52 protein-coding genes (1 of these 52 running past the window's edge) are annotated in these 57,671 nt (G+C 44.6%); 41 read left to right on the plus strand and 11 right to left on the minus strand.

The features are described 5' to 3' along the window. Positions 1 to 23: 23 nt before the first annotated feature. Entirely contained in the window at positions 24 to 1,403 is a 1,380-nt protein-coding gene (locus ACIPK1_RS12165; RefSeq protein WP_400451029.1) for an MFS transporter, read from the minus strand. 302 nt (positions 1,404 to 1,705) lie between these two features. Between ACIPK1_RS12165 and ACIPK1_RS12170 the strand changes: the two genes are divergently transcribed. Further along, a complete protein-coding gene (locus tag ACIPK1_RS12170) occupies positions 1,706 to 2,692 on the plus strand; it encodes an Rgg/GadR/MutR family transcriptional regulator (protein ID WP_034872077.1) in 987 nt (328 codons plus the stop codon). 208 nt (positions 2,693 to 2,900) lie between these two features. Here ACIPK1_RS12170 and ACIPK1_RS12175 read toward each other — a convergent pair whose 3' ends face one another. Next, positions 2,901 to 5,549: a YfhO family protein gene (locus ACIPK1_RS12175; protein ID WP_042890158.1), complete on the minus strand. Its 2,649-nt coding sequence runs from the start codon at positions 5,547 to 5,549 to the stop codon at positions 2,901 to 2,903. A gap of 162 nt (positions 5,550 to 5,711) precedes the next feature. Beyond that, positions 5,712 to 5,900 (minus strand): 50S ribosomal protein L28, encoded by a 189-nt coding sequence (rpmB, locus tag ACIPK1_RS12180; protein ID WP_005232504.1) that lies wholly within the window; start codon positions 5,898 to 5,900, stop codon positions 5,712 to 5,714. 266 nt (positions 5,901 to 6,166) lie between these two features. Here rpmB and ACIPK1_RS12185 point away from each other — a divergent pair, with 266 nt between their 5' ends. The 14 genes from ACIPK1_RS12185 (at position 6,167) to ftsY (ending at position 24,410) form a co-directional block, all read left to right on the plus strand. Then, positions 6,167 to 6,529, plus strand: coding sequence for an Asp23/Gls24 family envelope stress response protein (locus ACIPK1_RS12185; RefSeq protein WP_005227125.1), 363 nt, complete (start codon positions 6,167 to 6,169; stop codon positions 6,527 to 6,529). A gap of 46 nt (positions 6,530 to 6,575) precedes the next feature. Further along, the gene (locus tag ACIPK1_RS12190) at positions 6,576 to 8,258 is read left to right on the plus strand and encodes a DAK2 domain-containing protein (RefSeq protein WP_005232500.1); all 1,683 of its coding nucleotides are present in this window, start codon (positions 6,576 to 6,578) and stop codon (positions 8,256 to 8,258) included. A gap of 77 nt (positions 8,259 to 8,335) precedes the next feature. Beyond that, entirely contained in the window at positions 8,336 to 10,402 is a 2,067-nt protein-coding gene (recG, locus tag ACIPK1_RS12195) for an ATP-dependent DNA helicase RecG (protein WP_301389125.1), read from the plus strand. Positions 10,403 to 10,447: 45 nt separating this feature from the next. Next, positions 10,448 to 11,467, plus strand: a complete 1,020-nt coding sequence (gene plsX, locus ACIPK1_RS12200; protein ID WP_005232496.1) for a phosphate acyltransferase PlsX — start codon at positions 10,448 to 10,450, stop codon at positions 11,465 to 11,467. Positions 11,468 to 11,577: 110 nt separating this feature from the next. Continuing rightward, positions 11,578 to 11,820 (plus strand): acyl carrier protein, encoded by a 243-nt coding sequence (acpP, locus tag ACIPK1_RS12205; RefSeq protein WP_005227129.1) that lies wholly within the window; start codon positions 11,578 to 11,580, stop codon positions 11,818 to 11,820. A 322-nt stretch (positions 11,821 to 12,142) separates the two neighbouring features. Beyond that, positions 12,143 to 13,150 (plus strand): ABC transporter ATP-binding protein, encoded by a 1,008-nt coding sequence (locus ACIPK1_RS12210; RefSeq protein WP_005232494.1) that lies wholly within the window; start codon positions 12,143 to 12,145, stop codon positions 13,148 to 13,150. Beyond that, positions 13,151 to 14,095 (plus strand): ABC transporter ATP-binding protein, encoded by a 945-nt coding sequence (locus ACIPK1_RS12215; protein WP_005232492.1) that lies wholly within the window; start codon positions 13,151 to 13,153, stop codon positions 14,093 to 14,095. Further along, entirely contained in the window at positions 14,095 to 15,051 is a 957-nt protein-coding gene (gene opp4B / locus ACIPK1_RS12220) for an oligopeptide ABC transporter permease (protein ID WP_005227132.1), read from the plus strand. Before ACIPK1_RS12215 ends, opp4B begins: the two co-directional genes overlap by 1 nt. Before the next feature lie 63 nt (positions 15,052 to 15,114). Then, a complete protein-coding gene (locus ACIPK1_RS12225; RefSeq protein WP_153883525.1) occupies positions 15,115 to 15,984 on the plus strand; it encodes an ABC transporter permease in 870 nt (289 codons plus the stop codon). 16 nt (positions 15,985 to 16,000) lie between these two features. Beyond that, the gene (locus tag ACIPK1_RS12230) at positions 16,001 to 17,785 is read left to right on the plus strand and encodes an oligopeptide ABC transporter substrate-binding protein (RefSeq protein ID WP_008376345.1); all 1,785 of its coding nucleotides are present in this window, start codon (positions 16,001 to 16,003) and stop codon (positions 17,783 to 17,785) included. 213 nt (positions 17,786 to 17,998) lie between these two features. Next, entirely contained in the window at positions 17,999 to 18,691 is a 693-nt protein-coding gene (rnc, locus tag ACIPK1_RS12235; RefSeq protein ID WP_005227136.1) for a ribonuclease III, read from the plus strand. Between the two features lie 15 nt (positions 18,692 to 18,706). Next, positions 18,707 to 22,285, plus strand: coding sequence for a chromosome segregation protein SMC (gene smc, locus ACIPK1_RS12240; RefSeq protein WP_061053637.1), 3,579 nt, complete (start codon positions 18,707 to 18,709; stop codon positions 22,283 to 22,285). A 12-nt stretch (positions 22,286 to 22,297) separates the two neighbouring features. Next, positions 22,298 to 23,116, plus strand: a complete 819-nt coding sequence (locus tag ACIPK1_RS12245) for a Cof-type HAD-IIB family hydrolase (protein ID WP_016619609.1) — start codon at positions 22,298 to 22,300, stop codon at positions 23,114 to 23,116. A gap of 1 nt (position 23,117) precedes the next feature. Then, on the plus strand, positions 23,118 to 24,410 hold the full coding sequence (gene ftsY, locus ACIPK1_RS12250; RefSeq protein WP_086316792.1) for a signal recognition particle-docking protein FtsY: 1,293 nt from the start codon (positions 23,118 to 23,120) through the stop codon (positions 24,408 to 24,410). A gap of 282 nt (positions 24,411 to 24,692) precedes the next feature. On the opposite strand, the gene ACIPK1_RS12255 is transcribed toward ftsY, so the two are convergent. Next, entirely contained in the window at positions 24,693 to 25,061 is a 369-nt protein-coding gene (locus ACIPK1_RS12255; protein WP_005227140.1) for a BlaI/MecI/CopY family transcriptional regulator, read from the minus strand. Positions 25,062 to 25,305: 244 nt separating this feature from the next. Here ACIPK1_RS12255 and gshAB point away from each other — a divergent pair, with 244 nt between their 5' ends. Beyond that, on the plus strand, positions 25,306 to 27,570 hold the full coding sequence (gene gshAB, locus ACIPK1_RS12260; protein WP_301389752.1) for a bifunctional glutamate--cysteine ligase GshA/glutathione synthetase GshB: 2,265 nt from the start codon (positions 25,306 to 25,308) through the stop codon (positions 27,568 to 27,570). Positions 27,571 to 27,640: 70 nt separating this feature from the next. On the opposite strand, the gene ACIPK1_RS12265 is transcribed toward gshAB, so the two are convergent. Further along, a complete protein-coding gene (locus ACIPK1_RS12265; protein ID WP_194199328.1) occupies positions 27,641 to 28,060 on the minus strand; it encodes a hypothetical protein in 420 nt (139 codons plus the stop codon). A 14-nt stretch (positions 28,061 to 28,074) separates the two neighbouring features. Next, positions 28,075 to 28,527, minus strand: a complete 453-nt coding sequence (locus ACIPK1_RS12270) for a YueI family protein (RefSeq protein WP_005232467.1) — start codon at positions 28,525 to 28,527, stop codon at positions 28,075 to 28,077. A 107-nt stretch (positions 28,528 to 28,634) separates the two neighbouring features. Between ACIPK1_RS12270 and ACIPK1_RS12275 the strand changes: the two genes are divergently transcribed. The 6 genes from ACIPK1_RS12275 (at position 28,635) to ACIPK1_RS12300 (ending at position 32,142) form a co-directional block, all read left to right on the plus strand. After that, positions 28,635 to 29,204, plus strand: a complete 570-nt coding sequence (locus ACIPK1_RS12275; RefSeq protein ID WP_005232465.1) for a GNAT family N-acetyltransferase — start codon at positions 28,635 to 28,637, stop codon at positions 29,202 to 29,204. A 15-nt stretch (positions 29,205 to 29,219) separates the two neighbouring features. Continuing rightward, positions 29,220 to 29,597: an iron-sulfur cluster biosynthesis family protein gene (locus ACIPK1_RS12280; protein ID WP_005232463.1), complete on the plus strand. Its 378-nt coding sequence runs from the start codon at positions 29,220 to 29,222 to the stop codon at positions 29,595 to 29,597. Position 29,598: 1 nt separating this feature from the next. Next, the gene (locus tag ACIPK1_RS12285; RefSeq protein ID WP_301389754.1) at positions 29,599 to 30,492 is read left to right on the plus strand and encodes a metallophosphoesterase; all 894 of its coding nucleotides are present in this window, start codon (positions 29,599 to 29,601) and stop codon (positions 30,490 to 30,492) included. Positions 30,493 to 30,577: 85 nt separating this feature from the next. Further along, positions 30,578 to 30,799, plus strand: coding sequence for a DUF2829 domain-containing protein (locus ACIPK1_RS12290; protein WP_005227147.1), 222 nt, complete (start codon positions 30,578 to 30,580; stop codon positions 30,797 to 30,799). Continuing rightward, positions 30,796 to 31,545 carry a 3-oxoacyl-ACP reductase gene (locus ACIPK1_RS12295; RefSeq protein WP_005232459.1) on the plus strand — a complete coding sequence of 250 codons (750 nt, stop codon included), beginning with the start codon at positions 30,796 to 30,798 and terminating at the stop codon, positions 31,543 to 31,545. Before ACIPK1_RS12290 ends, ACIPK1_RS12295 begins: the two co-directional genes overlap by 4 nt. A gap of 30 nt (positions 31,546 to 31,575) precedes the next feature. Beyond that, positions 31,576 to 32,142, plus strand: a complete 567-nt coding sequence (locus ACIPK1_RS12300; RefSeq protein WP_086316800.1) for a nucleotidyltransferase family protein — start codon at positions 31,576 to 31,578, stop codon at positions 32,140 to 32,142. A 91-nt stretch (positions 32,143 to 32,233) separates the two neighbouring features. Here ACIPK1_RS12300 and ACIPK1_RS12305 read toward each other — a convergent pair whose 3' ends face one another. The 4 genes from ACIPK1_RS12305 to acnA form a co-directional block, all read right to left on the minus strand. After that, positions 32,234 to 32,773 (minus strand): biotin transporter BioY, encoded by a 540-nt coding sequence (locus tag ACIPK1_RS12305; protein ID WP_008376323.1) that lies wholly within the window; start codon positions 32,771 to 32,773, stop codon positions 32,234 to 32,236. Positions 32,774 to 32,878: 105 nt separating this feature from the next. After that, entirely contained in the window at positions 32,879 to 33,733 is an 855-nt protein-coding gene (locus ACIPK1_RS12310; protein ID WP_301389750.1) for a helix-turn-helix domain-containing protein, read from the minus strand. Between the two features lie 104 nt (positions 33,734 to 33,837). Next, positions 33,838 to 35,088 (minus strand): NADP-dependent isocitrate dehydrogenase, encoded by a 1,251-nt coding sequence (gene icd, locus ACIPK1_RS12315; RefSeq protein WP_086332916.1) that lies wholly within the window; start codon positions 35,086 to 35,088, stop codon positions 33,838 to 33,840. Next, complete coding sequence (acnA, locus tag ACIPK1_RS12320) at positions 35,081 to 37,777, minus strand: aconitate hydratase AcnA (protein WP_301389749.1); 2,697 nt, start codon at positions 37,775 to 37,777, stop codon at positions 35,081 to 35,083. The genes icd and acnA overlap by 8 nt, the downstream gene beginning before the upstream one ends. 235 nt (positions 37,778 to 38,012) lie before the next feature. On the opposite strand from acnA, the gene ACIPK1_RS12325 reads away from it, so the two are divergent. The 4 genes from ACIPK1_RS12325 (at position 38,013) to spx (ending at position 42,216) form a co-directional block, all read left to right on the plus strand. Then, positions 38,013 to 39,374: a citrate/2-methylcitrate synthase gene (locus ACIPK1_RS12325; RefSeq protein ID WP_016619617.1), complete on the plus strand. Its 1,362-nt coding sequence runs from the start codon at positions 38,013 to 38,015 to the stop codon at positions 39,372 to 39,374. A gap of 232 nt (positions 39,375 to 39,606) precedes the next feature. Beyond that, complete coding sequence (locus ACIPK1_RS12330) at positions 39,607 to 41,028, plus strand: peptidoglycan DD-metalloendopeptidase family protein (RefSeq protein ID WP_301389421.1); 1,422 nt, start codon at positions 39,607 to 39,609, stop codon at positions 41,026 to 41,028. Between the two features lie 286 nt (positions 41,029 to 41,314). Then, the gene (locus ACIPK1_RS12335) at positions 41,315 to 41,716 is read left to right on the plus strand and encodes an Asp23/Gls24 family envelope stress response protein (protein WP_086299010.1); all 402 of its coding nucleotides are present in this window, start codon (positions 41,315 to 41,317) and stop codon (positions 41,714 to 41,716) included. A 50-nt stretch (positions 41,717 to 41,766) separates the two neighbouring features. After that, positions 41,767 to 42,216 (plus strand): transcriptional regulator Spx, encoded by a 450-nt coding sequence (gene spx / locus ACIPK1_RS12340; protein ID WP_008376310.1) that lies wholly within the window; start codon positions 41,767 to 41,769, stop codon positions 42,214 to 42,216. A gap of 149 nt (positions 42,217 to 42,365) precedes the next feature. Here spx and rpsD read toward each other — a convergent pair whose 3' ends face one another. Next, entirely contained in the window at positions 42,366 to 42,977 is a 612-nt protein-coding gene (rpsD, locus tag ACIPK1_RS12345) for a 30S ribosomal protein S4 (RefSeq protein WP_005227158.1), read from the minus strand. Between the two features lie 368 nt (positions 42,978 to 43,345). On the opposite strand from rpsD, the gene ACIPK1_RS12350 reads away from it, so the two are divergent. From ACIPK1_RS12350 to ACIPK1_RS12420, 15 genes are all read left to right on the plus strand, one after another. Further along, complete coding sequence (locus tag ACIPK1_RS12350) at positions 43,346 to 44,143, plus strand: formate/nitrite transporter family protein (RefSeq protein ID WP_005227159.1); 798 nt, start codon at positions 43,346 to 43,348, stop codon at positions 44,141 to 44,143. Between the two features lie 219 nt (positions 44,144 to 44,362). Continuing rightward, positions 44,363 to 45,139, plus strand: coding sequence for a Cof-type HAD-IIB family hydrolase (locus ACIPK1_RS12355; protein ID WP_005227160.1), 777 nt, complete (start codon positions 44,363 to 44,365; stop codon positions 45,137 to 45,139). 118 nt (positions 45,140 to 45,257) lie between these two features. Continuing rightward, positions 45,258 to 45,680, plus strand: coding sequence for a methylglyoxal synthase (locus tag ACIPK1_RS12360; RefSeq protein WP_008376307.1), 423 nt, complete (start codon positions 45,258 to 45,260; stop codon positions 45,678 to 45,680). A gap of 37 nt (positions 45,681 to 45,717) precedes the next feature. Next, complete coding sequence (gene pepT / locus ACIPK1_RS12365; protein ID WP_086332919.1) at positions 45,718 to 46,953, plus strand: peptidase T; 1,236 nt, start codon at positions 45,718 to 45,720, stop codon at positions 46,951 to 46,953. 149 nt (positions 46,954 to 47,102) lie between these two features. Continuing rightward, a complete protein-coding gene (locus ACIPK1_RS12370; protein WP_010748642.1) occupies positions 47,103 to 47,900 on the plus strand; it encodes a TIGR00282 family metallophosphoesterase in 798 nt (265 codons plus the stop codon). Positions 47,901 to 47,907: 7 nt separating this feature from the next. Continuing rightward, positions 47,908 to 48,297, plus strand: a complete 390-nt coding sequence (locus ACIPK1_RS12375; protein WP_008376299.1) for a YlbF family regulator — start codon at positions 47,908 to 47,910, stop codon at positions 48,295 to 48,297. Further along, a complete protein-coding gene (gene mutS, locus ACIPK1_RS12380) occupies positions 48,281 to 50,833 on the plus strand; it encodes a DNA mismatch repair protein MutS (RefSeq protein ID WP_301389420.1) in 2,553 nt (850 codons plus the stop codon). The genes ACIPK1_RS12375 and mutS overlap by 17 nt, the downstream gene beginning before the upstream one ends. A 15-nt stretch (positions 50,834 to 50,848) precedes the next feature. Then, positions 50,849 to 52,957 (plus strand): DNA mismatch repair endonuclease MutL, encoded by a 2,109-nt coding sequence (gene mutL, locus ACIPK1_RS12385; protein WP_301389419.1) that lies wholly within the window; start codon positions 50,849 to 50,851, stop codon positions 52,955 to 52,957. Beyond that, positions 52,954 to 53,514, plus strand: a complete 561-nt coding sequence (locus ACIPK1_RS12390) for a nucleoside triphosphate pyrophosphatase (protein WP_016619623.1) — start codon at positions 52,954 to 52,956, stop codon at positions 53,512 to 53,514. The genes mutL and ACIPK1_RS12390 overlap by 4 nt, the downstream gene beginning before the upstream one ends. A gap of 2 nt (positions 53,515 to 53,516) precedes the next feature. Further along, positions 53,517 to 53,915: a GFA family protein gene (locus ACIPK1_RS12395; RefSeq protein WP_008376290.1), complete on the plus strand. Its 399-nt coding sequence runs from the start codon at positions 53,517 to 53,519 to the stop codon at positions 53,913 to 53,915. 88 nt (positions 53,916 to 54,003) lie between these two features. Continuing rightward, complete coding sequence (msrB, locus tag ACIPK1_RS12400) at positions 54,004 to 54,435, plus strand: peptide-methionine (R)-S-oxide reductase MsrB (protein WP_008376288.1); 432 nt, start codon at positions 54,004 to 54,006, stop codon at positions 54,433 to 54,435. A gap of 182 nt (positions 54,436 to 54,617) precedes the next feature. Continuing rightward, positions 54,618 to 55,208: a Holliday junction branch migration protein RuvA gene (gene ruvA, locus ACIPK1_RS12405; RefSeq protein WP_005232405.1), complete on the plus strand. Its 591-nt coding sequence runs from the start codon at positions 54,618 to 54,620 to the stop codon at positions 55,206 to 55,208. A 14-nt stretch (positions 55,209 to 55,222) separates the two neighbouring features. Beyond that, complete coding sequence (ruvB, locus tag ACIPK1_RS12410) at positions 55,223 to 56,224, plus strand: Holliday junction branch migration DNA helicase RuvB (RefSeq protein WP_301389418.1); 1,002 nt, start codon at positions 55,223 to 55,225, stop codon at positions 56,222 to 56,224. Between the two features lie 352 nt (positions 56,225 to 56,576). Beyond that, the gene (locus ACIPK1_RS12415; RefSeq protein ID WP_005232388.1) at positions 56,577 to 57,488 is read left to right on the plus strand and encodes a sugar ABC transporter permease; all 912 of its coding nucleotides are present in this window, start codon (positions 56,577 to 56,579) and stop codon (positions 57,486 to 57,488) included. Between the two features lie 11 nt (positions 57,489 to 57,499). Continuing rightward, a protein-coding gene (locus ACIPK1_RS12420; RefSeq protein ID WP_005227173.1) for a carbohydrate ABC transporter permease crosses the window boundary here: on the plus strand, positions 57,500 to 57,671 show its 5' end (the start). The gene runs 710 nt beyond the window's last position; only the first 172 of its 882 coding nucleotides appear in the window; it begins with the start codon at positions 57,500 to 57,502; the stop codon falls past the right edge of the window.

Below are 57,671 nucleotides of genomic sequence, written 5' to 3' on the forward strand. Positions count from 1 at the left end.
CATACTAGAGAACGATATGTTTTTTAATACCTAAAATGAAAATGGGACTGAAGAATCAATTCTGATTCATCAGTCCCATAAATTATAGAGCCTTTTTTCTCAGGCAAAACAGGGGCTGTTTCTTGCCAATCTTCAGTCCTTTCCGCAGCGTTTTTAGGCGCAGCAGTGGTGGGTGTTTTTTCTAAGGTACTGGCAGCGACTAAGGCAGCGATCGCTACTAAAAATGCAAAAAGCAAGTAAAGCAGCCAGCTCCAAGCAACGTGATAGCGATTGCCGATGCCTAAAAAGACCATTTGACCGACGGGTCCCCCTAGCATCACAATGGTGGAAAAGATCCCGCTGCTGATGGCGAGATGTTCTTCATCGATCTCACGAATCAGATGTGCCGAAAAGCGGGGATTGATTTTTCCAATCAGATAGCCTTCAGCAAAGAGCAGCACAATCATGAGCCAACGGTTATGCAGGAAGAGAAAATTCAAGGTCAACAGACATAAAACGAAAGAGGTATACGCAATCAAGCGAACCAAACCGGTATTCTTGAACCAGTCGGCAGCAAACAAGGCGCCAGCGACCATACCGATCGAAGTAGCGATGCCTGCCATCGCAACGGTGTTGCCATAAGTGGCAAACCAAAGCGCAAGGTCATCCAACAGCTGGAGATTTAGTAGACCGCTCGTACTAGCAGCTAAGGTATTGATCAGTAAGGCAAAGAGGATCATCTTTTTAAGAAAAGCCGTACCAGTCAATAATTTAAAAGTATCCGAGAAATTCTGAAAGAGTGGTGTTGCTGCTTGATTGATTTTCCCTGGCACCGCATAGAAGAGCGAGCGGTTCAGGAAGATCACGATCGCGGCTAAGAAAAACGTCACGGCATTGATCAAACCAAAAGCCGCAAAGTTATTATTCAGTAAAATGATCCCCCAAGCACCGATGCCTTGAAAGACGATTTGAACGGTGGTTTGACACGCCATTTGAAAGCCCATGGCACTGTCTAAGGAATCAGCAGGCACAAGACGGCGAACATAGGGCAGCTGTAACCCAGAACAATAAGCGCCCAAACAATCAGATACAATGTTGATGCCTAGCAAAAGGAAGAAAGACCATAAACTAGGCGGCAGTTGGATCAAAAAAGCGAGTGCCACAAAAAGGACTCCTTGTAATAGTCGACTGCTGATCATCCATTGCACTTTGTTTTTGGTACGATCGGCTAGATAGCCGGTCAGGATCCTTAAGAGATCAGGGACTAACAGTGCCATGGAGGCTAAGGAAACAGCAAGGGCATTAAAGGGTAATGTACTGGCATAAACTACAAAGACGATATTAAATAAACTCATGCCGATGCCGCTGAGTAAGGCGGCGTTGACTAAGGCACGATAGCCGTTGTTTTGTTGATATTCTTTCATCGAAATCATCCTTTCACGTTCTACGTTGTAAAATCAGTATAGGATGCTTTATACTAAGAAGAGAAAATAATCCACTATAGTGGAATTTAAATGTACCAGGAGCGTACCAGAGGTTACTGTCACGAGTGGTTAACAGCTAAAAGAGTGGCATGTAAATAAGGTGCCGCAGATTTTGTTCCTCAACATTTTATAGGTTTGAATCTAAATTTGAATCTAGAACAGGAAAATTTAATTGCGGAGCTTCATTCGTGAAGTGGGATTGGTTTGGTGTTTGTAGACCAATCGTTGTGAGGAGGATGGTTATGGAAGAAGGAAAACTGTACCGACAATTGCGCAAAGAGCGCGGCTATACGATCGCTCAAGTGGCGGATGAACAAAACAGTCGCTCGTTTATCAGTAAATTTGAGCAAGGTGCTTCAAGTATCAGTATTCATCGATTGGAACGCTTATTAGAAAATATCCATGTCACAGTGGAGGAGTTTTATTATTTGCGTGCGCAACAAAAGGGCGTAAAAGGTCACGACAACCTGATGAGCTTTCCCAGCTATATGACGAGCGAATTTATGGATTTACTGGATCGAATTTTAGGGATCAACAAAGAAGCTTATTTGAGTAACGCCCACGCCCAGAGAAGCAAAGAAGGGCTGGAGGAAATGCGTAGCGAACTGATCGCCGCTTCCAAACAGCATTCTTTTGTTTTTCTGTACCTTGAGATCACAAAGGAGATACATGAAATCAATCTCTCAGGTCCTAAACCCGATCACTCTTCTGGCGACTATATGGAAAAGCTACGCACCAAAACCCGCCCCGTCATTTCCTACCTTACGAAAGTAGACAACTGGGGCGTTTATGAGATTTTGCTGTTTCGTTATTTTCAATTCTTGTTTCCTGTCGAAACCTCCTATCACTTACTGCAGATCGCTATCTCTCGCACAAAAAAAGAACAAGGTTTGTCCTTGATGCGAGAAATTCAAATGGATTTGATTTTTAGTTGTTTTACGACGTTTGTCAATTTTCGCCGCCTGGAGTGGGCAAAAGAGGTGTTGACCATTGCAGAGGAATTATTGGCAGATCGCGGAGACATGCTAAACAGTACGCATCTTCTTTGCTATCAAGGATGGTACTGGTATATTTATGGCGATCAAGAAAAAGGACTGTTGAAAATCGATCAAGGGCTTTCGATCTTTCGCGTCTTAAAACAAACCAAAATGGTTAAATTATGGGAGCGATCGTTGCACTCCATCAAGAAAAATGCGGAAGAACCCAACAGTTATCTTATGTTTCGCTAAACGCTCTAAGGGCTAACGGGCTAGGCATTGCTCCCCGAATCGAAGGGGATCTAGCGGGTAATGGATGCTAAGACCACTAGAGCGAACAACTGCGGAACCTGAGCACAAAAAAGAACCAAACTCACCGATCATTGAGCGACACCCATAAGTCAGCTTTTGCTCTAACTTAAGGAGATCGCCTCAAAAAGACGAGTTGGTTCTTTTTCGATTAGGTTTCTGGTGGTTGATCCATGAGTTGGCGTTGGTTGTCCAAGACTTGCTTTTTGGCTACTTGTTTCTGGTAAAACCAAGCAAACAAGATAAACAATGCGATGCAGCCAAAGAACAAGCAAACACCGATAACAAAGCCTTGCGGTAAGAAGGACAGTTCCAAGTGATGGGTGCCACTTGGGATCGTCACACTGATAAAGCCATCTTGAAAGGCCGTGATTGGGACTTCTTTGCCGTCAAGCGTAGCAGTCCAGCCCTTGTCATAAGGGATGGTTGTTACAAGCTGCTGCTCTTTTTCAGTCGTGATGTCGGCTTTGGCACTGCGTTTGCCGACAGTCATAGCGACCCCTCGTTCTTGGATCGCATCAATTGCTTGTTGGTAGGCGTTGGTATCCAAGGTCACGACTTGCGGGTTTTGGAAGGAGATTTCAGGCGTTCCGTAGAAGCTGACGGTGAATTGAACCGTCGTATCGGTCTCATAATGTCCTAAGTCGTAGTATTGACCGTTGATACTGATTTGCGTTTCTCGCTGCTGACCGTTGACTGTCACGGTGGCAGATGAGCTTTCCAATTCCCCAAAGTTGGCAGGGAAGAGACTCAAGTATGCTTGCGAGTTCGCTGGAACCTCCACTTGCCAAGTCACTTCTTTTGCGACATTGCTTTCTTGTTCGGTAAATTTCATATACATGCCGTCATTGGTGATATCTGTATTTTTACTATGGATCACCGTGATCGGCTGAAAGGCAAAATACTCTAAATTTAAATCGGCCAAGCCATTGAAAAGATTTTTCTGGCTCGTCAAGTTGTCGTTTTGCGGCTGTTCAATCGATTCGATGGTCGGTTCAGCCAAGAAACCTAGAGGTAACGCATTTTGATTTTCATAGAGCTTGTATTCACCAGATTCTCCGACTCGTTGAAAGCCGTATTTGGTGAGATTTGGCTTGGAGATATTGTATTTGATTCCTGTAAAAGCATCCATCAGCAAGGTATTATTCGGATAGCGGATATTTAAATTGGTGCCGCGAGACCGAAAGCCCAGCTTATCCAGGTAGCTTGAGGAATTGCGGTTACGAATTGAAGAAAACATGCTGACCCCGCTGTAGCCATAATTGATACTGTCGTTGGAAGAAACAGGATCAAGGTTTTCTAATCGGAAAAAGGTATCATTGTCTTCGTTGGCTTGAGTGACTAGTTTTTTGATGTCCGGATAAGGTTCTGTATACAAACTACGAGAAGCATAGTTCCAATCATTCAAAATTCCGCGAACCATGCCGCTCGTATTGACGGCCATTTCTCCGCAGACGAAGATCAGCATCAAGATCGTCACTCGTTTTTGTGTTAAAAGACCTAATTGCCCGAACCCAATACATAACAAGTAAAGAACAAAGAATACGATCGTTAGCGCAAAGGAAGTAGCGGAAACATATTCATAGGTTCCGGCTCCTTTCAATGCGTAGGAGAGGGCAAATACCACGATCGTAGAAAGACCAATAATGAGAAACAATCCGCGATCTTTTTGCTGAAGTTGCTCCCATCCGTATCCCGCCAGCATGATCACTAAGAAGGAGAACAAATAGGCATAGCGGAAAAGGAACATATTTGGGGCATGCATCCCATGCCAAAAAAGATTCATCGGCACGATATAAAAACTGGCGATCAAAACAGCAAACATGCCAGCGTATAAGAATTTATCTTTCAAGCGGATTTTCTTCGAAACAAAATATAAAATACACAACAGCAACGGCAATAAGCCGATATAGATGAAGGGAATGGAGCCGTATTTTGTCGTATCGTAAACACCGATCATGTTTTTCATCACGAGATCAAAGACATCGGTGGCTTCGGTTTTAAAGGAAGAAATCGTCGTCAATTCTTCCCCGTTCGACCGCAAATCTAATAAGGCAGGTAAGATGATCACCATTGAGGCGCCGCCAGCTAACAAAGAGGTGATGCCGTAAGGAATGATCGCCCCGCGAGCTTGCTTCCAGTTGCGACCCAATTGAACCAAGAAATACATCACGGAAAAGAGACCGATCATAAAGCCCATGTAAAAACTGGATAAAAATAACAGCAGATAACTGATAAATAACACGACTGTTTTTTTCTTTTTCACTAACCGGTCAATACCTAAAATCACTAGCGGTAGATAGATCATGGCATCAAGCCACATGATCAGTTCCGAATGGGCGGTGATGAAGGACATCAAGGCATAACAGACTGCTAAGGTCACATGCTGCCAACGTTGGATCTTAAAGGTTTGGCTGGCATAGAACCAAAACGCCAAGCCCGCACTGCCGATTTTGATCAAGGTTAAAAAGTACAGCGCATCTGGCATTAGCTGATTTGGGAAAAATAAGACGAGGGGAGTGAAGATTCCCCCTAAATAATAGGAGATCAATGCCAGATAATTTAAGCCTAAAGAGGCGTTCCATGTATAAAAGATACTTTGCTTGCCTAAGAGCATATTGCGAAAGCTGGCATGAAAGTTTGAGAATTGCGAAAAGGCATCACTGGCTAAGACACTGCGGCTGCTGCCGGGGTAGATACCGATGGTCAAATAGATCACTGCCATGATAAGAAACGGCAAGAAGAAACTAGCAAGCATATAAGGCCAATGTTGTTTGGCAAATGTTTTTATTTTCGTCACAAGAAGTCACCTGTTCTTTATCAATTTTTTCTTAGTTTACCACAGGTGAATCGATTAAAAAAACAAAGACCTATTTTCTTTAATGAAAACCTAAGTGAAAGCGCACCAAAGAAAAAAGGGTACAAAAAAAGCCGTTCAAAACGAACGGCCGAAAAGGTCTAATTATACGCGCTCAACTTTTCCAGATTTCAAAGCACGAGTTGACACCCAAACTTTTTTAGGTTTTCCGTCAATCATAACGCGAACTTTTTGCAAGTTAGGTTTCACAGTACGTTTTGTCGCATTCATTGCGTGAGAACGATTGTTTCCACTTGCAGTTTTACGTCCAGTAAAGTAACAAACTTTAGCCATGTGGTTATTTCCTCCTTTGCCTTGATGTTGGAGCGCTATTTCAGCTCATACCATCTGAATTTATCACAGAAAGGTGAAAAAAGCAAGAGTAATTTTCAAGAAACATTGACTTTTCCCAGTAAACATTGTAAATTAAACAAGGTCGAAATGCAAGACGTTTGGTCAGAAAGCCCCTTTTCATATGTCTCATCCTTTTATTTGCGGTACAGCTATGATAAAATATGTAAGAAGAAAGATGGGTCATGCCCATTGAAGGAGGCTATAAAATGGCTGTAAAAATTCAAACCTCATCAGGTATTATTGAAATCAGCAATGAAGTCATTGCAACAGTGGTCGGAGGCGCAGCAACAGATGTGTTCGGCATTGTTGGTATGGCTAGCAAGAAACAAATCAAAGATAACATCAATGAAATTTTACGAAAAGAAAATTATTCTCGCGGTGTCGTTGTCCGCCAAGAAGAAAACGGCATTGCAGTGGATGTATACACGATTGTTAGCTATGGAACAAAAATTTCCGAAGTTTCCCGCAACGTGCAGGAAAAAGTGAAATACAACTTAGAAACGATGCTAGGTGTATCTGCGAACTCGGTAAATGTATTTGTTCAAGGCGTACGTGTACTGCCAGATTAGGCAAGGGATCCGTTCATGGCGGATGATTTTAAGGAGGACTATCTAAGTGAAGGTAACGAATATCAGCGCAAGTCAGTTTCAAGAAATGGTGCAGGCAGGCGCGGCTCGTCTACAAGTTAATGCAGAGTTTGTCAACTCATTGAATGTGTTTCCTGTTCCAGATGGAGACACCGGGACAAACATGAATCTATCCATGACCAGTGGAGCAAAAGCTGTCGCAGATGCGACTTCAGAAAACGTCGGCGATCTTGCCGCTACACTTTCAAAAGGACTATTGATGGGCGCACGTGGGAATTCCGGCGTCATTTTGTCTCAATTATTCCGCGGTTTTTCTAAAGCTATCCCGACCGCAGAAACACTCACTGCACCAGAATTGGCTCAAGCCTTTACTCATGGAGTAGAAACCGCCTATAAAGCAGTCATGAAACCTGTGGAAGGAACCATCTTGACTGTGGCACGCATCTCAGCTGAATATGGCGAGAAAAAAGCACAAACTACCGATGATTGTATCGAAGTGATGAAAGCCGTGGTTCACGGCGCAAAACGTTCATTGGCGAAAACCCCTGATCTATTGCCCGTCTTAAAAGAAGTCGGCGTGGTAGATAGCGGCGGTCAAGGATTGTTGTTTATCTATGAAGGCTTCTTAAATGCATTGACTGGGGAATACCCAGCCGATGAAATCTTCGAACCTTCCCCAGCGGCTATGGACGAAATGGTCAATGCCGAACATCATCGCAGCGTTCAAGGGCACTTAGCGACAGAAGACATCACCTTTGGTTATTGTACAGAAATCATGGTGAAGATCGGTGAAGGTCCGACTGTAGATAGTGAATTTGATTATGAAACATTCCGTAATTACTTAAACGAGTTAGGGGATTCCTTATTAGTGGTCAATGACGATGAGATCATCAAAGTCCATGTCCATACGGAACATCCCGGCGAAGTTATGAATTATGGTCAAAAATTCGGTTCGTTGGTGAAAATCAAAGTCGATAACATGCGTCTTCAGCATGAAACGATCTTGGAACACGATCAGCAAGAAGCAAAAACTGCACCAGTAAAACGTCCGCGGACACCATTTGCGATCATCGCGATCGCGGCTGGCGAAGGCTTGAAAGAATTGTTTACTAGCCTAGGCGCTTCTTATGTCATCAGTGGTGGCCAAACGATGAACCCAAGTACAGAAGACATTTTGGTGGCAATCAATGAAGTCAATGCTGATCAAGTGATCGTATTACCGAACAACAAAAATATCTTTATGGCTGCGCAGCAAGCAGCGGAAGTTTCCGAGATTCCAGTAGCGGTTGTTGAAACACGGACGATCTCTCAAGGGATGACGGCGATGCTAGCCTTCCACGAGCAATCCACACTAGCTGAAAACCAGCAAGCGATGACTGATGTCTTAGCAAGTGTTGTCAGTGGCTCAGTGACCCATGCGATCCGTAATACATCAATTGATGGCATCGAAATCACAGAAGGCGACTTCTTAGGAATGGTGGACGGCAAAATCGTTGTTTCTGTTCCCGATCGTTTCTCTGCTTCGATGACTACCTTAGAAAAAATGATCACAGAAGATACTGAGATCGTCACCATCATTATCGGTGAAGAAGGCAAAGCCAAAGAAGCAGCGAAAATCGAAGAAGCGATCGTTGAACTGCATCCTGAGATCGAAGTAGAGATCCATCAAGGAGATCAGCCGGTTTATCCATATCTTTTCTCAGCAGAATAAACAAATTAGGCGGCGGGGGCAAAAATCGTAGATGATTTTTGGCTCCGTCTTTTTCTATGAATGCAGGAACCCCTGCAATGAATCAAAATCACTTTTGGAAAAGGAGGGTACCTATGCTAAATCAGCCACTTACGGTATTAAAGGGTGTCGGGGAAAAACGCGCCCAAGACTTGGCAAGTTTAGGGATCGAAACCATCGAAGACCTGCTGAAGTATTATCCGTTTCGTTATGAAGACATTCAAGAACGGCAATTAGCGGAGATTCAAGACCAAGAAAAAGTAACGATCAAGGGGATCGTCGTTTCCCCGCCAGTCGTCAATCGCTTTGGCTATAAAAAAAGTCGGTTGCAATTTCGCATGATGCAAGACCACGATGTCTTTAATGTCTCCTTTTTCAATCAGCCTTATTTGAAGGACAAAGTAGAGGTCTCAGAAGAGATCGCCGTCTATGGCAAATGGGACGCCAAACGCAAAGGACTGACGGGGATGAAGATTCTTGGTAGTAAAAGTGGCGAAGACTTTGCACCGATCTATCATGTCAATAAAGCCGTGCGTCAAAGTGTTTTGATCGAACTGATCAAACAGGCATTTCTTGATTTTGGTGATCAGATCACGGAGATCTTGCCTTTGTCATTGATCGAAAAATATCGGTTGTTGGATCGAAAATCCGCGATGTTTGCAATGCATTTTCCCAAAGATCCCCAAGAGAGCCATCAAGCGAAGCGTCGGGTGATTTTTGAAGAGTTCTTTTTGTTCCAAATGCAGATCCAAGGACTGAAGAAAAGCGAAAAAGCCGAGAAAAACGGCTTGGCGATCGATTATGATGTGCAACGCTTGAAAGAATTTACTCGTAAACTGCCCTTTGAATTGACGAATGCGCAAAAGCGCGTGACCAATGAAATCTGCCATGACCTGAAAAGTCCGCAGCACATGCAGCGGCTCTTGCAAGGAGATGTAGGGAGCGGGAAAACAGTCGTTGCGGCGATCGCCCTCTATGCTACGATGACGGCTGGCTTTCAGGGCGCACTGATGGTGCCGACTGAAATTTTGGCCCAACAGCACCTAGAAAGCTTGAATCAACTCTTTGACCCCTTAGAAGTGACCACCGCTCTTTTGACAGGCTCGACCAAACCAAAAGAACGGCGGGTCATCTTAGAACAATTAGCAGCCGGGGAGATCGATATCATCGTTGGGACCCATGCGCTGATTCAAGAAGGGGTAGACTTTGCACATCTTGGCTTAGTCATCACCGATGAACAACACCGTTTTGGGGTCAATCAGCGAAAAGTATTAAGGGAAAAAGGCTATCTGCCTGATGTGCTCTTTATGACCGCCACACCAATCCCACGTACACTAGCGATCACCGCCTATGGCGAAATGGATGTTTCGGTGATCGATGAAATGCCGGCAGGACGGATTCCTGTAGAGACTCGCTGGGTCCGGCCACCGCAGTTTGAATCGATCTTAGAGTGGGCGCAAAAAGAATTGGCACAGGGGCATCAGATGTATGTCATCTGTCCTTTGATCGAAGAATCCGAAATGCTGGATGTCAAGAATGCCACGGAGATTTATGAGCAGCTGCAAAGTTATTTTTCCCCAACCTATCAAGTAGGGATGTTGCACGGGAAAATGAAGAATCAAGAAAAAGACACTATTATGGAAGCATTCAAAGAAAATCAACTGCAGATCTTGGTTTCCACGACGGTCATCGAAGTAGGGGTCAATGTTCCCAATGCGACAGTGATGCTGATCATCGATGCTGATCGTTTCGGATTAGCCCAGCTCCACCAATTACGTGGACGGGTAGGACGCGGCGCCGATGCTTCTTACTGTATTTTGATCGCGAACCCGAAAAATGAGACGGGGGTCGAACGAATGAAAATCATGACAGAAACCACCAACGGCTTTGTAGTCAGCGAAAAAGACCTACAGTTGCGGGGGCCAGGAGAAGTCTTCGGCAATCGACAATCGGGCTTGCCAGAGTTTGCGGCTGCCGATTTGGTCGCGGATGCCCATATTCTAGAAGTGGCACAAGTCGAAGCTACCCAGCTTTGGCAAAAAAACAGCTGGCAGCTGTTGCCAGAATTTTCGGCATTGGCGAACTATTTGGCAGCAAAAAAAGCAGACAAACAATTTTTTGATTAAAGAATATGCTATACTGATTGGGAAAATGAAGGGAGTGGCAGCGAGATGCGGATTGCTGTTGATGCAATGGGCGGAGACAACGCCCCAAAAGCGATCGTAGAAGGAGTCATGCTGGCGAAAAAAGACTTTCCAGAGATTGAATTCCTCCTTTACGGAAAAGAAAATGAAATCAAAAAATACATGACGGATGATAAAAATGTCACTATCATCCACACAGATGAAAAAATCAATAGTGATGACGAACCCGTCAAAGCAATCAGACGGAAAAAAACTGCTTCAATGGTCTTAGCGGCACAAGCAGTGAAAAATGGCGAAGCAGATGCGATTTTTTCAGCTGGAAATACCGGTGCCTTGTTAGCGGCTGGTTTGTTTATTGTCGGTCGGATCAAAGGAATCGATCGTCCAGGATTGATGTCCACAATGCCAGTGATCGGCAAAGATGCTGGCTTTGATATGCTGGATCTAGGTGCCAATGCCGACAATAAACCAGAACATTTGGCAAACTATGCCGTCTTAGGATCCTTTTACGCCCAAAAAGTTCGTGGGATCAATCGACCACGGGTCGGCTTGTTAAATAACGGAACGGAAGAAACCAAAGGTAGTGAATTAACGAAAAAAGCCTTTGAACTGCTGTCAGCGGATCCTACGATCCACTTTATCGGCAATGTCGAAGCCCGGGAATTACTGGATGGTGCAGCTGACGTCGTCGTGACAGATGGCTTTACTGGGAACGCTGTTTTGAAATCGATCGAAGGAACCGCCTTGAACTTGATGGCGTTGTTGAAACAATCGATTCTTGATTCAGGTACCAAAGGAAAATTAGGCGCATTGTTACTGAAAGATGCATTGCGGAAAGTGAAAAATGAAATGGATTATGCGAAACATGGCGGGGCCGTATTGTTTGGTTTGAAAGCACCAGTCATCAAAACCCATGGTGCGACAGGACCAGAAGCGGTAGCGTACACCATCAAGCAGATCCATACGATGCTAGCAACAGATGTCGTGGCACAATTGGTCGCCCACTTTGAAGAAATGCCGGCTGCAAAAGACGAAACGCAATCATAATGCAATCATTGTAATGAAATTGCAAAAAAATCTAGACAAAAAGCATAGAAAGCAGTACAATGTTTGTTAGCCATTCTATGTTTTGTGCAAACGCGTGGAGGTGAAGCCAGTTGACACGAGATGAAGTATTCAAGAAAGTTGCGGTCGTAATCGCCAATCATTTTGAAATTGACGCAGAGAACGTAACGGATACGATGAGCATTAAAGACGACTTGAACGCTGATTCGATCAGTGTGATGGAATTCGTCCTTGAACTAGAAGATGAATTTGGTACCGAGATTTCTGATGAAGATGCCGAGCAGATCGAAACAGTCGGTGGAGCGGTTGATTATATTTCAAGCCATCTTGCTTAAGACAGACATAAGAGCTAAGTCCTAGATGACTTAGCTCTTTCTTTCTCATAATTGATCCGCTGTGATTTGGGCGGTTTTTCTTTAGAATCGAAATCAAAAAAACGATCGTTAAACCTGACATGACGGCGTTGGAAGCATAATGTAAATTTTCTGAAAATTCAGTGTATTAAGTTTTCTGGGACTTGCATTATTGTTAGCATTTCTATATAATTATTAAGAATATATTATACAATGTTAAGAAAGCTTTTGGAAATGAAATGCATGTTCCTTCTTTTTTACATTAAAACGCAAGACATCTTAGAAAGTAGAGAGGGGTATTCGATTGTCCAGAGATAATCAATTACTAGATGTTCAAAACCTTCACACAGGTTTTCGTATCAAAGACGATTACTATGACGCAGTAGATGGTATTTCTTTTACACTGGATCGTAATGAGATCTTAGCAATCGTAGGAGAATCTGGTTGCGGAAAAAGTACGTTGGCTACAACGATCATGGGGCTACATGACCCAAACAACACGAAAATCACTGGGGAAATCTTATATAAAGATTTAAACTTGTCAAACTTAAATGAAACGTTATACAACAAAATTCGCGGAAATGATATTGGGATGATTTTCCAAGATCCGTTGTCTGCACTGAATCCGTTGATGCGGATCGAAGACCAAATCAAAGAAGGTTTGTCTTATCATACAGATATGAATGCCGAACAGCGCCAAGCACGAGCATTAGAATTATTAGAACAAGTTGGGATTCCAAATCCGCCACGTGTAGGACGTCAATACCCTCATGAATTGTCTGGTGGGATGCGTCAGCGGGTCATCATCGCGATCGCGATTGCTTGTAAACCGCCAATCATCATTGCGGATGAGCCAACGACAGCGTTGGACGTGACGATCCAAGCACAGATCCTTGATCTACTAAAAGATTTGCAAGAAGAAACGCAAACGGGGATCATTTTGATCACCCACGATTTAGGTGTCGTAGCGGAGATGGCCGACCGAGTAGCCGTAATGTATGGGGGACAGTTTGTGGAAGTCGCATCAGCCGAAGAGTTGTTTGCCAATCCGAAACATCCATACACCCGCTCATTGCTTAACTCGATCCCTCAAGAAAATTCTCAAGACAGTGAACTGCATGTGATCGAAGGGGTGGTTCCTTCCTTGAAAAATATGCCTCGGACTGGTTGTCGGTTTGCTGCACGGATTCCTTGGATCCCTGAAAGCGACCACGAAGCAAACCCAGTCTTGCATGAAGTAGCACCTGATCATTTGGTCCGTTGCACATGCTACAAGCATTTTCATTTTAGAGACGAAGAAGGAGAAGTGTAGATGACAGAATTAATTACAATCAAAGATCTGAAAGTCCACTATCCTATTCGCAGCGGATTCTTCAACCGCGTCACGGATCACGTGTACGCCGTTGATGGTGTGGACTTCGTCATTGAAAAAGGAAAAACCTACGGATTGGTTGGTGAGTCTGGTTCTGGTAAATCCACAACTGGGAAAGCTATCGTTGGGTTAGAAAAAATCACTAGCGGCGAAATCATTTATGATGGGCAAGACGTGACTAAACGTTCTGTCCGCAAGAAAATGAACTACAACAAAGATGTCCAAATGATTTTCCAAGATTCAATGTCTAGCTTGAATCCTAAAAAACGTGTGGTGGACATTATCGCAGAACCATTGCGCAACTTTGAACGCTTAAGCGATCAAGAAGAGAAAACACGTGTGAAAAGTTTGTTGGATATCGTTGGGATGCCAGAAGATGCCCTATACAAATATCCGCATGAATTCTCTGGCGGACAACGTCAACGGTTAGGGGTTGCCCGTGCGGTAGCTTCCAATCCAAAACTGATCGTCGCCGATGAGCCGGTTTCAGCTCTTGACTTATCCGTGCAAGCACAGGTACTGAACTTTATGAAACGGATCCAGCAAGAATTCGGCTTAAGTTTCTTATTTATCTCTCATGACTTAGGGGTCGTAAAACATATGTGCGACAATATCGCCATCATGTACAAAGGCCGCTTCGTTGAGATCGGGACTCGGGAAGATATCTACCAAGACCCGCGTCACATCTATACAAAACGTTTATTATCAGCGATTCCTCAAATCGACGTAAAAAATCGCGATGCTCACAAAGAAAACCGCCGCAAGGTCGAGTTGGAATATGTGACCCATCAAAAAGATTACTACGACGAATCTGGCAGAGTGTATGACTTGCGTAAAATCACCGAGTCGCACCAAGTCGCATTGAAAAACGGGGGTGCTGAATAATGTGGAAAACAATTCTACGTCGTTTGTTGTTGATGATCCCACAAGTCATTATTTTGAGTATCTTGATTTTCTTGATCGCACAAGCAATGCCTGGGGATCCATTTACTGGTTTGATCAATCCAAACCAAGATCCAGCTGTTATTGAGCGGATGCGTGAAGCCGCTGGTTTGAATGACCCATGGTATACCCAGTATTTCCGTTGGATCGGAAATGCCTTAAAAGGGGACTTTGGACAAAGCTTCATCTTTAAATTGCCTGTTTCAACATTATTAGCAGGACGTATCAGCAATACATTGTGGTTATCTTTATTGACGGTCATTTTGACTTACGTGATTGCCATTCCTTTAGGGATGTGGGCAGGACGTTACCAAAATTCATTGCTTGATAAAGTCGTCGTTGTTTACAACTTCTTCAGTTTCGCCGTACCGTTGTTTATCTTTGCGTTGATCGCATTGTTCATCTTCGGTTACCGATTGGCTTGGTTCCCAACGGGTGGTTCCGTTGCACCGGGGGTCAGCGGCATGGCTGAGTTTTGGAGTCGCTTGTATCACCTACTATTACCGGCAATCACTTCTGCATTATTAGGAACAGCAGTGACGATCCAATACTTGCGAAGTGAAGTCATTGATTCGAAATCATTGGATTTCGTTCGTACCGCTCGTTCAAAAGGGGTACCAACGAACAAAGTCTTCTCACGTCACGTTTTCCGGAATGCATCGTTGCCGATCGCATCACAAATGGGCTATGAGATCACGTCATTGATCGCAGGTTCTGTGGTCATTGAGAAAATCTTCGCCTACCCAGGTGTCGGAAAACTGTTTATCGATAGTATCGTCCAACGGGACTATGCCGTGATCACTTCACTGACATTGATCTTAGGACTAGCGACCTTGATCGGTACGCTGCTGTCAGATATCATCATGAGTATTGTCGATCCAAGAATCAGAATCCAGTAATAGGAGGGGATAAATGTGTCTGAAAAGAAAGAAAAAGTACTAAAACAAGAGAGCATCCCGCCTATGGGATTGAAAATGATTTTTCGCGAATTCTTAAAAGATAAAATGGCGATCTTTTCATTAGTTTTGTTAGTCGCAGTTTTATTATTCGTGTTTATCGGCTCGGCAGTTATCGATCAATCACAAGTGATGCGTGTCAGCATCCTTGATAAATACGCTGTACCTGGCGCGATTTCGCCAAACGGCGGCACCTACCTTTTAGGGGCGGATGAAGGTGGCCGTGATGTTTGGGGACAATTGATCATCGGTGCGCGTAACTCAATCTTGATTGGTTTTTCAATCACGATCATTACGTCGATCGTTGGGGTCGGACTAGGGATCATCTCAGGTTACTACGGCGGCATCATTGATAACATTTTGATGCGTATTGTTGACTTCGTTATGATTTTGCCGATCATGTTGATCATTATCGTTATCGTATCGATCGTACCTCGTTATAACGTTTGGACCTTTATATGGGTCATGAGTGCCTTTTACTGGGTCGGAAAAGCAAGGCTCTTCCGAAGTAAGACCCTTTCAGAAGGCCGTCGCGACTATGTTAGTGCATCGAAAACCCTCGGAACCAATGACTTTGTCATCATGTTCCGCGAAATCATGCCGAACCTTAGCTCATTGATCATCACCAACTTAACAATGAACTTTGCAGCGAATATCGGTATTGAAACGACACTAACATTCTTAGGTTTTGGTCTGCCGACCAATGTTCCAAGTTTGGGAACACTGATCGGATATGCCAGCAGCGGTGATGTGCTGGTCAACAGACAGTGGATCTGGTTACCCGCATCAATTCTAATTTTAGTCTTGATGTTGAGTATCAATTACGTTGGTCAAGCATTTAAGCGTTCAGCGGATGCGCGTCAACGACTAGGATAAACAAGGAGGATACAGGATGAAGAAAAATATTTTTGGTATGGTCACTCTTTTGTCAGTGTTAGCATTGGCAGCTTGTGGCAGCAACGGCGGCGGAACCGATTCTTCTGGTGGCGGCAATGCAGCAAACGATACGGAAGATGTAAGCAACTTCCCAATCGAAGTTAGCAATGATGCAGAGGCAATCGAAGGTGGTACTTTGGATGTTGCAGTAGTGATGGATACGCAATTCCAAGGGTTGTTCCAAACAGAATTTTATCAAGATAACTATGATGCACAATTTATGTTGCCAAGTAATGAAAGTTTATTCGTCAATGACGCTGATTTCAAAATTGTTGACGGCGGGGCTGCAAATCTTGAGCTAGATGAAGACAACAACACAGCAACAATTACTTTACGCGACAATCTGAAATGGTCTGATGGCGAAGATGTTACGGCAGATGATATCATCTTCACATACGAAGTAATTGGTAACAAAGATTATACTGGTATTCGTTATGATAGTAACTTTACTAACATTGTTGGTATGGAAGATTACCATGATGGCAAAGCTGATACTATTTCTGGTATCACCAAAGAAAGTGACAAAGTCGTTAAAATCGAATACAAAGAAGTTCACCCTGGTATGATGCAAGCAGGTGGTGGTATTTGGGCTTCTGCATTACCAAAACACGCCTTTGAAGGAATCGAAGTCAAAGATATGGAATCAAGCGATCAAGTTCGTAAAAATCCAATCGTCTTCGGACCATATGTAATGTCAAATATCGTAGCTGGTGAATCCGTAGAGTACGTTCCAAACGAATACTATTATGGAGATAAGCCAAAACTAGATAAATTATCATTTAAAGCAGTTCCAACTTCATCTATTGTTGAAGCGATGAACGCAAAACAATATGATATGGCTTTATCAATGCCGACAGATACGTATCCTACTTATAAAGATACTGATGGTTATCAAATCTTAGGCCGAACAGATACTGCTTACACCTATTTAGGTTTCAAATTAGGTAAATGGAATGCTGATGAAGGAAAAGTAGAATATAATCCTGATTCAAAAATGGCTGACAAATCATTGCGTCAAGCAATGGGGTATGCATTAGATAATGATGCTGTCGGAAGCCGTTTCTACAATGGCTTGCGCACAAATGCAACGACATTGATCCCACCAGTATTTGGCTCATTACACAATACAGATGTTGAAGGTTATACTTTAAACATCGACAAAGCAAATCAATTACTTGATGATGCTGGCTACAAAGATGTCGATGGCGACGGTATGCGTGAAGACAAAAATGGTGAGAAATTGACCATCAACTTTGCTTCAATGTCCGGTGGCGAAACAGCACAACCGTTAGCAGATTACTACATCCAACAATGGAATGAAATCGGACTTGATGTACAATACACAACAGGTCGCTTGATCGACTTCCAAGCATTCTATGACAAATTGGAAAATGATGATCCTGAGATTGATGTTTACCAAGGTGCATGGAATACTGGCTATGACCCATCACCAATGGGCTTGTATGGACCTAACTCTGCGTTCAACTACACTCGTTTTGAATCAGAAGAAAATACGAAATTGCTAGAAGCAATCGATTCAAAAGATTCGTTTGACGAAGCAAAACGTAAAGAAGCGTTTGATGCATGGCAAGAATATGCTGCTGATGAAGCATTTGTTATCCCAACACTTTACCGTAGTGCGGTGTTACCTGTATCAAATCGTGTCAAAGACTTCACATGGGCCTATGATGTGAATTACAATCCTTGGGCAACAATTTCAGTTACAGCTGAATCTCGTTAATCAATGATCGATGAAAAGACGTCCTTTCTGGGACGTCTTTTTTTCCTGTTTTTTTGCGGGTATCTGAGGAAAACAGGCTTTTTTATACAGGAGAAGATTAAGTAGATAAATTTTTATTACAGTCTTTCCAAGAATTTGGAGGAAACATTTCATAATTCGGCAAAAACCAGTATAATAGGGAAGTGTCGATAAACTAATGAAGGAATGTGACAAATGAATACACAATTAACGAAAGAACTAAAAGAAAAGTTTGATATTGTGTTCCATGATGTAGATCTGCTTGAACAAGCGTTTACGCATTCATCTTATGTGAATGAGCACCGCAACTTGCACTTGTCAGATAACGAACGTTTAGAGTTTTTGGGCGATGCTGTCTTAGAGTTGATCGTTTCACGGTATTTGTATCGTGAATTGCCAGATCTGCCCGAAGGTAAGCTGACGAAGCTACGGGCGGCAATCGTTCGCGAAGACAGTTTATCCATGTTTGCCAAAGATTGCCGATTCGATGAATACATTCGTCTAGGCAAAGGGGAAGAAAACTCTGGCGGTCGTAAACGACCTTCTTTGCTTTGTGATCTATTTGAAGCCTTTTTAGGTGCGTTATACTTGGATCAAGGACTGGAAAGTGTCAGCGGCTTTTTGACGAAAGTTGTTTTTCCAAAAGTAAAAGCAGGTGCTTTTTCCCATGAGATGGATCATAAGACCCGCTTGCAAGAAGTCTTGCAGCGTGGTGGCGATGTTTCCATCAATTATCGTTTGATCAAAGAAGCAGGCCCCGCCCATGAACGGATTTTTTGGACGGAAGTCTATTGCGATGATACCTTGATCGGAAAAGGACAAGGAAAATCGAAGAAATTATCAGAACAGGACGCCGCGGCGAATGCCTTGGCGGATCTTGAACAGTAAGAGAGGACTGGCGGAGTGTATTTAAAACGAATAGAGATTGCCGGCTTTAAATCCTTTGCCGACCGAACAGTCATTGATTTCGAACATCGTGTGACTGCAGTCGTCGGACCAAATGGCAGCGGCAAGAGCAATATTACCGAAGCGATTCGTTGGGTTTTAGGAGAACAATCTGCCAAAAATCTACGTGGTGGCAAAATGCCTGATGTTATTTTTGCAGGTTCTGACACCCGCAGAGCGCTAAATATAGCGGAAGTGACAATCGTTTTAGACAATAGCGATCATTACTTGCCGATGGATTACAGTGAGATCAGCGTGACTCGCCGCTTGAGAAGAACCGGCGAAAGCGACTTTTTCTTAAATAAACAAGCTTGCCGCTTAAAGGACATCCAAGAGTTATTTATGGACTCTGGGCTGGGGAAAGAATCATTTTCGATCATTTCCCAAGGCAAGGTAGAAGCAATTTTCAGCAGCAAACCAGAAGACCGTCGTGGGATTTTTGAAGAAGCGGCGGGGGTATTGAAGTACAAACAGCGGAAAAAGAAAGCCGAGCAAAAGTTGTTTGAAACGGAAGACAATTTAAGCCGTCTACAAGATATCATTTATGAACTAGAAGATCAGTTGGTGCCTTTGGCAGCCCAAAGTGACGCAGCCAATCGCTTTTTAGCGTTAAAAGAAAAATTGACGACGGTTGATGTGGCCTATGCGGTCTTAGAGATCACGAAAGCAAAAGAAGCGTGGGAGACAGCCAAAGCTCAACTGAGTACCTTTAACCAAGAACTGGCGCAGATTTCCGAAAAGATCAACCAAGGGGAACTGTCGCTACATTCTTTGCGGCAACAACGTACCGCCTTTGATGAAACGTTGGAGCGTTTGAATCAGCAGCTTTTAGAGGTCACCGAAGGACTGAAGCAAGCCGAAGGGCAAAAAGAAGTCTTAGATGAGCGATCAAAACATACGCAAAAAAGCTCCGCGGAATACCAAGAAACCCTAGAGGAAGTTACGGAACGGGTCACGCTTTTAAATGAAGAAAAAGCGGAACTGATCGGCTTGCTTTCACAAAAGAATCGGAGTGTGCAGGAAGTTGAAGCAGCGATGCTGGCGTGTCAGCAAGAGCAGGAAAAGTACCAACGTTCAGCAAAAGAAATCATTGAAGAATTGCGTAGCCAATATGTCGAAGCCATGCAAGAGCAGGCAACGATCGGAAACGAATTGAAATACTTGGAGCGTCAATACCAGCAAGAAGCCGCGAAAAATCAAACGGCGTTGAGCAAGCAGACGCAAATGAATACGTCGTTGAAAGAAAAGACGACGGAAGCACAAATCGTGGAAGAACAGCTAACGCAGGCTAAGGCGATTTTAGAAGAACAACGCAAGCAATATATCCATCTTCAAGAAAAAGCTCAAACCAACAAAAAACGCTTTGATGAAGAACAAAAGAAAATGTATCAGTTAATGAGTCAAGTGCAGCAAGTACGTGCGAAACAGCGCAGTCTGCAAGATATTCAAGAAAATTATAGCGGTTTTTATCAAGGCGTTCGCTTGATTTTGAAAAACAAACAACAGATCAGCGGCATCGTTGGCGCAGTAGCGGAGTTGATCGATGTGCCACAAGACTATACCGTGGCGATCGAGACCGCACTAGGCGCCGCTGCACAGCATGTCGTCGTTGAAAATGAACGAGATGCACGGGCAGCCATCACGTATTTGAAAGAAAATCGCGGCGGTCGTGCCACTTTCTTACCGTTGACGACCATCAAAGCCCGTCATTTGCCAGATTATGCCCGCAATCAAGCTAAGCAAGTGTCTGGCTTTATCGGTGTTGCCAGCGAATTGGTCCAGTCGCCTGAACACATCCAAACCATTACGGATAACTTGTTAGGCAGTATCTTGATTGCCGAAGACTTGCAAAGTGCCAATGCGTTAGCACGGGCATTGAACTATAGCTATCGGGTCGTTTCTTTAGAAGGGGATGTCATGAATGCTGGCGGTTCCATGACGGGTGGCGCAACGAAGAAAAATGCCGGTAGTTTGTTTAGCCAAAGCAATGAGCTGCAACAATTGACGGCACAAGCGGCACAACTGGATGAGCGGCTTTTAAAAACGGAAAAGCAAGTCCAGCATTTTGAAGCAGCGACCAAAGAAGCACAAGCAGCACTAGAAGAATTGCGGACGCAAGGGGAACAGGCTCGTATGACGGAGCATGAGCTGCAAAGCCGCTTACAAAATCTTGAGAATGACCTGAGCCGCTTGAAGCAAGAGCAGCAAGTGTTTGATTTTGAACATCGCGAAGTGCAAGCCTTCTTTGAAGAATATGATGAGAAGAAGACGAGTTTGGAAGAACAGCAAAAGAATATTGCGGCGCAATTGGCGAAAATCGATCAAGATATTCATCAAATGAATGCCGAAGAAGACTTGATCGAGGAAAAACGCCAAACCTTAGCACAAGAAAGTGCGCGCTTGCAGGCAGCTTTCGCCGTTCAAAAAGAACAAGTGGCGCATTTGCAGCAAAAAATTGCCGCTACGAATCAAGCATTGGAAGAAAACGAAGCGCGTCAGCACTCCTTAGAACGGCAGTTAGCTGCCTTGACAAGTAACGTCAGCGATCATGAGTTTTCAGAAGAAAACATTCTTCAGCGAATTGAAGCATTCACAAAAACCAAGCAGCAGGTAACAGCGGAATTGACGGTGATTCGTGAACAACGGCAAGTGGTTCAACAAGAAATCGGCGCATTAGACGAAGCCCTGAGTGCTGAAAACTTAACGCAAAAAGAAAAGCTGTCAGAAAAAACCGAAGTTGAGATCGAAAAAAATCGCGCAGAATTGGTGATGGACAATCGCTTGTTGTATTTACAAGAAGAATACAATCTTACCTTTGAAAAGGCCGCGCAAGATTTTTCTGAAATCGAGGATGCAGATCAAGCCAAAGTCGACATTCAGGAACTAAAACAAGCGATCGAACAAATTGGTCCAGTCAATTTAAATGCGATCGAACAATATGAGCAAGTCAATCAACGGCATTTGTTCTTGACGAGTCAGCGAGACGATCTGCTGTCGGCTAAAGCACAGCTGTTTGATACGATGTCTGAAATGGATGAAGAAGTCAAAACCCGTTTCGGCGAAGTCTTCGATGCGATTCGTCTGCAATTCAAACAAGTATTTCCTAATATGTTTGGCGGCGGTCATGCGGAATTAGTCTTAACAGATCCGAAAGATTTATTGAACACTGGGATTGAGATCGAAGCCCAACCACCGGGCAAGAAATTGCAAAACCTCAGCTTGCTATCAGGGGGCGAACGGGCACTGACTGCGATTGCGTTATTGTTTTCCATTATTCAAGTTCGTCCAGTACCGTTTTGTGTGCTTGACGAAGTGGAAGCAGCATTGGATGAAGCCAATGTCTCTCGTTTCGGTCATTACTTGAGTGCTTTCCAAAATGATACACAGTTTATCGTCGTAACTCACCGTAAAGGAACGATGGAGGCAGCAGATGTGTTGTATGGTGTGACCATGCAAGAATCTGGAGTGTCGAAGACCGTGTCCGTGCGCTTAGAAGAAGTGCGTGAAGGCGGTAGTTTTGCAGCAGATCAAGCATAGAGGAGGAATGGTATGATTAAACTGATTGCGATCGATTTAGACGGAACGTTATTGAATGACAAAAAAGAAGTGACTCCTCGCAACAAAGAGGTACTTGCTCGTGCCAAAGCACAAGGCGTAAAGATCGTCATTTGTACGGGACGTCCATTACGGGCGATCCGTCCCTATTTAGAAGAATTATCGCTGAAAGAACCCGGCGACTATAGCATCACCTTTAACGGCGGTTTGGTTCAAAAAAATGAGACTGGCGAGATCATTGAAAAAGCAGCGATGCAGCTGGCAGATATCCATGAATTGGTTTCAGTGGCGGAAGACTTAAATTTGCCTCTAGACGTGGTATCAGAAGAGATCGTCTTGAGTTTGCCCACTTCAGCAGCGCATCCATCGATTTATGGCTCCTTGAATCCTTTATTGGATTGTCGTCCTTTTGCCGTAGCTGATCTGGATGAATCGATGCTCTATAATAAAGCGGTGATCGCCTACCATCAGGAAGTTTTGGATCCTAAGATCCCTGAGATTTCCTCAGAGATCCGCGAGAAATATGAAATCATCAAAAGCCGGAATAACCTGTTGGAATTTATGCCTAAAGGAATCACCAAAGCCTATGGTATCAGCCTATTGGCGCAAGATTTAGGGATCAAGCAAGAAGAAGTGATGGCGATCGGTGATGAAGAAAATGACTTGCCGATGATTCGCTATGCAGGGATTGGCGTAGCGATGGCCAATGCCGTGCCAATCATTAAAGAAGCGGCTGACGTTGTCACCCTTTCAAACCAAGAAGACGGTGTGGCAGCAGTGATTGAAGAATATGTCTTAAAAGGAGGTGCGTAAGATGGGATTTTTTGACAAAATCAAAAAAGCGCTGATTGGAGAAACCAAAGAAGCAGAGCAAGAAATCGACAAACCGATAGTCGATGCTGACTCACCAGAGGCACAGCGTTCAGAAGAAAGACAGCCAGCACAAACTCCTGCTGAACATGAAGCTTCAGAACCAGTGGCACCTGCAGACGCCGCCGACTCCAGTGATTTGGAGGCAGAGCAAGAAACTGCGGAAACTTTTCCACAGCAAGAAGCAACGGTAGCGAATAAAGTAGAAGAAGCACCAAGTGTTCCAGTTGAAGTGGCTAAGGATACACCATCAGAGGAAGTACCAGCTTCTGAACCAATCCTTCAAGCAGCGCCAGAGACGGAAAGTGTGCAGGACAAATACACCAAAGGATTGACGAAATCACGGAAAACCTTTGGGCAACGGATGAACGAATTGTTTGCCAACTTCCGTACGGTGGACGAAGACTTCTTCGAAGAAGTGGAAGAAACGCTGATCGGCGCAGACGTTGGCTTTGATGCGGCGATGAAGATCGCGGATGCATTGAGACAAGAAGTCAAATTGCGTAATGTGAAGAAAACGGCAGATGTCCAAAATGTCATCATCGAAAAACTGGTTGACCTATATGGGGAAGCGGGTGTCGGTGAAGTAAACGAGTTGAACATGCAACCGGGGTTGACCGTCATTTTATTTGTTGGCGTGAACGGTGTTGGAAAAACCACCAGCATCGGGAAATTAGCCCATCAATTCAAAGCCGAAGGCAAGAAAGTCTTATTGGCTGCAGCGGATACTTTCCGTGCCGGTGCCATCGATCAATTAGTGGTCTGGGGTGAACGGGCTGGGGTTGAAGTCGTTCGTGGCAATGCAGGAGGCGATCCAGCAGCGGTTGTGTTTGATGCGATGGAGCGCGCAAAACGAGAAAATGCTGACGTTTTATTAGTAGATACAGCTGGCCGTTTGCAAAACAAAGTCAATTTGATGAACGAATTAGAAAAAATCAAACGGATCATTCAGCGAGTGGACCCAACGGCCCCTCATGAAGTCTTGCTCGTGTTGGATGCAACAACGGGGCAAAATGCCATGAATCAAGCAAAACAGTTTAAAGAGACGACGGATGTTTCTGGCCTCGTCTTAACCAAACTTGATGGCACAGCTAAAGGAGGGATCGTCTTGGCGATCCGTAACGAGCTGCGGCTGCCAGTCAAATTAGTGGGACTTGGAGAAGGCATCAACGATTTAGAACCATTTGATCCAAATGAATTTGTCGTCGGCTTATTCAAAGGCTTGATCAAAGAATAAAAAAAGAAGAGCCCTGTGTCAGGTCAAATACCTGCACATGGCTCTCCTTTATTGTTGCTTTTGTGAGATCAAAGGGAAGAGAAAACGGGTCGTCGTCTCTTTCCATGAGCTTGACTTGTGACGGAAAGCTGAGAACACTTGGCGTGGCAAATGTGGGTACAGCGATGCACGACTTTGCCAAAAATCAGGAAAAGCAGTTTGAACGATTCGTTTTCTTCTGCGCTGTCTAAAAACTTTGGGAAGTATCAGGCAGAATACAACGAGTTGAACGAGGGGGAAAGATTATTTCTTAAGTTCCCCTTGGCGCTCAGTGATCATTTTTTCCAAGTTGTTCAACGTATCGATATCTTTATTGGTTTCGATAAAGTTCGTAATCAAATTCAATAAAGATTGATCAGACAATTCTGCTGCTAAGAAGTCTTCTTGGGTCACATTCGGAGAATACAACCGAGTCAAAACAGTACCGCTGTAGCCGATATCTGCTACTTTCAATAAGTCGTGGTTTTTTAGTTTACGTACGACTGCTTGAATGGTATTCTTGCTTAGATCTTGCTGTTGGACAGCAATGTCATTTGCAGAAAGAGGTTTGTCTGAATTCCAAAAGATATTCATGATTTGACGTTCGCGTTTGGTAAGATTAAGTGGCTTCATTCACTATTCTTCCTTTCAAAAAGAGTAATATGGACATAATAATTTACTGTTCTATAAGCAGTATACTTTATTTTGAAGGTAAATATCAAATTTATTCAAGTATTTTATAAATTCTTGGTAATTTTAGTAAGAGATATTACAAGTGAAGAGCAAATTTCTGCATTTTTCACCATTTTTCACTATAATAGATGGAAAGAAGCAGAATTTAAGAAAAAAATAGTAGAAGAACATAGAGGGCAGTCGAATGAAAATAAAAACATTGTTATCACATAAAGAGCTTTTTCCCTATTTATTGAAAGGACGCTATGGGATTGAGCGTGAAGCGCAACGGGTGCGGCTCGATGGGACGTTCGCGGGAACCGATCATCCGAAAGCGCTGGGCAATCGGCGCTTCCATCCGTATATCCAAACAGATTTTGCGGAAAATCAACTGGAACTGATCACGCCGGTCGCGGATTCAGTGGATGAATTGTTCCGTTTCTTAGGGGCCATCCACGATGTGGCATATCGTTCAATGGCAGCAGAAGAAATGCTCTGGCCTTTGAGTATGCCACCGGCTTTACCAGAAAAAGAAGAAGACATCGTCATTGCTAAATTAGACCAATTTGAAGATGTGCTCTACCGCCGCTATTTGGCCAAAACTTATGGTCGCCGCAAGCAAATGGTCAGTGGGATACATTTCAATTTTGAATTTGCGGAAGACTTTTTGCAGCAACTGTATGCTTTATCTGAAACGAAGGAAAGCTATCAAGCCTTTAAAACGGCGCTTTATTTGAAAGTAACTCGCAATTATTTGCATTATCGCTGGTTTTTGACGTATTTCTTTGGGGCGACCCCTGCATCAGAAGCCAATTATTTTACGACAGAAAACGGACCGCAAGAACCAGTCCGCAGTATTCGCAATAGCCGTTATGGCTACACGAATCACGAAGACGTCAAGGTATCTTATGCTTCGTTAGAGACCTATCTTGCGGATATTGCCAACTTAGTGGAGACGGGAAAGCTTTCAGAAGAAAAAGAATTTTATGCGCCAGTGCGTTTGCGTGGGGGAAAACGGGTCGCAGATCTAGCCTCAGCTGGTATCCGTTATATTGAGTTAAGAAATATTGACATCGATCCCTTTGCCCGCTATGGGATTTCCAAAGAGCAAGTCGCGTTCTTGCATTTCTTCTTATTGTTTTTAAGTACAAAAGAAGAAGGCAACGATGCCGATGCGTGGATCGAAGAAGGCAATCAGAAAAATGATCAGGTCGCATTAGAACACCCACTTGCACCATTGACTTATCAGCAAGAAGCGCAAGCGCTGATTGCTGAAATGATGGACTTTGCCCAAGCCCTTGAGCTGCCGCATCCGCCATTTTTGGATCAGCTTTCTGAGATGCTGGCTGAACCAGAAAGAACCTTCGCTGGACGTCTTTTCTCAGCGAGTCAAGCAACCAGCCAAGCGCAGACAGCAACATTGCTGGGACAATCGTATCATCAAGCTGCTTGGGAAAAACCGTATCAATTGGCTGGTTTTCGAGCAATGGAATTGTCGACCCAGATTCTCTTGTTCGATGCGATCCAAAAAGGTATCGAAGTGACGGTACTGGATGAAACGGATCAGTTCTTGAAATTAGCCGTGAAAGACCACATCGAATATATTAAAAATGCCAATATGACCAGTAAGGATCAGTACATCGTCCCATTGATCATGGCGAATAAAACGGTCACCAAAAAAATCTTAGCCGAAAATGGCTTTCATGTACCAGGTGGTGCTGAATTCGCTTCGGCAGAAGAAGCGATCGCGTTTTATCCGCAAATCGCCCACAGCGGGTTTGTGGTAAAACCGAAAACCACCAACTATGGGATCGGTATCTCGATTTTCAAAGAAGGCGCCTCTTTAGAGGATTATCAAGCGGCGGTCGCCATTGCCTTTGCGGAAGATGATTCGATCCTCGTTGAGACCTTTTTATCAGGGACGGAATATCGGTTCTTCGTGATCGATGGGCGAGTCGATGCGATTTTATTACGTATCCCAGCCAATGTCGTGGGTGACGGCAAGCGCACGATCACGGAACTCGTCGCAGAGAAAAATCTCGATCCATTGCGCGGCACCCATCATCGGACTCCATTAGAGTTGATCCAATTAGGGGAACTGGAACAACTGATGTTAAAAGAGCAAGGGTATCAAGTGGATTCAGTGCCAGAAGAGGGGCAGATCGTTTATCTGCGAGAAAACTCGAATATCAGTACTGGCGGTGATTCTATCGATGTAACGGATGACTTCAACGATGACTACAAACAAGTAGCAGTCGATGCGGTCGCCGCATTACAAGCGTCTATCAGTGGAATCGATCTGATTATTCCAGATAAAACCAAGCCAGCCAATGAACCGGGGGCTTATGGAATCATTGAATCCAATTTCAACCCAGCGATGCATATGCACGTTTATCCATACAGCGGGAAAGGCCGACGCTTAACTATGTCTGTTTTACGCCTGTTGTTCCCTGAAGTCTTCGAAAGCTGATGGAAGCTTAGAGAGCAAAGAACTGCACACTCTGGAAGGTGATTCCCTTCGAAAGTGTGCAGTCTTTTTATTAGGCTTCAAAAGTAGCGATCTCAATCGTTTGTTTTGTTTCTTCCACCTTGAGACCCGTTCGGGCTTCCCACCATTGTTTCATTTCTTTTTCATACGTGGTAGGAAAACGTTGGATCAAGGTCAATAACGGTACGCCTTGAATCGAGGCATAGGGAAAGTTTAAAACGAGATTGTACTTCAGTTCCGACAGGAGGCTATAATATTGAAACATCATAAAGTTCATTTCATTCTGATCCTCCAGTAGGAGTACTTTCGGAGCGCGATCCAGCATAAAACCCAAGCTGCGCATCATGAACAATACGCCATCCAGATGGCTCGATTCGATCGTAGGGGCCGTTTTCAACAAATCGATATGCAAATCCAAAGCATCAAGCAGTTCTTTCTTTAATGAAAGGTAGGGCGGTGTTGATTGTTCCATGATAGTTCCTCCTTTTAATGGAAAAGACGTTTCCAAAATGACGTTTTCTCTGGTTGTTCGTGCTCTTTATCTGATGGAGCGGCAGCTGCAGGGTATTTTTTTTCGATATCGATGACGTCTTGATTGACGGCTTCTTTCCCGGCAATCAGCAAGCCGATACTGTCTGGACCGGCATCTTGGGCATCGGAGACGATCCGAAATTCCATCTGTTGTTTGGTCAGTAAAGTGATGTAATCGGTCTGGATCGATTCTGGCAATTTTCCGTTGAGCAGCACGAGCGCACCTTGATAATCTGGTAAGGCGTTCAAGAGTGTTTTCTGGTTGTCCTTCTTCTTCATTTCTGTTACTGTCATACTAAGATAACACCGTTCACGAAACGTGCCTAAATACTTGCGCTGTTCATCTGGGTTGACGCGAGGCGTCCCATACATTCCTGTATCAAGGCGTTTTTCTAATTCGTCTGACATTGAAGTATCCTCCTCAAAGCGTTTACTTATGCTTATTATAGCATATCCAACAAATAGCAAAAGAGGGGTGCGATCGTGAGAGAGTTCTGATAGAAAGTAGGGATCCTATGACAACAAAAGAACGACATTTGCTATTATTAGCAGAAAATCAGCGGTTGGAGACACCGAGGCTGCTCTTGCGCCCCGTTTCCTTGGCGGATGCAGCAGACATGTTTGCCTATGCAAATGATGAAGAAACGACGACCTTCGTCTTTGCTAGACATGGGTCGGTTGACGAAACAAAACTGCGCATTGCCGAGTATTTTGTTGCTGCACCCTTAGGGAAATATGCGATCGAAGAAAAAGACTCAGGCAAAATGATCGGGACCATCGATTTACGGGTGGAATCTGAAAAAGAGATCGCTGAGCTTGGTTATACATTAAGTCGCGATTACTGGGGGCAAGGGATCATGCCAGAAGCGGCAATGACACTGCTGCATTTTGGTTTTGAAACACTCGAATTGATTCGGATTTTTGCTCGACATGATGCTCGAAATCCCAAGTCTGGACGGGTCATGGAGAAAATTGGGATGAAATTGGAAGCAACGATCCCAGCTGCCCGCAAATCGGGTGAAGAAATCATCGATGAAGTCACGCGCGGCATCACGCTGGAGGAATGGAAAAAACGTATTATGTAAAGGAGGGCTCTCGTCATGGAACTGAACATTGAGCCAGCAGCAATTGAAAAAATAACCTCTTATGTACAGCCAGATGATCGTCTCTATTTGGATTTTGAAGACGGCGTCGGTCCGTTTCCTGCAACGGAGATCACCTGCCGTTTGGACATCCATTTTCGCCTGATCATCGTGCCACAGAGCTATCCAGAAGAAGGATTGGCGATCTACGACACCCCTTTAACGACACCCTTGGGCACGATTTGGTTGAAGCAAGGGGCTCAGGTGTATTTAGAAGAACAGACTCGGATGCAGGTGGAACCGACCTATCAACGGTTGCAATTGGTGGGAAATAGCGGGATCTTAGCTAATGATGTCCAATTGTTACGGATCGAAAAGCAGACGGCAGGCCGCTGATATGGGCACGCTGGCGGTTATTAGCGACTTGCACGTCGATATCAACCAATTATTCGACCCCCATCTGCAGCTGATCGCTGATTATTTGCAGCAAAATCAGGTGACCCATCTGCATCTGGCAGGAGATGTGGCGAATAAAAAGCAAAGGCTATTAGACGTGGTCGCATTTTTTCAAAGTCAACAGGTGCCAACGACCTTTCACTGGGGCAATCATGAAATGGTGGACTTGACGGAACAAGAGATCGAGGCTTTCGATGATCCCGCCTTTCTTAATTTTCAGACGTATCGCTTATCAGAAAAAACACTGCTGTTGGGAATCAATGGCTGGTATGACTACCAATATTCTGATCTGACCAGTGAATCTGAGATCTTGCGGCTGAAAAATTTGTTTTGGTATGACCGCATGATTCAGCGAAAGGGATCGGATAAGGAAATCAGCCAAGCCATCAATGAGCGTTTAGCGGAAACATTGGCCCGTTTGCCGCAAGACCAAGAAATTCTTCTTTCTACCCATTTTGTGCCCCAAGAAGCGTTTATTGTTCGTCAGACCGGCAAGTATGCCCGCTGGAACCACCTAAATGCGTTTTTAGGGTCGCCCGATTTTGGCGCAGTGATCGACCGCTACGCCAATGTTCGGGCAGTTGTCTTTGGGCATACCCATCGACGCTTTGAGAAAAAAGAACTTGCGGGAACCAGCTACTATTGCCGCCCCTTCGGCTACTATTATGAATGGCAGATGACCCGCCGGTTCGTTATGGAAAATCACTTAGCAGAAGCATATTCGCCAACGAAAGTTCGGACGCTGCTGCGAAACCATCATGAGGCATTTGAGGACTATAAAACGACGCATCTTTTAGAAGAATTGGCGCAAGCGATCACACTACTGCCGTATTAGCGCAGCAACCGAGTCCTGCTTGTTTTCGTAATTGAATTTCCAAGCAATTTAAACCATTAGAAGAAAAACACAAAGGAGAAAAATTATGACATTTGAAGAAATCTTACCAGAATTAAAAGCCGGAAAAAAAATCATCCGTGAAGGTTGGGGCGGTTTTGAACTTTATGTGACATTCGTTGAAGGCGAAGTGTACGACAATGCCCCAGTCACCCCTTACTTTTTGATCAAAACAGCAGATGAGGGATTCTCGAGTTTCGCACCGACTGTTTGCGACATTCTTGCGGAAGATTGGAAAATCGTGGAATGACAGCATCGTGGATCGATGACAAAACGATTGTGTTTGTCACAGGAGCTGCTTCAGGCATCGGCAGAGCGCAAGCAGAGGCGTTTCTTGCAGAAGGCGCTCAAGTATTTGGGGTTGACTGCCAATCGTTTCCTGATACGCTTTTAGCCCAGCCCCGCTTTTTCGGCACGTGTTGCGATTTAGCGGTGGAAGAAAATTGTCTTGCAGCGGTCCAAGCTTGTGTTACACACTTTGGTGGCATGACGATCTTGTTGAATACAGCCGGGAAACTAGATGGCTATCATACGATCGCTGAGACGACGTCAATGGAGTGGGAGGAGATATTTCAAACCAATGTCTCCAGCATGTTTTATTTAACGAAAGAAATTTTGCCGCTGATGCAAGCCAATGGTGGCGGAACGATCATTAATATGGCGTCGATCGCTGGAATGGTCGCAGGTGGAGGTGGGATCGCTTATACAACCGCAAAACACGCGATCGTCGGGTTTACCAAACAGTTGGCATTGGATGTTGCAGATCAAGGGATCTCGGTGAAGGGCATCGCGCCAGGTGCGATTCAAACGCCGATGAATGCGGCTGATTTTGCCGGTGACGGAAAAATGGCGCAATGGGTGGCAGAGGAGACGCCGGTCAAGCGTTGGGCGCAACCAGAAGAAGTTGCAGCGCTGACCCTTTTTCTTGCCAGCCCGCAAGCTAGTTACTTGCAGGGGGCGATCGTGCCCATCGACGGTGGTTGGACCTTGAAATAACTAGCCTGAGCCCATTAGAGGAGGACGCCAATGAAGGAACAAGCGATCCAGAACTTGTTTGCAAAAAATCGTGAATGTCGACAACTGCTTACGATCATTGAAGCGTTACAGCTGCCGGATTGCTGGCTGTGTGCCGGGTACCTGCGGAATTATTTATGGGGTTTTCTCAGCGGAAAAATAGCGGAGGTGCCGATAACCGATATTGATGTCGTGTTTTATGATCCGACTGTAAGCGTAGAAGAAACAGCGGCGATCGAAGCGCAACTGCGCCGTTCGTTTCCCGAATTTCCTTGGGAGGTTCGAAATCAAGCATTGATGCACCAGCACAACTTTGCCGAGGAACCCACTTATACAAGTACCTTCGATGCTTTAACGAAGTTTCCAGAGCGTTGTACAGCGGTGGCGGCACGAATGAAACAAGGCGAGATTGAATTGATGGCGCCTTTCGGTTGGCAGGATGTTTGCAGTTTTCGGGTGCGTCCAACACCGCATTTCGCCCAAAATGACCAGTACCTTGCGGTTTACCGACAACGCCAAGCGATGAAGCAGTGGCAGAAAGTTTGGCCGCAGTTGTTGATTGAAGAGATCGACAACTAAAAAAGAACACTCGCGTGATGTGGCGATTTCCAAAAGTTAGACGAAAAAGCTAACTGATGGGAATCGCTGCATATGACGCGAGTGTTTTTTATTAACGCAAAGCCAGTCGTTGCGCCAAGCGGTTTCTTAAAAAGATGCCTAGATAAGCTGCGGCAACGGCTTTGATGATCCCGGGGATAATAAACAAAACAAAACCACCGTTAAAAGCCGCCGGCCATGCCATGCCAGTGCTCCATTTCAGCCATAATGTACCAAACAACAAAGTTGCCAGCGCACCGACAATATTGCCGATCACTGCTCCTGTGTAGCGAAACGCCGTTTTTTCTACGACCAATCCAGTAAGCAATCCGTTAAAGAGGAAGCCGACTAAATAGCCTCCGGTTGGTCCTAACAAAACACCGATACCGCTGGAAAAACCAGCGAAAACGGGCAGACCGATCAATCCTAACAGCAAGTAGATGATGATCGCCATCGTTCCTGTTCGCGTGCCGAGGAAAGTCACCGCCAGTCCAATCGCAAAGGTTTGTCCTGTCAATGGGATCAAACCTAACGGAATCGTCAATTGGGAAAGACCAGCAATAATGATCGCAAATAATGCGGCATGGATTTGTTCACGTAATGATAATTTCATCGAATCCTTCTCTCTAGTAATAATTTCGTTAACCTAAAAAAGATTTATTTGGTTAACGAAATTATAAACGGTGGTTTACCAAAAGTAAAGAAGAATCTTGTTTTTTTAGTGTCCTTTTTTTAATAGGACAAGTAAGTTCTTTGAGGAGAGGAAAGGGGCGATTTCTTCCAATTCATCTGTTGAGAAGGGCAGTGCTTGAACGAGATGGCAGATCGTTGCTTCTGTCAGAAACGGCAGCAGTTCTTCGATTTCATCATAAGACAAGCGTTCTGATGCGGTAACGTTTGGCTGTTCCAGGGCCGTCAGCAGGAGTTCATCCAGATACGGTGCAGGTAAAAAGGGAAGCAGTTCTTCAATCTCAGAAAAGCGAAAGTCAGGGGTTTCAAGCCAACCTTTGATTTCTCCCGCCAAAAAGTTGGGGGTTAAAAAGGGCGCCGCCTCTTCCCAAAAAGCCATGGAATAGTGGTTGCCTTTAAGGAGCTCTTCTATTTGGGGCTTTTTCAAAAACGGCAAGAGTTCTTCCATGACATCTTCTGGGATATTTTCGGCGCCATTAAGCAAGTGCTGCAAGTCAGCACTATTCAAATGAGGTGCTAGTCTAGGCAATAAGTCTAGGTCTAAAGAAGATTCTTGAAACAGTTCTTCTTGAATCAGTGCCGATAGTTCTTGCGGTTTGATCAGCGGAGCGAGTTCGGCGATTTCTTTTGGCTGCGCGGTTCCTGCTTGATAATGTTGCACCGCAGCTGCTGGCTTCCCTAACAGCTCATCGATCGATAGGCCTAAAATCGCCGCTAGCTGCGGCAATTTTTCTATGTCCGGCAGTGAGTTGCCCCGCTCCCAATTACTGACCGCCTGATAGCTGACAAGTAATTGGTCTGCCAAGTTGCTTTGGGTCAGATTTTTTTCTTTGCGTTTGGTAGCGATCTGCTGACCAATTTTTCTCATGTTGAATTCACTCATAAATGAATTCCCCCTTTCATGCTCTAAGTATAGTTTCTCAGAAGGTGGAAACGCAATCAAGCTGCGGTTGAGCAGGCAAATGCCGACTCAATCACAGCTTGAGTTTACGAATGGATCAGCTGAAGGAGGTGTTCACCAAACGCTTGTGTCGTTAAACAGACCGCTTCGGGCATCAACTGTGCGAAGTCGGCAGTGACGTGTTGATTTTGCAAGGCTTGTTCAATGGCTTGCGTCAGTATTGCAGCAGCTTCCGGCCAGTTCAAATGTTCTAATAGCATGCACGCCGATAGCAGCAGTGAACAGGGATTGGCTTTGCCAAGTCCTGCGATATCCGGTGCCGTTCCGTGGGTAGCTTCAAAGATGGCTGCCCCAGTATCGTAGTTGATATTGGCGCCGGGGGCGATCCCGATGCCGCCAACTTGTGCAGCGAGTGCATCAGAAATGTAGTCGCCGTTCAAATTACAAGTGGCAATGACATCGAATTTTTCTGGATACAAAAGGATCTGCTGTAAAAAGTTGTCGGCGATCACATCGTTAACAACGATCTTTCCAGCCGCTTTGGCCGAGGCAAGGGCGGCTTCGGCTGCCTTTGAACCATTTTCTGCTTTGATTTTGTTGTATTGATTCATTGTAAAACACTGGTCGGCGTACGTGGTTTCTGCAAGCTGATAGCCCCAGTTTTTAAAGCCGCCTTCTGTAAATTTCATGATATTGCCTTTATGCACCAGTGTCACCGTGGGCCGCTTTTGAGTAATCGCATACTCAATGGCAGCAGCGATCAAGCGCTGACTGCCTTCTAAAGAGATCGGCTTGATGCCAATAGCGGAAGTTTTAGGAAAACGAATCGCCTTGACGGCAAAGTCTGCTTGCAGTGTCTGGATCAAACGCTGTGTTGCGTCGTCGTCTTTGGCAAATTCGATGCCAGCATAAACATCTTCAGTATTTTCGCGAAAGATCACCATATCGGTTTTTTCTGGCTGTTTTAAAGGCGAAGGGACCCCTGTAAAATAGCGAACAGGTCTGACACAGGCATAAAGATCCAGCGTCTGCCGTAAGGTGACATTCAAGGAGCGAAAGCCCTCGCCAATCGGGGTAGTCAACGGTCCTTTCAAGGCGTATTGCTGGGCCTTGATCGTATCGATGGTTGCTTGCGGCAGCCATTCCCCTGTCTGTTCAAAGGCGGCTTCTCCAGCGAAAACTTCCAGCCACTCGATGTGGCGCTGATTGTCATAAGCTTTATTCACAGCTGCATCAATCACAGGTTGCGCAGCCTGCCAAATCTCGGCACCGATGCCGTCTCCTGCAATGTAAGGAATGGTGATCGTCGTTGCTTCATGGGTTGTTTGGTTAGACATGGGCAGCTCCTCCTAATTCCGCTTTTTTTCGAATGACCATTGGCAAAATTCCTTGATGCTTCCAATAGCGAATATCTGCCGGGGCATCAAAGCGTAGACGGGTCATAAAGGAGACAGTCCCTCCGTCGGTCCGTTGAGCGGTGACTTCGACCAGCTGCTTGACCGCTGGCTCTTCTGGCAAAGCGATCGAGAATGTTTCGCTGCCATCTAAGGCAAAAGAGGTGGCACTTTCACCAGCCAGATATTCAAGAGGAATGATCCCCATCATGACCAAGTTGCTGCGATGGATCCGTTCGAAGCTTTCTGCTAAAACGACTTTAACGCCTAACAATTGTGTTCCTTTGGCGGCCCAGTCGCGAGAAGAACCCATGCCATAATCTTTACCGGCTAAAATGATACAGCTTTGGCCGGCTTTTTGGTAATTCATAGCGGCGTCAAATATCGACAAGGTTTCCCCAGTTGGAAAATAATGCGTGACACTGCCAGTGCTGCCAGGAACCAGCTGGTTTTGCAGACGGATGTTGCCGAAAGTCCCCCGCATCATAATCTGATGATTGCCGCGCCGCGAACCAAAGGAATTGAATTCACGATACGGAACTTCTTTTTCTTGTAAAAATTTTCCAGCTGCAGAATCCATACTGATGCTGCCGGCAGGAGAAATATGGTCAGTGGTGACGGAATCACCCAATTTTGCCAAGACTTTCAGATCGGCTAAGACATCTGGTTTAGGCAATTCTTTGGTCAATGTTTCAAAGTAGGGTGGATGAGCAATGTAAGTAGATTGTTCCTCCCATTCATAACATGCGCTCGTGGTGGTTTCGATCGCATTCCAGCGTTCATTGGCATCAAAAAGATGCTCATAGGCAGCGCGAAATGCTTCTGGTCCGACGTATTCTTGAACGTAAGTATTGACTTCTTCATTGCTAGGCCAAATATCAGACAAATACACCGGCTCGTCATTGACGATAGCTAATGGTTCTTTTGTAAGATCTTTGCGAGTGCTGCCAGCGATCGCATAGGCAACAACTAACGGCGGCGAAGCCAAATAATTGGCTTTGATCTGTGGATGGATTCTTCCTTCAAAATTCCGATTGCCTGACAGAACCGACGCCACCAGTAGATTTTCCGCCTCAATTGCTTCAGCGACCGGCGCTTCTAAAGGACCGGAATTTCCGATACAGGTGGTACAACCGTAGCCCACTAAATAAAAGCCGAGTTGCTCTAAATACGGCAGCAAACCACTGTTTTGCAAATAGGTGGTCACGATCTGGGAGCCAGGTGCAAGGGAGGTTTTGACTGTACGAGGGACGGTCAAACCTTTTTCAATGGCTTTTTTGGCCAATAAGCCTGCAGAGAGCATGACGAAAGGATTGCTAGTATTCGTACAGCTAGTGATCGCCGCCAAAACGATATCGCCGGTCTCTAATTTGTCTGCTGCAGCATCTGGCCAAGTAACGCTGGCTTCTTTTTGCCATTCATCCTCCGAAAGTCCAAAGCCCTTGGGACCAACGGCTGCCGTGACTGATTGTTCAAAATCCTGACGGACTGCTGGAAGCAAAATCCGATCTTGCGGGCGTTTGGGGCCCGCTAATGCCGGCTGAACTTCTGCTAGATCAATGGTGATCGCCTTAGTATAGGTCGGCACGGTCGTTTCATCATAAAAGAAATGGTTGGCTTTGGCGTAAGCGGTAACGAGTTCGATCAGCTCGCTGGAGCGCCCGGTCGTTGCCAAGTAGTTCAAGGTCTCTTGGTCGATCGGACAAAAACCGCAAGTGGCACCATATTCAGGGGCCATGTTCGCTAATGTCGCCCGATCGGCTAAGCTCAAATGACCATAGCCCGGGCCAAAGTATTCGACAAATTTTCCAACCACTTTTTCGATCCGCAGCACTTCGGTTACTTTTAGTGCTAAATCGGTTGCTGTGGTACCTGCAGGCATCTCGTTGATAAATTTCACCCCGATGACTTCAGGTGTAGGAAAGAAAGAAGGTTCGCCAAGAATCGCAGCTTCCGCTTCAATACCGCCAACCCCCCAACCGAGGACCCCCAAACCGTTGATCATCGTGGTGTGAGAATCGGTTCCTTGCAATGTATCAGGAAACAGCAGACGTTGGTCTTCGTGTGTTTTTTGCAAGATCACATCAGACAATGATTCGATGTTGACTTGATGAATGATCCCTGTTTCAGGCGGAACGACTTCGAAATTGTCGAAAGAACCTTGTGCCCATTTCAAGAATTGATAGCGTTCTGCGTTGCGTTCAAATTCCCGCTCCGTATTAAAAGCGATCGCCCCAGGCGTACCGGCTTGATCGACTTGCACAGAGTGGTCGACGACGAGTGTGACGGGGATCTCAGGATTGATGTCTTCTGCGGCACCGCCTAAAGCGACCATCGCATCCCGCATGGCAGCCAGATCAACAACTGCAGGCACCCCAGTAAAGTCTTGCAAGACGACCCGCTCTGGTTTGAATGGCACGACACCGGTAGGGCTTTCTGCCTGCCAATTCGCTAAAAATGGTAAATAATCCTCTGTAATTTCCTCGTCTTGATGACGAGCAACACTTTCCAATAAAACTCGAATGGAGTAGGGCAAGCGAGATAAATCAGCCCCTAAGTCTTGGGTGATTTTCGCTAAGTCAATATACGTGTATTGGGTGTCATTGACGGTAAGTTGAGTTTGCCACTTCATAAGAATCCTCCTTTTTACGAAGATAATCGTACTTATTAGGAATAATTATACGTTGATAATTTAAAAAATCAATTAAATTTATGAAAAATATTTCATTTTCTGAACATCGTGCTATAATGTGTGAAAGTTTGTTAAAAAGCAACGATTTTATAGGATGACTATTTTAACGATGTTTGTATACGGTTAAATAACATTGTAGTCGATAGTTTGTAGAAAGATTGGAGGTAACATCACCGTGGAAAGATTAGAAAAGAAAGAGAAATTGTCCTATCTTGCATCGCAATGTCAGAAATACAATTTGATAGATATGAATCTTTATTCAGAATATGATGTAAAGCGTGGACTGAGGGATTTAAATGGCACGGGGGTCTTAGCAGGTCTTACGACGATCTCCACCATTTATCCAGAAAAAATCATTGCTGGCAAGCCAGTTGAAGCTTGTGGCGAGCTGCGTTATCGCGGAATTGACATCAATGAGTTAGTAGCAGGGTTCGTCAATGAGAAACGTTTTGGCTTTGAAGAAATTGCATATTTATTACTTTTCGGCGAACTGCCAAACAAAACAGAACTTGCGGCATTTCATTGCCTATTAGCAGAAAAACGTACTTTGCCGACCAATTTTGTTCGTGACGTCATTATGAAAGCACCTTCTTCTGATATCATGAATAGTTTATCTCGCAGTATCTTGACACTGGCAAGTTATGATCCTCAAGCAGATGACATCAGCATTGAAAATGTATTGGAACAAAGTCTGATGCTGATCAGTGTCTTTCCGCTCTTGGCAATCTACGGCTATCATGCCTACAATCATTACAATCAAGGGGAGAGCATGTACATCCACCGCCCGACCGAAGAGTTGAGTACAGCTGAAACGATTTTGACTATGCTGCGTCCAACGAAAGAATATAGCTTCCAAGAAGCCCAAACATTGGATATGGCACTTGTTTTGCATATGGAACATGGCGGCGGGAATAATTCGACCTTTACGACACGAGTCGTTACCTCCAGTGGGACGGATACCTATTCAACGATTGCTGCAGCGCTAGGTTCTTTGAAAGGACCTAAACACGGTGGCGCCAATATCAAAGTGACGGAAATGATGGGAGATTTGAAGCGCAACGTTGCTGATATTACCGATGAACAGGCCATCCGCACTTATTTGGAAGCAGTCCTAGATAAAGAAGCATTTGACCGTAAAGGATTGATTTATGGCATGGGCCACGCGGTTTACAGCGACAACGACCCCCGTGCGGCGATCTTTAAAAATTATGTAGCCAAACTGGCACAAGAAAAAGGATCAGAAGCTTGGCAAGAATATCAATTGTATACGATGGTCGAACGCATTGCTCCTCAAGTCATCAATGAAAAGCGCAAAATCTACAAAGGAGTCAGTGCCAATATCGACTTTTTCAGCGGGTTTGTTTATAACATGTTGGATCTACCAGAAGAACTGTATACACCAATGTTTGCTATTGCACGGATCGTTGGTTGGTCCGCCCATCGGATCGAAGAGCTGGTCAACGCACAAAAAATCATGCGCCCCGCCTATAAAGAAGTGTCAAATGATCGCGAATATATCGATATAGAGTCAAGATAGATCAAAACAGCAGGGAGGACGCTCGCTGCTGTTTTTGTTTTGGACATTTGAAAAGATGGTATTGAGCTGTTTTTGCGTATTTTTACTAGAGAGCAAATGAATGGCTTGGATCATTCATTCGTTAGAAAAATCAAGTATTTCTCCTTTTTCATATAGGAATGCAAAAATTGATTACAAAGTTTCTTGCATTTTTTGTATGATAGAGGGAGGAATAAAGGAGGAAAGTTCACGAATGAAAATAAAGAAATGGATGGCAATTGCCATTATTACCAGTCAATTTTCAACATTGCTGCCAGTATCAGCGGCTGCGGCTGTTTTAACGAGCGAGTCTACTGCTGGTCAAAATACAGCTGAGTCAACGGTTCCGGGAGTGAACGGGCCAACAATGGGCTTGGTCCCTGAAGATGCCGCAACGGTACCAGGAGAAAACGGCGAAGTAGTTCCAGGAGAGTCAACACCTGTTCCTGAACAGCCAACACCAGAACCATTGCCAGAACCGGAACCAACCCCGACACCAGAACCAACACCAGAAGAACCGGCACCAAATCCTGATCTAGAGCCGAATCCAGAGCCAGAACCAACACCTGAGCCGGCGCCAGAACCAGAAGAGCCAGCACCAAACCCAGAACCAGAGACAACACCAAATCCAGAGCAAGAATCAACACCAAGCCAGCCTTCGCCTGACATCAAAGAAGTACCGAACGTACCAGAGTTGACGGTAACGCCGCCGCAAGAAGATGAGCCAGCAAAATTTGAAGTCACGCCAGTCAAAGAAACGTGGGACTTTATTATGGAGATTGGAGAAGATGCTCGTAAAGTTGGACAAGAAGAAGATCTTTACGCATCGGTCATGATTGCACAAGCGATTTTAGAGTCTGGTAGCGGAAGAAGTCGTCTGAGCCAGGAGCCTTTTTATAACCTATTTGGTATTAAGGGACTTTATGAAGGGAATGGGATTTCCTTCCAAACGCAAGAAGACGATGGTTCCGGTAATTTATACACAGTTCATGCCACGTTTCGCCAATATGACAGTATCGAATCTTCTTTGAAAGATTATGCGAAATTGTTGAAAGAAGGATTGGACCACAATCCGAATTTTTATAAAGGTGTTTGGAAATCAGAAACGGAGTCTTATGAAGATGCCACGGAATATCTGACCGGGCGTTATGCATCAGATACACAATACAATGAGAAGCTAAATGCGCTGATCGAAGCATATGCTCTGACGAGTTATGACAAAGAGAAACCAGAATTACCGACAGGCAGCGAACAGATGATCTATCCTGTCAGCAATCCAGTTGTCTCTTCTGTCTTTGGTCCACGAGGCAATGGGTTTCATCGTGGAGTGGACTTCGCCGCCCCGCAAGGAACGCCGATCATGGCTAGTCTTTCAGGAACGGTGATCCGCTCAGAGTATCATTCTTCATGGGGGAATTATGTTGCTATCGAGCACAAAGATGGGCTGACGACATTGTATGCGCACAATCATCGCAATTTAGTGGAAGTCGGTCAAACGGTCGAACAAGGCGAAGTGATTGCTTCCATGGGAAGTACGGGGAACAGTACAGGTCCTCACTTGCATTTTGAAGTTAGTCTTTCACCTAGTTTAGCCCGGCATCAACTGATTGATCCATTAGATGCCTTGTCAAAATAACAAAGAATAAAAGAGAGCAGTGTAGCTGCTTTCTTTTTTTTGTCAAGAAAAACGAATCATTTCAGGAAAATTATGCTTTGAGATTTTTTTAGCGCATTCATTTTATCTTGCACGATAAATTTATTCCGAAAACAAGTGTTTTTCTTTGTAAAAAAAACAAAAAGAATTTATGCTAGAAAGGTAGGGAAAAAAATTCCCAAGAGGAATATCCACTTTAGACAAGGTCGTGTATGCGACTTTGCGATGTCTCTAGTATCCTTTCTTATTTAACCAAGGAGTGTGAAAAATGACTGACGATCAGCAAACAACGAATGTGTCTAATGAAGCAGCGCAAGCAAGTCCACTGTCCTTTGAAGAAAAAGTCATTGAAACAATTGTTGGTGTCGCTTTGCAGTCAATTGATGGCTTGATTAGTGTAAATGGCAGATTTCTTTCAGATATGACCGAAAACCTTGAAGAACAGTCGCAAGTCGCTTCTGGCATCGATGTGGAAGTTGGCAAAGAAGAGGTTGCAGTTGATTTGGAAGTAATCGTGGCTTACGGCAAAGATATCCCTAAACTCTTTGCGCAAGTCCAAGAAGTGGTTTTAGAAGAAATCAGTCGCTTGACTTCTTTAAAAGTTAAAGAGATCAATATTCGAATCGCCGATATCGTCAAACAGGAAACGATCGATCAAATCGAAGGTTGAGCACCACACAAAAAATCGAAGTACATCAAAGAGAAAGGAAGAATAAACAAATGATATCACTATATACAACACCCAGCTGTACGTCATGTCGTAAAGCCCGTGCATGGTTGACCGAAAATGAACTGCCATTTAAAGAGAGAAACATTTTTAGCGATCCATTAAATAGTGATGAACTAATGGAGATTCTTTCTTTAACAAAAAATGGAACGGAAGACATTATATCTACTCGTTCGAAAGTGTACCAAAAGTTAGACATCGATTTAGAAGAGTTGAAGCTAGAAGAGCTGCTTTCATTGATCGAACAATACCCGAACTTATTGAAACGGCCAATTATCTTAGATGAGAACAAGCTCCAAGTGGGGTACAATGAAGAAGACATTCGTAAATTCGTGCCACGAAACTTACGAAAGATCATTTTCAAACGACGCCAAACAGAGCTGCTCATGTTTAATTATCGCCAAAAGCAAGAAGAAGGCGAATCTGTTGCGAACTTTATCTAATAATAGGAACAAAACCGGCAAATGAATACAGCGATGTATCATTGTCGGTTTTTTTGGTATTTTTTCAAGGGTCTTCTTAAGAGGATCAGTAAATCTGTTGATTCCACAAAAAAACACGATTCCAAAAAGGAATCGTGTCGGTTGAAATCTTAAAGTTTTTGGTTGTAGAATTCAACGACTAGTGCTTCGTCAACTTCTGCAGACAATTCATCACGCTCAGGTAAACGAGTTAATGAACCTTCTAATTTTTCGCTATCAAAGCTTACAAATGACGCGCGGCCAGCTGTTGCTTCAACTGCTTCTTTGATTGTTGAGATGTTTTGTGATTTTTCACGAACGCTGATGACTTGTCCAACTTCAACGTGGTATGAAGGGATATCAACGCGTTTGCCATCAACTAAAACGTGACCGTGGTTTACTAATTGACGTGCTTGACGACGAGTAGTTGCTAAACCTAGACGGTAAACAACGTTATCTAAACGTTGTTCTAGCAAGATCATGAAGTTAACACCGTGTTTACCTTCTTTGATTTTGCTTGCTTTGATAAACAATGTACGGAATTGACGTTCGTTCATGCCATACATATGACGCAATTTTTGTTTTTCAGTTAATTGCATGCCGTATTCTGATTTTTTGCCACGGCTGTTTGGTCCGTGTTGTCCTGGAGCGTAAGGGCGACGTGCCAATTCTTTTCCAGTTTCTGATAAAGAAATTCCTAAACGACGAGAAATTTTCCATGATGGTCCTGTATAACGAGACATAATTTAGTTCCTCCAATAAAATAGTTTGGAGTAAAATAATCCGTTGAAAAACTCACATTCGTGCAGTTCGTTCTTCAATCTTCACCTTTGCAGCCGCGGTTACGCAATTGCACCCGAGGGGCAACGAACTGGTGACGAGCTGTTATTTTCCTGCTGCATTATTTTACACAAGGAATAGTATACGACAAACTAGGGGCAAAAGTCAAGATGGAGCTGGCTTTGGATTTGATGAAAACAAATCTTGAAATTTTTCATTAATTACTTATATTTTCAAATATCTCTTTACAAAACAGCTTTTCGTCATTAGAATATGAAAGTATTGTGCAAATGATAACGAAGTGAAATTATTCATAAAAGGAGTAGAAAAAATGAATCCAGTATCCCCATTATTTGAGAAGATCGATTCTTCCATAGAAAAGAAAATCGATCTGATCAAGAGTAGTTATTTGCGTTACGCTGTACGTGCGATGATGGCTTGTTTATTCTTGACCCTCGGAACAGCTATTGCTTTTGCGATCGCTATGAAAGGTGAATCGATGGTTCACGGGTTAGGGAAAATTCTATATGCATTTATGTTTAGCTGGTCTTTAGTCATGATTCTTTATATGAACGCAGAATTAGGAACATCAAATATGTTGTATATGACTGTTGGGGTTTACCGTAAACGTCTAAGTATTCCTTTGGCATTGAAAATTTTGCTTACGTGTGTCTTGTTCAACTTGATCGGCGGGGTGATTTTCGGCTCAATCGTTGCACTGACAGGTCCTTTTCAAGGGCTGACCGCAGACAACTTTATGCTGACCTCGATCACTGCGAAATTAGAAAAATCGACCATCCAAATTTTAGTAGAAGCGATGTTCGCCAATATCGTTGTAAACACAGCTGTGCTAGTAAGCATGCGGATGAAAGACGATGCCGGAAAAGTTGCAGCAATCATTTTCATCATCTTCATCTTTGCTTTCTTAGGATTCGAACACGTTATTGCTAACTTCCCAGCGTTTACCTTAGCTTTCTGGGCTTCAGGCGGACACTTGGCAGGTATGACTGTCGGCAGTGTGATCCATAATTTAGTTTTTGCCTTTATCGGTAACTATATCGGCGGTGGCTTGGTCATGGGGCTGGGCTATGCATGGTTGAACAACTCAAAATCGACCTATGTCGACTAATTAAAACCTACCAAAAGAAGCAGCGATGCTTCTTTTTTTTTCTTTTCTCTAACATTTCTCCAGGAAGAAGCCATCATCCCTTAACGGAGCGTTGAAATCAGCGCCTATTTATGTTAAGAATAAGTATGTACGGTTTTTCTTGCTGTTTTTTGTAAAAATGACCGCAACCAAGACCAAAATCTTAGTTACTTCTTAATAGAAAGCGAGCCTTAACCTTTTATGAATCGGAAATTCTTTGCCTTTGATATTGATGGAACCTTGCTTGACTCGAACAAACAGCCACTAGACAGTACGCTAAAAGCCCTTGATCTTTTACGAGATGCTGGCCATTTCGTGACCGTTGCCACTGGACGCAGTCGTTTCCACGCTCAAGATATTATTCGTTCGTTGTCCTTTGATAATTACATTTTATGTAATGGCGCAGCTGCTTTTCTTTCGCATCAGCAGGTGTATAAAAACTTACTCGATGAAACGCAATTGGCTGCTTTCGTGGCAGAAGCCCAAGAGCTTGGGATCGACACGGCATTTGTCGGGATGGATACAGCGAAACGAGCGTCTTCTTTGGATATTGCTAAAATGGAAGCAGCGATGCATTCTTTTGGTGCCCAACTTCCTGAGTTGGACATGGATTTTCCCGAAGAAAAAGAAGTCTATCAAGCATTGGCTTTTTACGGAAAAGAGTATGAGCATTTCTTTGACGAGAAATACAGCAAACTGCGTTTTGTGCGTTGGCATGAAAACAGTGTGGATGTCGTTCCAAAAGAAGGCTCCAAAGCAGCAACGATCCTGTGCGTCGCGGAACAATTAGGGATAGCGCAAGAAGATGTGATCTGTTTTGGTGATGGCCAAAATGATCGTGAAATGCTGACTGCCGCAGGTGTCGGTGTGGCAATGGGCAATGCGGTCCCTGAGATCCAACAAGTCGCAGATATGGTGACCGCTAGCAATGATGAAGATGGCATCTGGTTAGCCTTGAAAGAATTACAACTGATTTAAAAAGGAATCCTTTAGACATAGCACAGTCGGTTTACGGCATCTGTGCTATGTTTTTTTGTTTTTTCTCGGTCGCAAAGAAAATAAATTGGTACAATAGAAAAAAGGGGGAATGCAGCAAATGAAAATCGCATTGATTGCTCATGATCGAAAAAAAGATGTAATGGTAAAATTAGTGACTGCCTATCGAGAAATTTTAGCGCAGCATGAACTTTTCGCAACAGGAACTACGGGGAAGAGGATCGAAGAAGCAACCCAGTTGCCTGTCCACCGCTACAAATCAGGGCCGCTGGGAGGAGATCAGCAAATTGGCGCCATGATTTCGCAAGATGACTTGGACATGGTGATCTTTTTGCGCGATCCTTTAGCCGCACAACCCCATGAACCAGATGTAACGGCATTGATTCGCTTGTCAGACGTGTACGAGATTCCTTTAGCTACCAATATGGGAACGGCAGAAATCTTGTTGCGGGGGTTAGCAGCTGGCTTTGCTGATTTTCGACAAGTGATCCACGAAACGGACAATCGTCCCTTGTCGTTATAAAGATAGTAGAAGAATTGAAGAAAAAGGACGTGCAGAATTGAAAGCAATCTTAAAGGATTTTTTGACCTATGCAAAAATGAATACTCGCTCAGATGCGACGAGTCAGACCATCCCAACGACACCGGGACAAGTTGAGTTGGATCTTTTATTGAAAGATCAGTTGATCGAGATGGGGGTAGCGGATGTTGCTTACTATGAAAAGAATAGTTTTGTGATCGGACGTCTACCTGGTAATCCTGAAAAAACGGCGATTGGCTTTATTGCCCATGTAGACACGGCAGATTTCGAAGCTGAAAATATTCAGCCGCAGATCCATGAAAATTACGATGGCAAGGATGTTTGTTTAAATAAAGAAAAAGCCATTTATATGACAACTGCTGAATTTCCTAATCTCAAAGACTATGTCGGCGAAACGCTGATCACAACGGATGGAACGACCCTGCTGGGTGCAGATGATAAAGCTGGTATCGCAGAGATCATTGACGCGCTGCGGATCTTACAAACGATGGATGCGCATAAACGTGGCGATGTCTGGGTCGCTTTTGGGCCTGACGAAGAGATCGGGACTGGCGCTGATCGCTTTGATGCGGCGGATTTTCCAGTGGCATTTGCTTACACGATGGACAGTGGTCGTGTGGGGCATATGGAATATGAAACCTTTAATGCTGCTCGTATTGATATAACGATTGATGGTACGAGTGTGCATCCTGGAACTGCTTACGGTCGTTTGGTCAACGCCTTGAAAATCGCGCATCAAATCGACGATGCCTTACCAGCAGAGGAAGTTCCTGAACGCACCCGCGGGTATGAAGGTTTTTACCTACTGCACAATTTGACGGGACATATTGGTCGAGCAGAAGTTTCTTATATCATTCGTGATCACGATCATATGCTTTTTGAACAGCGAAAAGCTAACATCGTGGGGATCATTGACGAATTGAACACAGCCTATGGGCAAGAACGCATCACCTATACGCTGTATGACCAATATTACAATATGGGGGATTTGATCAAGAAAGATCCCCGCAGTATCGAAGCTGCCCGAGCAGGGATGCAAGCGATTGGTGTGACACCGATCGAAGCGCCGTTTCGTGGCGGGACCGATGGCTCGAAAATCACCTATAAAGGCATTCCAACACCGAACTTATTTGTTGGCGGTGAAAACTTCCATGGCCAGTATGAATTTATTACCGTGGAAGCGATGGAAAAAGCCCGTGATTTGATCGTGGCGATCGTGGAACATGTCGGGAAAGAAGACACTACCGTTTCCTAGAGAACGCGGCAACACGCTAGACTAAAGCGAAAAAGTCTAGCGTGTTTTTTTGTTTTGCTGCAAGGAAGAACAGCAAGTGAAAGAACCTTTTTTTTCTGGACCAAAACCCTTATAATAGAAAAGAAGCTAAAAGAGAAGAGGAAAAATGTGTGCGGGTATTATTCATTGGAGATGTAGTTGGTTCATTAGGAAGAGAAACAATCACGGAGTACCTTCCCAAATTAAAGAAGGCGTATCGACCACAGGTGACGATCGCGAACGGCGAGAATGCGGCGGCGGGTCGTGGGATCACGGGTAAAATTTATAAGAAATTTTTGCAAGATGGTGTCGATGTCGTGACATTAGGCAATCATACATGGGACAACCGTGACATTTTTGAATTTATTGGCGATGCGAAGAAAATGATTCGTCCAGCCAATTTTCCAGAGGGAACACCGGGGGTCGGCATGGTGTTTGTGAAAGTCAACACCATTGAGTTGGCGGTGATCAACATGCAAGCTCGCTCGTTCATGGTAGACCTTGATGATCCGTTTCGCAAAATGGATGAATTGGTTGCGATTGCCCGCAAACGTACACCGTTTATCTTTGTGGATTTTCATGGGGAGACTACTAGCGAAAAACAAGCGATGGGCTGGTATTTGGATGGCCGAGTTTCGGCAGTCGTCGGCACGCATACCCACGTACAGACCAACGATGCGCGGATTTTGCCCCAAGGAACGGCTTATTTGTCAGATGTCGGCATGACTGGTCCTTATGATGGGATTTTGGGAATGAAACGCGAACCAGTCATTGAAAAATTTTTGACGGCGTTGCCGCAACGGTTTGAAGTGATTGAAAAAGGCCGCAGTATTTTGTCGGCTTGCTTGCTTGAGATTGATGAAGCCACTGGTAAAGCAAAATCGATCCGTCCGATCCAAATCAGTGAAGATCGCCCGTTTACAGAATAGGAGAAGCATGGAAGAGCAATTAACCAAAGAATCAAACGTTGCCCAAGAGTTGGCTGCTTTGCAAAAGCTTTTGTCTAATCATCCGATCGTTCAAGAATTTCAAGAAATTCAAGTACGAGCCTTGCAAAACCAAGGGCTACTGGAGTTGGAAGAAGCGCTGAAGCAAGCGCAAAAAGAAATCGTTCAATTTGAGCATTATGAGAAACCCGAAGCAAAAAAAGCTGCGGAGCAGCGTTATGCGTCATTGACAAACGAATACGAGCAGCACCCCTTAGTGGTTGCTTATCGACAAGCGTTACTGCAAGCAGATGAATTGCTGCAATATGTCACGACGGAGATCCAAAAGAAAATGAATAAAGCCATCGAGGAGGATGAAACCAATGCCTCAAAAAACTAAAAATACCCCGATGATGGAACAGTATTTAAGCATCAAGGCTCAGTACCAAGATGCTTTTTTATTCTATCGTTTAGGAGATTTCTATGAATTATTTAATGAGGATGCTGTCAAGGCAGCACAAATTTTAGAACTGACGTTAACCAGCCGCAACAAAAATGCGGAGGAACCGATCCCTATGTGTGGGGTGCCTTACCACGCCGCCAGCAATTACATCGACACCTTGATCGAGCAAGGCTACAAAGTAGCGATTTGTGAGCAAGTGGAAGACCCAAAAACCACCAAAGGAATGGTCAAACGCGAAGTCGTTCAACTGATCACGCCGGGAACGGTGATGGACAGTAAAGGCCTATCCGCCAAAGAAAACAACTTTTTAACAGCTGTTTTGCAGCAAGGGGAGCGTTTTGGCTTTGCCTATGTCGATCTAAGTACCGGTGAATTAAAAGCAGCGCAATTGGAAGATGAAGAAGCCGTCGTCAATGAGGCCGCCGCTCTGCAAACGAAAGAAGTCGTTTTGTGCAGCGAGATTCCTGAATCATTGCAAACGATGCTGTCCAATCGCTTGAATGTCGTGTTTTCTAAGCAAGAAACGTTGGAAGAAAATGCCGAATTTCAATTTTTAACGGAACCTCTCTCCCAAGGGTTAGAAAAAGTAGTCACAGGGAAATTGCTAAGTTATTTGGCGATCACCCAAAAACGCAGTTTAGCCCACATTCAGCAAGCCGTGGAATATCAGCCGGATCATGCCTTGAAAATGGATCATTATTCCAAATTCAACTTAGAATTGACGCAGTCGATTCGAACCGGAAAAAAACAAGGGACTCTTTTGTGGTTGCTGGACGAGACAAAGACCGCAATGGGGGGACGTTTGTTAAAGCAATGGTTGGATCGTCCCTTGATCCAGCCAAAGAAAATCACTGCCCGCCAAGAAATGGTCCAATCGTTACTGGACAGTTTCTTTGAGCGAGCAGATCTGCAAGAAGCGTTGACGAAAGTCTATGACATGGAACGCCTAGTCGGACGGGTCGCCTTCGGAAATGTCAATGGCCGCGATTTGCTGCAGTTGAAATCTTCTTTGGAGCAAGTGCCTTTGATCGCGCAATTGCTGCAGGGGATCAACCGTGGCGAGTGGAATGACTTGCTGCTGGAATTAACGCCCTTAGATGATTTGGTTGCATTGATCGAAGCGGCGATCGATGAAGATGCCCCGTTGCAGATCACAGAAGGCAACATCATCAAAGACGGGTTCCATCAACAATTAGATGAATACCGTACGGCGATGCGTAACGGCAAGCAATGGTTGGCGGAATTAGAAGCCAACGAACGTCAAGCGATGGGGGTCAAAAACCTGAAAGTTGGGTTCAACCGCGTCTTTGGCTATTACATTGAGATCACGAAAGCCAATCTAGTGAATTTAGATACCTCTCGCTACGAGCGCAAGCAAACCTTAGCCAATGCGGAACGCTTTATTTCACCCGAGTTGAAAAAACTGGAGACTTTGATTTTAGAAGCCGAAGAAAAATCGGTGGATTTGGAATATCGCCTCTTTCTTGATGTTCGTGAAGAAGTGAAAAAGAGTATCACCCGTCTACAAAAGTTAGCCAAAGCCGTCAGTGCGGTCGATGTCTTACAAAGTTTCGCCACGGTTTCGGAACGCTACCAATACGTGCGGCCGACAGTAGCGAAAAAACGAGCAGTATCGATCATCGATGGCCGTCATCCTGTAGTGGAAAAAGTCCTTGGTCACCAAGAGTACATTCCAAATAGTATCGTGATGGATGAAGAAACAGAGATCCTGTTGATCACAGGACCAAATATGTCTGGGAAAAGTACGTACATGCGGCAGTTTGCCTTGCTAGTCATTATGGCGCAGATCGGCTGTTTCGTACCGGCACAATCTGCAGAGATGCCGATTTTTGATCGGATCTTTACTCGCATCGGTGCCAGCGATGACCTGATCGCCGGTCAAAGTACGTTTATGGTAGAGATGATGGAAGCCAACCAAGCGCTGCGTCATGCAACGCCTAACAGCTTGATTTTGTTTGATGAGTTAGGGCGCGGGACTGCGACCTATGATGGGATGGCATTGGCACAAGCCATCATTGAATATATCCACAAAGAAGTTCATGCCAAAACACTTTTCTCCACCCATTATCATGAGCTGACGGTTTTAGATGAGGAATTGGCACACTTACGCAATGTCCATGTCGGTGCCGTTGAAAAAGAAGGCGAAGTTGTCTTCTTGCATAAGATGATGGAAGGACCCGCAGATAAAAGCTATGGGATCCATGTAGCCAAAATCGCTGGACTGCCAAGTGCACTCTTACAGCGCGCAGCGACGATCCTAAAAGCGCTGGAAGAACATGAACCGACGGTACAGCCAAAACCAGTCGTCGAAGAAAGTCAGCAGTTGTCGTTGTTTAGTGAAGTATCTACGGAAGAAATCGGCGTCATCGATCAATTGAAGAAATTGAATCTGTTGGAAATGACCCCGATGGATGCTCTGAATACATTGTACGAGCTGCAAAAACGAATTTAGAAAGAAGGTCAGCAGATGGGAAAGATCCAAGAGCTATCCGAACGTCTGGCGAACCAAATCGCGGCAGGAGAAGTTGTTGAGAGACCGGCTTCTGTCGTCAAAGAATTAGTTGAAAATGCCGTGGATGCCGGCAGTACCCAAATCGATATTTTTATTGAAGAAGCAGGCTTGCGTAAAATCCAAGTCATCGATAATGGCGAAGGAATTGCAGAAGAGGATGTCTTGACTGCCTTTAAACGCCACGCCACCAGTAAAATCCACAATCGAGATGACTTGTTTCGAATACGTACCCTCGGGTTTCGCGGGGAAGCTTTGCCTAGTATCGCTTCGGTTTCGATCCTCTCGATTGAAACGGCAGTCAAAGGTGCCCAACAAGGCTCCTTTGTGCGCTTAAAAGGCGGCGCTGTTGAAGAGCATCTGCCTGCCAACTTGCGACAAGGAACCAAGATCACTGTCGAAAACCTCTTTTACAATACACCGGCACGTTTGAAATATGTCAAGACGCTGCAAACGGAACTTGCGAACATCGGCGATATCGTCAATCGGATCGCCCTGAGCCATCCAGAAGTGGCTTTTCGCCTCGTTCATGAAGGCAATAAGATGTTGAGCACCACTGGAAGTGGGCAGTTAAAACAAACCATCGCCGGGATCTACGGAGTGGAAACGGCCAAAAAAATGATTGCGATCGATACTGAGGACCTCGACTTTAAAGTCACTGGCTTTGTGTCACTGCCAGAAGTCACCCGAGCCAGCCGCAACTATTTATCCACGATCATCAATGGTCGTTATATTCGCAACTTTGCTTTGAATAAAGCGATCGTAGCCGGTTACGGGTCAAAATTGATGGTCGGTCGTTTTCCATTAGCTGTCCTTGAAATCAAAATGGACCCCTTGCTAGTCGATGTCAATGTCCATCCGACTAAGCAAGAAGTTCGTTTGTCAAAAGAAGAAGAGCTAACGAAACTAATCAGTAAAGCCATCAATGAGGCGCTGCGGGAAATCAATTTGATTCCTAACGCGGCTGACAATCTGCGGTTTAAGAAAAAAGTTGCCGATCAGCCAAAAGCCCAGCAGCTTGGCTTGGAACTGGAGTCAGCAGGAAATTCGACTTCTGGTTTGTCTTATAATCGGGAAACCGGGAAATTTGAGGTTCAGGGCAGTACTTATCAACAGACTGTGGATAACTCTGTGGAAAAACCTGTGGAGGAAGGTGGAAAACTTCCAGAAATGCCACAGGAATCTAGCGAAAACCTGTTGGAAGAAACCGAGGAAACCTTTCGCAGTTTGGAAGAGACGCTGCCAAATAAGCCTGTCCGAAAACCATTTGTGGAAGATCAGATGGAAACAAAAGCGCCGCTGCTAGAAGCGCCAGCCTTTCTCTCGGAAGAGACGCCAGAGCTTACGGCGCAAGATCTGCAAAATCAAGCGACTCTGCACCCGGAAATGCATGGGGATGACCGCAACTACCTGAAAACGGTCGAACGGTTGCTGGAAGAAGAACCAGCGAAGGAGCGTTTTCCCCAACTGGATTATTTTGGGCAGATGCATGGGACCTATTTGTTTGCCCAAAGCGAGGCGGGGCTATATATCGTCGACCAGCATGCGGCACAAGAACGAATCAAATATGAGTATTACCGCGAAAAAATCGGCGAAGTGACCAATGACCTGCAAGAGTTGTTAGTGCCGATCGTTTTGGATTATCCCAACAGCGATGCACTGCAATTACAAGAACAAAGTGACAAGCTGGTAGAAGTCGGGATCCATCTGGAATCTTTTGGGACCAATAGTTTCATCGTCCGAGCGCACCCGACGTGGTACCCTAGCGGTGAAGAAGAAGCCATCATCCGCGAAATGATCGATATGTTATTGACGACAGGAAGTGTCAGTGTCAAAAAGTTTCGTGAAGCAACCGCGATCATGATGAGCTGCAAACGATCCATCAAAGCCAATCATTATTTGAATGAAGCACAAGCCCGGATCTTGTTGCAAGATTTAGCGAAATGCGAGAATCCCTTCAACTGTCCCCATGGTCGCCCGGTGCTGATCCATTTCACCAACAGCGACATGGAGCGGATGTTCAAACGGATTCAAGATCCTCATCGAGCAAGGAGTGGCATGGAATGATTATTTTGGCTTCACAGTCGCCGCGACGCAAAGAATTATTAGCGGAGTTAGTCCCGGAATTTGCGGTCATACCAGCGGATATCGACGAGTCGGTCCGACCAAACGAAGCGGCGATCCCTTATGTCCAACGGATGGCAGCAGAAAAAGCGGCGGCTATTACGCAAGCATATCCTGAAGATCTGGTGATCGCGAGCGATACCACGGTCGTGGTGGATGAAGAAATCTTAGGAAAGCCAGCCGACCGTGAAGATGCTCGGTCGATGTTACGAAAAATGAACGGACGGACCCATTGGGTGCATACCGCCGTCGTTTTACAAAAAGGCAAACAACAGCGCCAAGCAGTGGTTTCGGCGGAAGTTGTGTTTCGTCCTTTGACGGATCAAGAGATCGACCAATATCTTGTCTTAGATGAGTACCAAGACAAAGCGGGCGCCTATGGGATCCAAGGGGCGGCCAAAGTATTTGTCTCATCGATAAACGGCGATTTTTATACAATTGTAGGGTTTCCTGTCACTACGGTCTATCAGTTGTTGCAAGAGTTTATGGAGGAGGAATAAGGATGGATGTTTCTGGTAGTTGTCTTTGCGGCAAAGTCACGATTGACTTGACTGGAGTTTCGAAAGAAATCACGGTTTGTCATTGTAGTCTCTGCCAGAAATTTCACGGCGGACCGATGTTTGCTCTTGCGCCATGTTCTGAGAACCAGATGGCTCTTCAAGGAGCGAAGTGGCTGCGACGTTATGATTCTTCTAAGTGGGCACAGCGAGGATTTTGCAGTCAATGCGGCTCGAGTCTGTTCTTTTACCTCAAAGAAGCACACACCTATTTTTTTGCGGCCGGGTTATTTGGCAACTTGCCAGAAGCTGTCTTAACCGAAGAAATCTATACAAAAGACCAACCGCAGTTTTACCATTTTGCGGAACCAACGACTCGTTGGGAAAAGCTGCAAAACCCTTAAATAATTTGAGCAAGTCATTTTACATTCGCTAAGAAAAAAGGCATGATAGAGCATACAGGATGAGTCTAGAGGGAAAGCAGGTGAAAAAATGACAGATAAAAAAGAATTAAAAGAAAAATTGTCACCGATCGAATATGCGGTGACCCAAGAAAATGCAACTGAACGCCCCTTTACTGGCGAGTATGATGATTTTTATGAAAAAGGGATCTATGTTGATATCGTCAACGGAGAACCACTGTTTGCTTCTACTGATAAATATGACGCCGGTTGTGGCTGGCCTTCCTTTTCGAAGCCGATCAGTCGCCAAGATATTCAAGAAAAAGCCGATTTTTCTCACGGTATGCATCGGGTAGAAGTCCGCAGCAAAGAAGCTGACTCTCATTTAGGACATGTTTTTTCAGACGGTCCTCAAGACAAAGGCGGTTTGCGCTATTGTATCAACTCGGCAGCATTGAAGTTCATCCCTTTAGCAGAAATGGATGAAAAAGGCTATGGCGAATTCAAATCACTCGTTGAGTAAGTATTAGGAACTGTGTGCGAAAAAAAAGATGCAGCAGCATGTCTCGTTTGAAAAAATGCGACTGAAACAACGGTTTTTCCTCCGTTTGTTTCCTGCTAAGCCTTTTCCTTCGTTCACAGTCCTTTTTTTGCCCTCTCGTCTGTGCTACAATAAAGGGAACATATGTACAGAAAGGAAAGCACATGTACGAATATATCATAGGGAAAGTAACGGATATCTTTCCGGCGTATATCGTCGTTGAGACCCATGGCATCGGCTATCAGATCGCTTTTGGCAATCCGTATTCATTTAGCGGCAAGTTAAACCAAGAAGTAAAAATCTATCTGCACCAAGTGATTCGTGAAGATGCCCATAGTCTCTACGGCTTTGCCACGATCGAAGGCAAGCAGTTGTTTTTAAAATTGATCAGTGTCTCAGGCATTGGACCCAAGAGTGCGTTAGCAATTATGGCCAATGAAGACCATACAGGGTTGATCACAGCAGTCGAAAATGGGGACGTCAACTATTTGACTAAGTTCCCAGGTGTCGGTAAAAAGACGGCGCAGCAAATGATCCTAGACTTGAAAGGCAAAGTGGCTGAACTGGTTGGAGAAGAAGCGATCGTTCCTCTAAGCGTGGCAACGACTGCTTTAGATGAAGCGATGGAAGCCTTGAAAGCATTGGGTTATAGCGAAAAAGAAGTCAAGAAAGCCGAAAAACAATTAGCGGCGAATACGACAAAATCGACGGATGAGTACTTGCGGGAAGCTCTCCGATTGATGATGAAAAAGTAAGGAGCAAGTAGACGATGGATGAACGAATTGTTTCGCCAGAAAGTACTGAACAAGAAGAGATCATCGAAAAATCCTTGCGTCCGCAAACCCTTGCCCAATATATCGGACAAGACAAAGTCAAGCAGGAGCTTTCGATTTATATCCAAGCGGCGAAAAATCGAGAAGAAGCGTTGGATCATGTCCTCTTATATGGTCCGCCAGGCTTAGGGAAAACGACGATGGCAATGGTGATCGCCAACGAGATGCAGGTCCAAATCAAGACGACCAGCGGTCCTGCGATCGAAAAACCAGGGGATTTGATTGCGATCTTGAATGAGCTGCAGCCGGGGGATGTTCTGTTTATCGATGAGATCCATCGCTTGCCTCGTGTCGCCGAAGAAATGCTTTATTCGGCAATGGAAGATTTTTATGTGGATATCATGGTGGGGCAAGGGACAACGGCTCACCCAGTTCATTTTCCGCTCCCGCCATTTACCTTAGTCGGCGCAACGACGCGGGCGGGGATGCTCTCGGCGCCACTACGGGATCGTTTCGGGATCATTTCTCATATGCAATATTATGAAGACCATGATTTAAAAGAGATCGTGCAGCGGACTGCGTCCATCTTTGAAACGGATATCGTGGAAGAAGGGGCGATCGAAATCGCCCGTCGGTCACGAGGCACCCCGCGGATCGCCAACCGTTTGCTTAAACGAGTTCGCGATTATGCGCAAGTGCAAGCAGATGGGTTGATCGATCGCACCGTTGCTGACCAGGCATTGGCACTTTTGGCAGTCGATCATGCTGGCTTGGATTATATCGATCAGAAATTGATCCGCACGATGATCGAATTGTACCAAGGCGGCCCGGTGGGATTAAGTACGATCGCTGTCAATATCGGGGAAGAAACTGAAACAGTGGAAGATATGTACGAACCGTTTTTGATCCAAAAAGGATTTTTGAAACGTACCTCGCGTGGGCGGATCGCAACACCGTTAGCCTATGACCATTTTGGCTATCCCCAAAGAAGTGATTAGAACGAAGCAGCAATCAACGATGATTGCTGCTTTTTTGTGCTTTTGGTGAAACGTTTCTTTTTATTTTTTAATAATTTCTGAGAATCAATAGATGTTGAAAAAATACATTATTTGTGAAATTTGATTAAACGGAAGTGTTTGGAAAAATGATTTCTTATGAAAAGGCTGATATAATAGCTTTTGTGTTTGTGAGGAAATCAACGAAATTTGTGAAAAAAGAAAACCTGAAAAAAATAATTGGAAAGGCTTGCATTTTCGAATGGCAGCGGATATAATCTTTTTGTAGAAACGTTTCACCAAAATGTGGAGATATACGTAGTGTTGCGAGGATAGAAAGAAGGAGATTTTGTGTATGAGTAAACTGCAAAAGTTTTATAGTCAACGGCAGCTTCACTGGATGGTTTTTCCCGGCGTGGCATTTATGATCGTATTTAATTATATTCCGATCTACGGAATTATAATCGCTTTCAAAAACTATACGGTGATTGACACGATTTCATCAGCACCATGGGTTGGGTTAGAGAATTTCCGTATCATTATGAATGACAGTTTTTTCTGGGAAGCAGTTAGAAATACGTTAGCCATCAGCTTATTGAAATTAGGATTAGGTTTTGCGATCCCGATTGTGTTAGCCATTATGATTTTTGAAATGCAAGATGGCCGCTTGAAGAAATTTATTCAAACGGTTTCATACATTCCCCATTTTTTCTCATGGATCGTGCTAGGTGGGATGATGATCTCTTGGCTGTCAACGAACGGCTTTATCAACCAAGTGTTGATGTCCGTAGGATTGATGGACAAAGGGGTCAATCATCTATTGGATCCAAGCAAATATTGGTGGATCGCGGTCCTTTCGGATCTATGGAAAGAAGTCGGCTGGGGAACGATTCTTTACTTGGCAGGTATGTCGCGGATCGATCCAACGTTTTATGAAGCCGCACGAATCGATGGTGCCAGCAAGCTAAGACAGATTCGTTCGATCACATTGCCATTACTGACACCGATCATCTCCTTAAACTTGATTCTGAATGTGAGCGGTATCTTAGGGTCAAACCTAGATCAAACATTAGTTTTGATGAATTCACAGAACCAAAACCGTTCAGAAGTTATCAACTCCTTTGTTTATAAAATGGGGTTGACGCAAGGTGATTTCTCTTATGCAACTGCTGTCGGCTTGGGGATCGCGGTCATTTCCGTCATCTTATTGGTGATCACGGATCGAGTGACCCGCAAGTTGAACAACGGCAATTCAGTTATCTTATAGGAGGAAAAAACATGATCAAAAGAAAAGCAAAAGAAAACACGTGGTTTTACTTCTTCAATACCGTGATCTTGATTTTATTCTCGTTAATGATCATTGTACCGATTTGGAATATCTTGGTTTCCTCCGTGTCTTCTAGTTCTGGATTAGCGGGCAACGGCCTCGTGTTATGGCCCAAAGGCTTTA

The organism is Enterococcus sp. NPDC086594, from assembly GCF_044746145.1.
In the GTDB taxonomy this organism is placed as follows: domain Bacteria; phylum Bacillota; class Bacilli; order Lactobacillales; family Enterococcaceae; genus Enterococcus_D; species Enterococcus_D entomosocium.

Bases quoted from the DNA above. Each gene is read 5' to 3' on its own strand.
- ACIPK1_RS12165 (WP_400451029.1), bottom strand. From the start codon at position 1,403: ATGAAAGAATATCAACAAAACAACGGCTATCGTGCCTTAGTCAACGCC.
- ACIPK1_RS12170 (WP_034872077.1), top strand. From the start codon at position 1,706: ATGGAAGAAGGAAAACTGTACCGACAATTGCGCAAAGAGCGCGGCTAT.
- rpmB (WP_005232504.1), bottom strand. From the start codon at position 5,900: ATGGCTAAAGTTTGTTACTTTACTGGACGTAAAACTGCAAGTGGAAAC.
- ACIPK1_RS12185 (WP_005227125.1), top strand. From the start codon at position 6,167: ATGGCTGTAAAAATTCAAACCTCATCAGGTATTATTGAAATCAGCAAT.
- recG (WP_301389125.1), top strand. From the start codon at position 8,336: ATGAATCAAAATCACTTTTGGAAAAGGAGGGTACCTATGCTAAATCAG.
- plsX (WP_005232496.1), top strand. From the start codon at position 10,448: ATGCGGATTGCTGTTGATGCAATGGGCGGAGACAACGCCCCAAAAGCG.
- ACIPK1_RS12215 (WP_005232492.1), top strand. From the start codon at position 13,151: ATGACAGAATTAATTACAATCAAAGATCTGAAAGTCCACTATCCTATT.
- opp4B (WP_005227132.1), top strand. From the start codon at position 14,095: ATGTGGAAAACAATTCTACGTCGTTTGTTGTTGATGATCCCACAAGTC.
- ACIPK1_RS12225 (WP_153883525.1), top strand. From the start codon at position 15,115: ATGGGATTGAAAATGATTTTTCGCGAATTCTTAAAAGATAAAATGGCG.
- ACIPK1_RS12230 (WP_008376345.1), top strand. From the start codon at position 16,001: ATGAAGAAAAATATTTTTGGTATGGTCACTCTTTTGTCAGTGTTAGCA.
- rnc (WP_005227136.1), top strand. From the start codon at position 17,999: ATGAATACACAATTAACGAAAGAACTAAAAGAAAAGTTTGATATTGTG.
- ACIPK1_RS12245 (WP_016619609.1), top strand. From the start codon at position 22,298: ATGATTAAACTGATTGCGATCGATTTAGACGGAACGTTATTGAATGAC.
- ftsY (WP_086316792.1), top strand. From the start codon at position 23,118: ATGGGATTTTTTGACAAAATCAAAAAAGCGCTGATTGGAGAAACCAAA.
- ACIPK1_RS12255 (WP_005227140.1), bottom strand. From the start codon at position 25,061: ATGAAGCCACTTAATCTTACCAAACGCGAACGTCAAATCATGAATATC.
- gshAB (WP_301389752.1), top strand. From the start codon at position 25,306: ATGAAAATAAAAACATTGTTATCACATAAAGAGCTTTTTCCCTATTTA.
- ACIPK1_RS12265 (WP_194199328.1), bottom strand. From the start codon at position 28,060: ATGGAACAATCAACACCGCCCTACCTTTCATTAAAGAAAGAACTGCTT.
- ACIPK1_RS12270 (WP_005232467.1), bottom strand. From the start codon at position 28,527: ATGTCAGACGAATTAGAAAAACGCCTTGATACAGGAATGTATGGGACG.
- ACIPK1_RS12275 (WP_005232465.1), top strand. From the start codon at position 28,635: ATGACAACAAAAGAACGACATTTGCTATTATTAGCAGAAAATCAGCGG.
- ACIPK1_RS12280 (WP_005232463.1), top strand. From the start codon at position 29,220: ATGGAACTGAACATTGAGCCAGCAGCAATTGAAAAAATAACCTCTTAT.
- ACIPK1_RS12285 (WP_301389754.1), top strand. From the start codon at position 29,599: ATGGGCACGCTGGCGGTTATTAGCGACTTGCACGTCGATATCAACCAA.
- ACIPK1_RS12290 (WP_005227147.1), top strand. From the start codon at position 30,578: ATGACATTTGAAGAAATCTTACCAGAATTAAAAGCCGGAAAAAAAATC.
- ACIPK1_RS12295 (WP_005232459.1), top strand. From the start codon at position 30,796: ATGACAGCATCGTGGATCGATGACAAAACGATTGTGTTTGTCACAGGA.
- ACIPK1_RS12300 (WP_086316800.1), top strand. From the start codon at position 31,576: ATGAAGGAACAAGCGATCCAGAACTTGTTTGCAAAAAATCGTGAATGT.
- ACIPK1_RS12305 (WP_008376323.1), bottom strand. From the start codon at position 32,773: ATGAAATTATCATTACGTGAACAAATCCATGCCGCATTATTTGCGATC.
- ACIPK1_RS12310 (WP_301389750.1), bottom strand. From the start codon at position 33,733: ATGAGTGAATTCAACATGAGAAAAATTGGTCAGCAGATCGCTACCAAA.
- icd (WP_086332916.1), bottom strand. From the start codon at position 35,088: ATGTCTAACCAAACAACCCATGAAGCAACGACGATCACCATTCCTTAC.
- acnA (WP_301389749.1), bottom strand. From the start codon at position 37,777: ATGAAGTGGCAAACTCAACTTACCGTCAATGACACCCAATACACGTAT.
- ACIPK1_RS12330 (WP_301389421.1), top strand. From the start codon at position 39,607: ATGAAAATAAAGAAATGGATGGCAATTGCCATTATTACCAGTCAATTT.
- ACIPK1_RS12335 (WP_086299010.1), top strand. From the start codon at position 41,315: ATGACTGACGATCAGCAAACAACGAATGTGTCTAATGAAGCAGCGCAA.
- spx (WP_008376310.1), top strand. From the start codon at position 41,767: ATGATATCACTATATACAACACCCAGCTGTACGTCATGTCGTAAAGCC.
- rpsD (WP_005227158.1), bottom strand. From the start codon at position 42,977: ATGTCTCGTTATACAGGACCATCATGGAAAATTTCTCGTCGTTTAGGA.
- ACIPK1_RS12350 (WP_005227159.1), top strand. From the start codon at position 43,346: ATGAATCCAGTATCCCCATTATTTGAGAAGATCGATTCTTCCATAGAA.
- ACIPK1_RS12355 (WP_005227160.1), top strand. From the start codon at position 44,363: ATGAATCGGAAATTCTTTGCCTTTGATATTGATGGAACCTTGCTTGAC.
- ACIPK1_RS12360 (WP_008376307.1), top strand. From the start codon at position 45,258: ATGAAAATCGCATTGATTGCTCATGATCGAAAAAAAGATGTAATGGTA.
- ACIPK1_RS12375 (WP_008376299.1), top strand. From the start codon at position 47,908: ATGGAAGAGCAATTAACCAAAGAATCAAACGTTGCCCAAGAGTTGGCT.
- mutS (WP_301389420.1), top strand. From the start codon at position 48,281: ATGCCTCAAAAAACTAAAAATACCCCGATGATGGAACAGTATTTAAGC.
- mutL (WP_301389419.1), top strand. From the start codon at position 50,849: ATGGGAAAGATCCAAGAGCTATCCGAACGTCTGGCGAACCAAATCGCG.
- ACIPK1_RS12390 (WP_016619623.1), top strand. From the start codon at position 52,954: ATGATTATTTTGGCTTCACAGTCGCCGCGACGCAAAGAATTATTAGCG.
- ACIPK1_RS12395 (WP_008376290.1), top strand. From the start codon at position 53,517: ATGGATGTTTCTGGTAGTTGTCTTTGCGGCAAAGTCACGATTGACTTG.
- msrB (WP_008376288.1), top strand. From the start codon at position 54,004: ATGACAGATAAAAAAGAATTAAAAGAAAAATTGTCACCGATCGAATAT.
- ruvA (WP_005232405.1), top strand. From the start codon at position 54,618: ATGTACGAATATATCATAGGGAAAGTAACGGATATCTTTCCGGCGTAT.
- ruvB (WP_301389418.1), top strand. From the start codon at position 55,223: ATGGATGAACGAATTGTTTCGCCAGAAAGTACTGAACAAGAAGAGATC.
- ACIPK1_RS12415 (WP_005232388.1), top strand. From the start codon at position 56,577: ATGAGTAAACTGCAAAAGTTTTATAGTCAACGGCAGCTTCACTGGATG.